General features: G+C 36.2%; 49 protein-coding genes, 1 pseudogene and 2 other annotated features. Of the genes and pseudogenes, 43 read left to right on the top strand and 7 right to left on the bottom strand.

All coding sequences use genetic code 11. The features are described from left to right. From HW423_RS06510 to HW423_RS06500, 3 genes are all read left to right on the top strand, one after another. On the top strand, positions 1 to 1,005 hold a 1,005-nt coding region (locus tag HW423_RS06510), incomplete at its 5' end, for an FMN-binding protein (RefSeq protein ID WP_218931128.1). 132 nt (positions 1,006 to 1,137) lie between these two features. Further along, positions 1,138 to 2,244 (top strand): FAD:protein FMN transferase, encoded by a 1,107-nt coding sequence (locus tag HW423_RS06505; RefSeq protein WP_218931127.1) that lies wholly within the window; start codon positions 1,138 to 1,140, stop codon positions 2,242 to 2,244. After that, a complete protein-coding gene (locus HW423_RS06500; RefSeq protein ID WP_235956355.1) occupies positions 2,237 to 3,181 on the top strand; it encodes a UbiA family prenyltransferase in 945 nt (314 codons plus the stop codon). Before HW423_RS06505 ends, HW423_RS06500 begins: the two co-directional genes overlap by 8 nt. A 38-nt stretch (positions 3,182 to 3,219) precedes the next feature. On the opposite strand, the gene HW423_RS06495 is transcribed toward HW423_RS06500, so the two are convergent. After that, positions 3,220 to 3,639: a DUF1801 domain-containing protein gene (locus HW423_RS06495; protein ID WP_218931126.1), complete on the bottom strand. Its 420-nt coding sequence runs from the start codon at positions 3,637 to 3,639 to the stop codon at positions 3,220 to 3,222. Positions 3,640 to 3,668: 29 nt separating this feature from the next. Further along, positions 3,669 to 4,067, bottom strand: a complete 399-nt coding sequence (locus tag HW423_RS06490) for a NusG domain II-containing protein (RefSeq protein ID WP_218931125.1) — start codon at positions 4,065 to 4,067, stop codon at positions 3,669 to 3,671. A gap of 160 nt (positions 4,068 to 4,227) precedes the next feature. On the opposite strand from HW423_RS06490, the gene HW423_RS06485 reads away from it, so the two are divergent. The 3 genes from HW423_RS06485 (at position 4,228) to serS (ending at position 7,097) form a co-directional block, all read left to right on the top strand. After that, complete coding sequence (locus HW423_RS06485; protein WP_218931124.1) at positions 4,228 to 4,851, top strand: 50S ribosomal protein L25; 624 nt, start codon at positions 4,228 to 4,230, stop codon at positions 4,849 to 4,851. Between the two features lie 91 nt (positions 4,852 to 4,942). Then, the gene (locus tag HW423_RS06480; protein ID WP_218931123.1) at positions 4,943 to 5,470 is read left to right on the top strand and encodes a tRNA (cytidine(34)-2'-O)-methyltransferase; all 528 of its coding nucleotides are present in this window, start codon (positions 4,943 to 4,945) and stop codon (positions 5,468 to 5,470) included. A gap of 34 nt (positions 5,471 to 5,504) precedes the next feature. Then, positions 5,505 to 5,730 (top strand) — a binding site (T-box leader). A gap of 77 nt (positions 5,731 to 5,807) precedes the next feature. Next, the gene (serS, locus tag HW423_RS06475) at positions 5,808 to 7,097 is read left to right on the top strand and encodes a serine--tRNA ligase (protein WP_218931122.1); all 1,290 of its coding nucleotides are present in this window, start codon (positions 5,808 to 5,810) and stop codon (positions 7,095 to 7,097) included. A gap of 357 nt (positions 7,098 to 7,454) precedes the next feature. On the opposite strand, the gene HW423_RS06470 is transcribed toward serS, so the two are convergent. Continuing rightward, positions 7,455 to 8,294, bottom strand: coding sequence for an undecaprenyl-diphosphate phosphatase (locus HW423_RS06470; RefSeq protein ID WP_218931121.1), 840 nt, complete (start codon positions 8,292 to 8,294; stop codon positions 7,455 to 7,457). Between the two features lie 165 nt (positions 8,295 to 8,459). Continuing rightward, positions 8,460 to 9,488: a lactonase family protein gene (locus HW423_RS06465; RefSeq protein ID WP_218931120.1), complete on the bottom strand. Its 1,029-nt coding sequence runs from the start codon at positions 9,486 to 9,488 to the stop codon at positions 8,460 to 8,462. Between the two features lie 133 nt (positions 9,489 to 9,621). Between HW423_RS06465 and HW423_RS06460 the strand changes: the two genes are divergently transcribed. From HW423_RS06460 to HW423_RS06445, 4 genes and pseudogenes are all read left to right on the top strand, one after another. Next, complete coding sequence (locus tag HW423_RS06460) at positions 9,622 to 10,830, top strand: AI-2E family transporter (RefSeq protein WP_218931119.1); 1,209 nt, start codon at positions 9,622 to 9,624, stop codon at positions 10,828 to 10,830. Positions 10,831 to 10,850: 20 nt separating this feature from the next. Next, positions 10,851 to 12,332, top strand: a complete 1,482-nt coding sequence (locus tag HW423_RS06455) for a DUF5068 domain-containing protein (RefSeq protein ID WP_218931118.1) — start codon at positions 10,851 to 10,853, stop codon at positions 12,330 to 12,332. Between the two features lie 18 nt (positions 12,333 to 12,350). Further along, positions 12,351 to 13,030, top strand: a pseudogene (locus HW423_RS11545) (DUF554 domain-containing protein). Positions 13,031 to 13,060: 30 nt separating this feature from the next. Continuing rightward, on the top strand, positions 13,061 to 14,812 hold the full coding sequence (locus tag HW423_RS06445) for a M3 family oligoendopeptidase (protein WP_218931117.1): 1,752 nt from the start codon (positions 13,061 to 13,063) through the stop codon (positions 14,810 to 14,812). A 57-nt stretch (positions 14,813 to 14,869) separates the two neighbouring features. Here the strand turns inward: HW423_RS06445 and HW423_RS06440 are convergent, their stop codons facing one another. Further along, on the bottom strand, positions 14,870 to 15,517 hold the full coding sequence (locus HW423_RS06440) for a type 1 glutamine amidotransferase (RefSeq protein ID WP_218931116.1): 648 nt from the start codon (positions 15,515 to 15,517) through the stop codon (positions 14,870 to 14,872). Between the two features lie 22 nt (positions 15,518 to 15,539). Next, positions 15,540 to 16,880 carry a Mur ligase family protein gene (locus HW423_RS06435; RefSeq protein WP_218931115.1) on the bottom strand — a complete coding sequence of 447 codons (1,341 nt, stop codon included), beginning with the start codon at positions 16,878 to 16,880 and terminating at the stop codon, positions 15,540 to 15,542. A gap of 287 nt (positions 16,881 to 17,167) precedes the next feature. Between HW423_RS06435 and HW423_RS06430 the strand changes: the two genes are divergently transcribed. The 33 genes from HW423_RS06430 (at position 17,168) to HW423_RS06270 (ending at position 52,836) form a co-directional block, all read left to right on the top strand. Continuing rightward, positions 17,168 to 17,749 carry a thymidine kinase gene (locus HW423_RS06430; RefSeq protein ID WP_218931114.1) on the top strand — a complete coding sequence of 194 codons (582 nt, stop codon included), beginning with the start codon at positions 17,168 to 17,170 and terminating at the stop codon, positions 17,747 to 17,749. Between the two features lie 16 nt (positions 17,750 to 17,765). Next, positions 17,766 to 18,845 carry a peptide chain release factor 1 gene (gene prfA / locus HW423_RS06425; RefSeq protein ID WP_218931113.1) on the top strand — a complete coding sequence of 360 codons (1,080 nt, stop codon included), beginning with the start codon at positions 17,766 to 17,768 and terminating at the stop codon, positions 18,843 to 18,845. Next, complete coding sequence (gene prmC, locus HW423_RS06420; RefSeq protein ID WP_218931112.1) at positions 18,829 to 19,680, top strand: peptide chain release factor N(5)-glutamine methyltransferase; 852 nt, start codon at positions 18,829 to 18,831, stop codon at positions 19,678 to 19,680. Before prfA ends, prmC begins: the two co-directional genes overlap by 17 nt. Before the next feature lie 14 nt (positions 19,681 to 19,694). Continuing rightward, positions 19,695 to 20,738 (top strand): L-threonylcarbamoyladenylate synthase, encoded by a 1,044-nt coding sequence (locus HW423_RS06415; protein WP_218931111.1) that lies wholly within the window; start codon positions 19,695 to 19,697, stop codon positions 20,736 to 20,738. 27 nt (positions 20,739 to 20,765) lie between these two features. Next, a complete protein-coding gene (locus tag HW423_RS06410; protein ID WP_218931110.1) occupies positions 20,766 to 21,989 on the top strand; it encodes a serine hydroxymethyltransferase in 1,224 nt (407 codons plus the stop codon). Positions 21,990 to 22,012: 23 nt separating this feature from the next. Further along, positions 22,013 to 22,651 carry a uracil phosphoribosyltransferase gene (upp, locus tag HW423_RS06405; RefSeq protein ID WP_218931109.1) on the top strand — a complete coding sequence of 213 codons (639 nt, stop codon included), beginning with the start codon at positions 22,013 to 22,015 and terminating at the stop codon, positions 22,649 to 22,651. A gap of 223 nt (positions 22,652 to 22,874) precedes the next feature. Next, complete coding sequence (locus HW423_RS06400; RefSeq protein ID WP_218931108.1) at positions 22,875 to 24,134, top strand: hydroxymethylglutaryl-CoA reductase, degradative; 1,260 nt, start codon at positions 22,875 to 22,877, stop codon at positions 24,132 to 24,134. Beyond that, positions 24,131 to 25,354: a hydroxymethylglutaryl-CoA synthase gene (locus tag HW423_RS06395; protein ID WP_328803135.1), complete on the top strand. Its 1,224-nt coding sequence runs from the start codon at positions 24,131 to 24,133 to the stop codon at positions 25,352 to 25,354. The genes HW423_RS06400 and HW423_RS06395 overlap by 4 nt, the downstream gene beginning before the upstream one ends. 355 nt (positions 25,355 to 25,709) lie before the next feature. Then, positions 25,710 to 25,940, top strand: a complete 231-nt coding sequence (locus HW423_RS06390; RefSeq protein WP_138403656.1) for a DUF1146 family protein — start codon at positions 25,710 to 25,712, stop codon at positions 25,938 to 25,940. A 62-nt stretch (positions 25,941 to 26,002) separates the two neighbouring features. Continuing rightward, positions 26,003 to 27,307 carry a UDP-N-acetylglucosamine 1-carboxyvinyltransferase gene (gene murA, locus HW423_RS06385; RefSeq protein WP_218931107.1) on the top strand — a complete coding sequence of 435 codons (1,305 nt, stop codon included), beginning with the start codon at positions 26,003 to 26,005 and terminating at the stop codon, positions 27,305 to 27,307. 28 nt (positions 27,308 to 27,335) lie between these two features. Then, a complete protein-coding gene (mreB, locus tag HW423_RS06380) occupies positions 27,336 to 28,403 on the top strand; it encodes a rod shape-determining protein (RefSeq protein ID WP_218931106.1) in 1,068 nt (355 codons plus the stop codon). Between the two features lie 22 nt (positions 28,404 to 28,425). Further along, on the top strand, positions 28,426 to 28,623 hold the full coding sequence (locus HW423_RS06375; protein WP_218931105.1) for a DNA-directed RNA polymerase subunit beta: 198 nt from the start codon (positions 28,426 to 28,428) through the stop codon (positions 28,621 to 28,623). Positions 28,624 to 28,846: 223 nt separating this feature from the next. After that, a complete protein-coding gene (locus tag HW423_RS06370) occupies positions 28,847 to 29,221 on the top strand; it encodes a hypothetical protein (RefSeq protein WP_218931104.1) in 375 nt (124 codons plus the stop codon). Positions 29,222 to 29,404: 183 nt separating this feature from the next. Next, positions 29,405 to 29,836 carry a division/cell wall cluster transcriptional repressor MraZ gene (gene mraZ / locus HW423_RS06365; RefSeq protein WP_218931103.1) on the top strand — a complete coding sequence of 144 codons (432 nt, stop codon included), beginning with the start codon at positions 29,405 to 29,407 and terminating at the stop codon, positions 29,834 to 29,836. 16 nt (positions 29,837 to 29,852) lie between these two features. Beyond that, positions 29,853 to 30,806, top strand: coding sequence for a 16S rRNA (cytosine(1402)-N(4))-methyltransferase RsmH (rsmH, locus tag HW423_RS06360; RefSeq protein WP_218931102.1), 954 nt, complete (start codon positions 29,853 to 29,855; stop codon positions 30,804 to 30,806). 25 nt (positions 30,807 to 30,831) lie between these two features. Next, a complete protein-coding gene (locus tag HW423_RS06355) occupies positions 30,832 to 31,269 on the top strand; it encodes a hypothetical protein (protein WP_218931101.1) in 438 nt (145 codons plus the stop codon). Then, positions 31,266 to 32,981, top strand: a complete 1,716-nt coding sequence (locus HW423_RS06350) for a peptidoglycan D,D-transpeptidase FtsI family protein (protein ID WP_218931100.1) — start codon at positions 31,266 to 31,268, stop codon at positions 32,979 to 32,981. Before HW423_RS06355 ends, HW423_RS06350 begins: the two co-directional genes overlap by 4 nt. Positions 32,982 to 32,995: 14 nt before the next feature. Further along, positions 32,996 to 34,501, top strand: coding sequence for a UDP-N-acetylmuramoyl-L-alanyl-D-glutamate--2,6-diaminopimelate ligase (locus HW423_RS06345; RefSeq protein ID WP_218931099.1), 1,506 nt, complete (start codon positions 32,996 to 32,998; stop codon positions 34,499 to 34,501). Between the two features lie 22 nt (positions 34,502 to 34,523). Next, the gene (gene mraY / locus HW423_RS06340; protein WP_408014886.1) at positions 34,524 to 35,474 is read left to right on the top strand and encodes a phospho-N-acetylmuramoyl-pentapeptide-transferase; all 951 of its coding nucleotides are present in this window, start codon (positions 34,524 to 34,526) and stop codon (positions 35,472 to 35,474) included. Positions 35,475 to 35,492: 18 nt separating this feature from the next. After that, positions 35,493 to 36,884 carry a UDP-N-acetylmuramoyl-L-alanine--D-glutamate ligase gene (gene murD / locus HW423_RS06335; RefSeq protein ID WP_218931098.1) on the top strand — a complete coding sequence of 464 codons (1,392 nt, stop codon included), beginning with the start codon at positions 35,493 to 35,495 and terminating at the stop codon, positions 36,882 to 36,884. 12 nt (positions 36,885 to 36,896) lie between these two features. Further along, a complete protein-coding gene (gene murG / locus HW423_RS06330) occupies positions 36,897 to 38,009 on the top strand; it encodes an undecaprenyldiphospho-muramoylpentapeptide beta-N-acetylglucosaminyltransferase (RefSeq protein ID WP_218931097.1) in 1,113 nt (370 codons plus the stop codon). Between the two features lie 40 nt (positions 38,010 to 38,049). Continuing rightward, the gene (locus tag HW423_RS06325) at positions 38,050 to 39,414 is read left to right on the top strand and encodes a cell division protein FtsQ/DivIB (protein WP_218931096.1); all 1,365 of its coding nucleotides are present in this window, start codon (positions 38,050 to 38,052) and stop codon (positions 39,412 to 39,414) included. Between the two features lie 142 nt (positions 39,415 to 39,556). Then, positions 39,557 to 41,110 carry a cell division protein FtsA gene (gene ftsA, locus HW423_RS06320; RefSeq protein ID WP_218931095.1) on the top strand — a complete coding sequence of 518 codons (1,554 nt, stop codon included), beginning with the start codon at positions 39,557 to 39,559 and terminating at the stop codon, positions 41,108 to 41,110. 31 nt (positions 41,111 to 41,141) lie between these two features. Continuing rightward, a complete protein-coding gene (gene ftsZ, locus HW423_RS06315; protein WP_218931094.1) occupies positions 41,142 to 42,443 on the top strand; it encodes a cell division protein FtsZ in 1,302 nt (433 codons plus the stop codon). Between the two features lie 125 nt (positions 42,444 to 42,568). Next, positions 42,569 to 42,832, top strand: coding sequence for a YggT family protein (locus HW423_RS06310; RefSeq protein WP_218931093.1), 264 nt, complete (start codon positions 42,569 to 42,571; stop codon positions 42,830 to 42,832). 16 nt (positions 42,833 to 42,848) lie between these two features. After that, complete coding sequence (locus HW423_RS06305; protein ID WP_218931092.1) at positions 42,849 to 43,631, top strand: YlmH family RNA-binding protein; 783 nt, start codon at positions 42,849 to 42,851, stop codon at positions 43,629 to 43,631. 40 nt (positions 43,632 to 43,671) lie between these two features. Continuing rightward, a complete protein-coding gene (locus HW423_RS06300; RefSeq protein ID WP_218931091.1) occupies positions 43,672 to 44,559 on the top strand; it encodes a DivIVA domain-containing protein in 888 nt (295 codons plus the stop codon). Continuing rightward, positions 44,547 to 44,768: a binding site (T-box leader), on the top strand. (Overlaps the previous gene by 13 nt.) A 49-nt stretch (positions 44,769 to 44,817) precedes the next feature. After that, positions 44,818 to 47,610 (top strand): isoleucine--tRNA ligase, encoded by a 2,793-nt coding sequence (gene ileS / locus HW423_RS06295; RefSeq protein ID WP_218931090.1) that lies wholly within the window; start codon positions 44,818 to 44,820, stop codon positions 47,608 to 47,610. A gap of 134 nt (positions 47,611 to 47,744) precedes the next feature. Further along, positions 47,745 to 48,881 (top strand): sensor histidine kinase, encoded by a 1,137-nt coding sequence (locus HW423_RS06290; protein WP_218931089.1) that lies wholly within the window; start codon positions 47,745 to 47,747, stop codon positions 48,879 to 48,881. Beyond that, positions 48,871 to 49,521, top strand: coding sequence for a response regulator transcription factor (locus HW423_RS06285; protein ID WP_218931088.1), 651 nt, complete (start codon positions 48,871 to 48,873; stop codon positions 49,519 to 49,521). The genes HW423_RS06290 and HW423_RS06285 overlap by 11 nt, the downstream gene beginning before the upstream one ends. Positions 49,522 to 49,671: 150 nt before the next feature. Then, positions 49,672 to 50,613: an ABC transporter ATP-binding protein gene (locus tag HW423_RS06280; RefSeq protein ID WP_218931087.1), complete on the top strand. Its 942-nt coding sequence runs from the start codon at positions 49,672 to 49,674 to the stop codon at positions 50,611 to 50,613. A gap of 13 nt (positions 50,614 to 50,626) precedes the next feature. Further along, complete coding sequence (locus HW423_RS06275; RefSeq protein ID WP_218931086.1) at positions 50,627 to 51,787, top strand: ABC transporter permease; 1,161 nt, start codon at positions 50,627 to 50,629, stop codon at positions 51,785 to 51,787. Continuing rightward, positions 51,784 to 52,836, top strand: a complete 1,053-nt coding sequence (locus HW423_RS06270) for an ABC transporter permease (RefSeq protein ID WP_218931085.1) — start codon at positions 51,784 to 51,786, stop codon at positions 52,834 to 52,836. The genes HW423_RS06275 and HW423_RS06270 overlap by 4 nt, the downstream gene beginning before the upstream one ends. A 234-nt stretch (positions 52,837 to 53,070) precedes the next feature. On the opposite strand, the gene HW423_RS06265 is transcribed toward HW423_RS06270, so the two are convergent. After that, the coding region (locus tag HW423_RS06265) for an Rgg family transcriptional regulator (protein ID WP_218931084.1) at positions 53,071 to 53,402 on the bottom strand (332 nt) is incomplete at its 5' end.

Raw genomic sequence — 53,402 nt, 5'->3', positions numbered from 1 at the left:
GAATCAGAAGAGTCAACTGAAGAAGAAACATCAGAAGAATCAGAAGAGTCAACTGACGAAGAAACATCAGAAGAATCGGAAGAGTCAACTGACGAAGAATCATCAGCAGATTCAGAAGAGTCAGCTGAAGAAGAAACATCAGAAGAATCGGAAGAGTCAACTGACGAAGAATCATCAGCAGATTCAGAAGAGTCAGCTGACGATGCTGCAGTAGTAGGAACTGACGAATCAGCAGAAGCTGGTGCATTAACAGACGGTGAATACTCAGTTGTAAGTAACCCAGACGAACGTGGTTGGGCTATAACTCATACAATCACAGTTACAGATGGAGAAATTACTGATTCAAACTTTGATTACGAAAACGAAGACGGCGACTTAAAATCAGAAGATGAAGAGTACAATACTCAAATGGAAGAAGTAACTGGCGTATCATCGGCAGATGCCACTCAAGAATTAAATGATGCATTAGTTGAATCACAATCAGCAGACGTAGATGCTGTTTCAGGTGCAACAACAACATCAGCTTCATTCCAATTCACTTCGCAAGTGTTATTAGAGTTAGCTGCACAAGGTAACACTGAAGAAGTTAATGTAGATGAATTAGAATTAGCAGACGGTGAATATACAGCTGAAAACTTAACAATTACAGTTGAGGGTGGCGAAATTACTGACGCAACATTTGAAGCTGAAGATCAAGACGTTGCTGATGAATTAGCAGCTGCTTTAGTAGAAGCTGGAAATGTTGAAGGTGTTGAGCCAGTAGAAGGACAAGAAGAACTTTCTACAACATTTATCGCTTTAGCAACTCAAGCTACAAATGATGCTAAGTTAGCAGGTTTAACAGCTGATGAAGCTGGTGCAGAAGAGTCTAGTGAAGAATCTGAAGAGTCATCTGAAGAATCAAGCGAAGAGTCAGCATCAGAAGAAACTTCAGAAGAATCATCTGAAGAAGAGTCAGAAGAATCGTCTGAAGAATCAACTGAAGAAGAATCATCAGAAGAATAAGCCAAAATAATTAAATAGAAAATATGTCAAAAGTGAGCTAATTTATACAATTAGCTCACTTTTTCACTTTTATAGAAGCTATAAGAATAGTATAATAAGTATTACGAATTAAAATAGCTAGGAGTATATTTAATGAAAAATGCAATGAAAAAAGTGGCCTTGTTTGCTTTAGCAATCATCTTATTTGGTTGTGCAAGTGATGATGAGCCAGAAGTGGTTATATCAGGAGCAAGTCCGACAACTACGACAGAAGTAAATGAAAATGGACTCCCGATTGTTAAAGAACCTACAAGCATAACTGAGACGATGTTACATACGGTTGTTCAAATGCAAGTCTATCATGAAGGCGTCGAAGATGTGATGCAAGAAGCGAATGATTATATGGCGGAGATGGAAACACTCCTTTCTACAAACGTTGAAGGATCTGACGTATATAAAATCAATAAGAATGCTGGGATTGAGCCGGTTGAAGTACAACCAGAAACAATGGAAATCATTAAACGCTCCATTCAAATTGCTGAAGAGAGTGATGGGCTCTTTGATATCTCAATTGGGGTTCTCACAGATTTATGGCAAATCGGAAGTGCTGATGCGCGTGTTCCAGAAGAATCTGAAATAATTGAAGCCGTTAATCTAATCGATTATGAAAAGATTAACATTGATGAAGAGAATATGACGGTCATGCTTGAAGAAGAAGGCATGTCACTGGAGTTAGGTGGTATTTCTAAAGGATATATTGGTAGTGGCATTGTTGAGATCTTTGAGGAAAACAATATTACAACAGCCATCATTAACCTTGGGGGAAATGTCGTTGTTATGGGGACATCACCATCCAATGAAGATGGGTGGAATGTTGGGGTTCAAGACCCTGATGAAGTACGTGGTGAAATTGTTGGGACTCAACGTGTCATAAATGCGGCCATTGTTACAAGTGGTATCTACGAAAGATATTTAGAAGTAGACGGAACAAAATACCATCACATTATGGATCCTAGAACTGGCTATCCTTTAGATAATGAGATTTCAGGTGTAACTGTCTTTGCACCAACATCTTTTGATGGTGACTCTTATTCGACAGCCTTATTCTTAATGGGGATTGAAGAAGGTATTGAGTTTATAAATTCAAAAGATGGTTTTGAAGTGGCTTATGTCGATAAGGATGGTGGCGTACATCTTTCTGCTGGTATTCAAGATAGTTTTAATTTAACGAATGAGGAGTATTACATCGCTGATGAATAAAATAAATTTAAAAATATTTTTAGAATTTGTCGAAATTCGAACAAAAATAGCTAGTTTTTTCCCAATGATGGTTGGTTTTTTATGGACAGGTTACTATTTCAAAGAATTTAATTGGTTGAATTCAATTATATTTTTCCTAGCTGCGACTTGTTTTGATATGACGGTAACAGCGATTAATAATACATTGGATTATCACAAAGCCTTGGATAATAACTATAAGGAAGAGCAGAATGTGATTGGTAAATACAAATTAAATTACCGGACAATGGTCATCATTGTATTTATCCTATTAGCTATTTCACTGATACTTAGTTTATATCTCGTTTGGTTAACAGATCCCATGCTCTTATTAATCGGAGCTTTGTTATATTTTATTGGAATAATCTACACATTTGGACCTTTACCAATTTCACGAACACCATACGGGGAGATTTTCTCAAGTTTAACGATGGGATTCGGTATCACTTTTCTGGCGGTATTCATGACCCGCTATAAAGTACTGCTTTCAAGTGAATGGACTTGGACGAATTTAGTATTGAATATCGGTTGGTTTGATATTCTTAAGATATTTTGGTTCAGCTTGCCACAAATATTTTTAACAGCAAATATTATGCTTGCCAATAACACCCGAGATTTGGACACAGATATTCAAAACGAACGACGGACATTAGTTTACTATATTGGTAGACCGAATTCGATTCGCTTGTATCAGTTGCTTAGCTTCTTACCATGGATTGTGTGGTTGACTTATATTATTACGGGTATATTCCCTTGGTGGACGATTGTTACTTTAGCCGTTGGCTATGTTCATTATCAAAGTGTGATGAGATATACGGAAAGAATTCCTCAGCCAATTGCCTTTAAAGAAGCTATTCAGAGTTTTATATTGTTTTTAAGTATGTATGTCATTGTTCTATTTGTTTTATTGTTGGTATAAAGACAGCCTCGATTTTATTGAAAATCGAGGCTGCCTTTTTATTTAAGATATTTACTTAAAGTGAGTTTCATTGAGTTTTCTAACATTGTTTTTAAGACATCTAAATCAATATCAGCTAATTTATTTACGTAAATACACATTTTACCAGTGGTGTGTTTTCCAAGTTGTGCTAATAATTTATCTTTGTCTTTAAATTCGGTAGCAAGGTACAAACTAAATTTGGCTTTTCTAGGGGAAAAGGCTAAATAAGATGTATCACCTTCTTGACCAGAATCGTAGACATAATGGTAAGTTCCAAAACCGATAATATTTGGATACCACATTTGAGGTTCAAAACCAGTCACTTCTTTAAATAAATCTAATAAAACAAATGAATCAATTTGTTTTTGTTTTGAATCAATCGACTCAATAAATTCGACGACATCTTCACCTGTGGGTTCAAATTTGGCTGCTGACATTTTAAAACCTCCATTTTATGATTAGTTAATTACAAGGGTAGTATCAATTCATCATTAGCCATTTGGCCGGTAATCTCTAACACGAGCCCGTGGGGGAGACAAATCGCAGTTTGCCCTGGTCTTTCAATCCAACCTGTTCTAACGCCAACTTGATCAGGACTATTATCTTCTTTAATACGAGCTTGGTTATTATTGATTTCGATAATATTGTACTGGTTATCGTTTGGATAATATGTCTTTTCGACTTCTAATCCTTCTGATAATGGGAACTCATCTACAACTTCACCGTGGATTTTCACTATCGCAAGGGCATCTCCTGAATCCTTGAGATGAGCATTCGTAATGACATTTGGAATAAAAGAAATGATAATTGATACGATAATAAATATATAATCAAAGGGTTTAAAGTAGCTTAATATTTTTCTCATGGGACCTACCTCTCTATTGCAAAGCAATGAATCTTTACTTATTGTATAAAAAAAACACGGTTTTATCTAGCTTTTTAGAGGAAAATTTGATACTATAACGTATGTGCGAAAATTACTATTTGAAATGCATTAAATTATTTATAGATAAGGAGATTTTATTATGAACTTAAAAGCAGAACTTAGAGAAACAACTGGCTCAAGTGCTTCACGCAAAGCTCGTACTGAAGGAAAAGTGCCTGTATCTTTATACGGTAAAACAGTAGAAGCAACTTCACTTTTAGTAGATCGTCGTGATTTCGAAGCTTTATTAAAAGAAGAAGGTACTAACGCGGTTTTCAATTTAGATTATAACGGCGGCACTCAAAAAGTATGGTTAAAAGACTATGAACGTGCAGCGTTAAAAGACGAAATGTACTCAATTGACTTAGAAGCTATCTCTGCTGACCAAACATTAACGGTAGAAATTCCATTATACGTTGTTAATGATGAAACAATTGAAGAAGGTATCGTTGAAATCGTTGAAAACGAAATCACTGTTGAAACTAAACCAGATACAATCCCTCAATACTTTGAAGTGGATGTTAAAGGCTTAGAAATCGGTGATACTTTAACTGTAGCGGATATCACTCTTCCAGAAGGTGTAGAAATTATGATGGAAAACGATGCAACAATTGTTTCAATCTCAATTCCTACTGAAGAAGCCGAAGACGTAGATCCAGATGCAGAAGCAGCTGAACCAGAAGTAATTGGTGCAACTGAAGAAGCAGCAGAAGAAGAAGAGTAATCTTCAAATAATTCTATTAAAAGACACGTTCAATACGTGTCTTTTTCTATCTAAACATTCAGCAAATTACGTGAAGAAAGGGAGGATTCCATTGAAAAATCATATTGCTTTATTTGAACCGTTGATGCCTGCAAATACAGGGAACATCTCTAGAACTTGCGCGGCAACTAATTCAACGCTCCATTTAATTCATCCTCTAGGATTTTCAACCGATGATAAAATGTTGAAACGTGCTGGCTTAGATTATTGGCATAATGTTGATATTGTCGAGCATGATAATTTAGAGGCATTTCTTTCATACGTTGGTGAACGTAAACTGTATTTAATTACTAAATTTGCACCTCAAATTTATTCTGAGGCAGACTTGGCTCAAAATGAAAGTAATGAGCAATTCTTCCTATTCGGAAAAGAAACAACGGGTCTTCCGATTGAATTGATGGAAGCGCATAAAAATGACAGTTTGCGAATCCCAATGAATGACGAACATGTACGGTCACTTAACTTGTCAAACACTGCTAATATCGTGATATTTGAAGCTTTACGCCAACAACAATGGCAAGGGCTAGAGACATTTCATCATTATGACGATACTGACAAAGCGAAAGACTTGAATTGGTAGGATTGCTTGACTTTATGGCGGGATAATTTATAATATGATTAAATGAGAAACGAATAGTATTTGAGATAACTGTTAAGAGAAGTGATGGTTGGTGAGAATCGCTCAGTTTAATCAAAGAATCCACGTTTTATTCAGCCTACGAAAGCGCGAATAAGTAGTGCCGGCCTCACCGTTATTGAATTTAAGAGCAAGTAAACTCACTATTATTGGGTTTATTTGAATTTGGGTGGCACCGCGAATGAGTACCTTTCGTCCCATGATTTATTCAGGGACGGAAGGTTCTTTTTTATGGCTATGTTTAATTTAATGAATATTTAAAATCACAGGAGGAAACAATATGTTAGATCGTAAACTGTTAAGAGATGACTTTGATTTTGTCGCAGAAAAACTTGCCACCCGAGGTGTGGAACGTGAGGTATTAGAAAATTACCGCGAATTAGACGCGCAAAGAAGAGAATTAATTGCTCATACTGAAGAAGCGAAGCAAACACGTAACGAAACAACTGAAAAAATTGCTCAACTAAAACGCAACAAAGAAAATGCGGATGAGCAAATCAAAGCAATGCAAGAAATCGGTAAAGAAATTAAAGCGATGGATGACAAGTTAGACGCGATTCAAACTGACTTAAATAATATTGAATTCACATTACCTAACATCCCACATGAAGATGTGCCAGTTGGTGAAGATGAAGACGATAATGTTGAAATCCGCCGTTGGGGAGAAATTTCAGAATTTGATTTTAAAGCATTAAATCACTGGGATATTGCTGAAAACTTAGGTATCTTAGATTTTGAACGTGGAGCAAAAGTTGCCGGTGCGCGTTTCGTATACTATGTAGGCTTAGGAGCTCGTTTAGAGCGTGCTGTTTATAACTTTATGTTAGATACTCACGGGAAAAATGGCTACCGCGAAATGATCACACCTTACATGGTAAATGAAAAAGCAATGTTCGGAACAGGGCAATTTCCTAAATTTAAAGAAGATGTATTTGAGTTAGAAGGGGACCGTAACTTAACTTTAATTCCAACGGCTGAAGTTCCATTAACGAACTACTATGCTGATGAAATTCTTGCATTAGATCAATTACCTGTACACTTTACAGCATTTTCACCATCATTTAGATCAGAAGCAGGAAGTGCTGGTCGTGATACGCGTGGATTAATCCGTATGCACCAATTCCACAAAGTTGAGTTAGTTAAACTTGCTCGTCCAGATGAATCTTATGCAGAATTAGAAAGTATGACTAAAGATGCTGAAGGTATCTTAGAAGCATTAAAAATTCCATACCGCACAATTATATTATCAACAGGTGATATGGGATTCTCTGCGGCTAAAACTTATGATATTGAAGCATGGATTCCAGCTCAAGAGACTTACCGCGAAATCAGTTCATGTTCAAACACAGAAGCTTTCCAAGCTCGCCGAGCAAAAATCCGCTACCGTAATGAATACGAAAAAGTAGAACATGTTCATACTTTAAACGGTTCAGGATTAGCTGTAGGACGTACAGTTGTAGCGATTCTAGAAAACTACCAACAAGCAGATGGATCTGTGAAGATTCCTGATGTACTTGTTCCATACATGGGTGGCATTACAGAAATCACTAAAGAAAATGCTATGGGATAATTAAATGAAGTTAAAAACCGAAAATCCTAACTAAGTCGTGTGCTTAGTTACGGTTTTCGGTTTTTTGATTTGGTTTTGAGTTGGAATGGGGCATCGTGAACATGCACGACGCCCCGCATTTTTATTTATGGTCCATCGTGTGCTGGCACGACGCTCCGGATTTTAGTTTGCGGTGCATCGAGATTCAGCACGACAGCCCGCATTCGCATTTGTGGTCCATCGAGATTCAGCACGACAGCCCGCATTCGCATTTCCGGACTATTGCGCCACCTCACGACGCCCCTTAAGGTCAAGTTTTACAAAAAAAGACCCAGCTAATTGCCATTAAGACAATCAACTGGGACTATAAATTAAATATTAAAACTGGAACAGTGAGTAAAGTATAACGATCGCACCTAAGACGATACGGTATTTACCAAAGCCAGTAAAGTCATTACGTTTCAAGTAGTTCAGTAAGAATTTAATTGCAAATACTGAAACAATAAACGCAATGAACATTCCGAATAATAAGTAAATCCATTCAACTGTCGTAAATGCGAAACCTAAGTCTAGTAGTTTAACTAAACTTGCACCGAACATCGCTGGAATACTTAAGAAGAATGAGAACTCTGTTGCAATGTAGCGAGATGTTCCAACTAATAACCCACCAATTATTGTAGAACCCGAGCGAGATGTTCCAGGGATGATAGACAAAGCTTGGAAGATTCCGATTTTAAAGGCTGTCGTAAAAGATAAAGAATTAAAATCAGTTACTGTAGCTGCATGTTTTGATTCGCCTGTGCGTTCGATCCAAATAAAGATAATCCCGTACACAATCAGTGCAATAGCAACAACAATAGGATTATAGAAGTATTCATCCATATAATCTTTTAAAGCAAAACCGAAGATTGCAACTGGTATACTTGCGAAAGCCACTTTAAACCAAAGAACCCAAGTATCCTTACGTTCCACTGAAGTTTTCTTTGGTGAAAAAGGGTTTAATTTATTAAAGTAAAGTAAAATTACTGCGAAAATTGAGCCTAATTGTACAAGTACTAAAAAGACCTCAACGAATTCTGAAGATAAATTTAACGGAATTAAATCTTCCAAGATAATCATATGTCCCGTACTACTTATCGGTAGCCACTCTGTAATCCCTTGTACCACACTTAGGACAAATATTTTTATAAGTTCAATAATATCAATCATTTGATCCATGTTCCCTATCCTCTCTAGAAATTTATTCAATCCATTATAACGTAAATTCACTAAAAAAGTATAGTATCCATGATAAAATCGAATTTAAACGTTTTCTTCAATGGAAAATAAGAACAAAAAAAGCCAAACTGAAATCGTTTGGCTTTGAATGCAATATATAGTTAATTAAGCTGAGGCGATGCACACGCACTCAGGTGCTTGTGTATCATTTTGGATAAATGTTAATTGACCTGTCTCAGCGTTACGGTCAAAGACAGAAATATGATCTGTATCTTGGTGAGCAACCAGAACGAATTTTTCTGTTTCATCAAGATTGAAATCACGAGGAATTTCACCATTCGTATCGATTTCTTGAATCTTCGTTAGAGCTCCACCATCTTCAGAAATTTCATAGACTGTTAATACATTATGGAAACGAGTTGAAACATATAGGAAGCGGCCGTCATTCGTAATACGGATTGCAGCGCCGGCTGATTTTTCAACGTGTTCTTCAGGAATATTCAATTGCGTTTCAACGGCAGCCATCTTACCTGTGGCGTCTAGTGACACAACCGTAGTTGTGTTTGCTAACTCACCAATAATATATGCGTAAGGTTCTGTTGGATGTAATACTAAATGACGTGGACCCGTTCCAGGAGTTAATTTAATCTCGCTGGAAGGAGATAAAGTACCATCATCTGCAATATCGTAAGTTGTAACTAAATCAGTACCTAAATCACAAACAAATAATAAGTTTTGTGAATCATTAAAACCAGCAAAGTGAACGTGAGAAGAATCTTGGTTTTCATGAACACTTGAACCAGAATGTTCAACGGTTTGAATCACATTTAGCTCTTCGCCGTCTAATTTGAAAACATCAATTACTCCAGCATGGTAGTTAGATACATAAATAGTTTGACTACTTTCGCGGTAACTTATGTGACAACCACTACCGTTATCACCAAAACCACTAGCTAATTTGTCCCAAATACCTTGTTCGTTCTTTTTGAAAGCTACGATTCCACCTTGGTCATATTCTTTATGAATGGCAAAAAGTAAATCCTTAGCTTTAGATAAAGCCACAAAAGTTGGGCCGTTTAATTCGCTAATTAAACTCGGTTCTGAAAAAGCGCCTTCATTAGCATCGAATTCAACTTGATGAATTCCTTTGTTGTCGCGTTTTGTATAGCCACCTAAAATAAATGTTTGAGTCATTTGATATCCTCCCAGTATATTAATACATAAAGTATAGCATAGATGAGCAAAATCATGAATGAATTAGATTCTTGGGTTTTTTTATTAGTAATGTGTTAAAATATCATTACCTTAGGTCATTGGAGTGAATTTTATGACAGATAATAACCGGAACGAAAAACGTAAAGAAAGTTGGTTTGTTAGTCAATTTCTGAACAACCAATTTGTAATATTCTTGTTCAATACACTGTTAATATTATTAATTATATTAATATTTACACGTGTCGCTTACTTATTTACCCCAATCGTCACATTTGTAAATTTAGTTACCTTTCCAATTGTAGCAGCGGGGATTTTATATTATGTATTTTCACCATTTGTTGCGAAATTAATTCAAAGAGGTGTATCAAGAAATTTTTCGATTTGGATTATTTTTATCATTATTATTGCTTTAATTAGTTGGGGTATTTCTACTTTAATACCATTGCTAAGAGAACAAGCGACGACATTTGTTGAAAATATACCCAATTATCAAGCATCATTAATGGAAACAATCGAGTCTTTACCCATCGATCTTGAAAGTGGTTTAATTGACCCGAACATTACTGAATATTTTGCCAATATTGATTGGAATAGCATCACAGATCAGTTGAATATGATTATTACATCTACCTTTGGGGGTCTAGGAAGTGTAATTGGAACGGTGGCACAAGTAGTAACAGGATTAATAACAATGCCGGTGTTACTATATTATTTACTGCTGGAAGGCTATAAAATTCCGCAATATATTTTATATCATGTGCCTGATAAATACCGACCAAAAGTAGGGCGGATTTTATTAAAATCGAATCACCAAATCTCCCAGTATATTCGAGGACAAATATTAGTGGCGATCGTAGTAGGAATAATGTTTGCGATTGGTTATTCATTCATCGGTTTAGATTATGCAATATCACTTTCTGTGATTGCGGGTATATTTAATATTATTCCATATTTGGGTTCTATTATGGCGGTTGTTCCGGCATTAATTATCGGACTATCAATCTCGCCGTACATGTTTATCAAAGTATTAATTGTGGTGGCCATCGAGCAATTGCTTGAAGGACGATTTGTATCACCACAAATATTAGGAAACAATTTAAAAATACATCCAGTAACAATCCTATTAGTATTACTCGGTGCCGGACGCTTATTCGGCTTATCAGGAGTTATCATAGGGGTTCCAGGCTACGCGGTCATTAAAGTAATTGTGACGGAGCTGTATAATACATTCCGAGAATCTTCAGGATTATTCGAAGAAGAATACAAAGTGGAAACATTAGCACCCGAAGTCATCGCAAGTCCTGTAGAGGAAAAAGAATAAAAAGTAAAAGGTTGAAGTATATGAACAAACACATTAACAAAATGAAATTTTATAAAAAAATAGGGCTCATATTTATTGCAGCTCTGTATCTTGTCGGTTGTGGCAAGATTGAAAAAAACATTGAAGAGGTTGTTTCTAGCCAAGAAGTGAGTCAAGTAGAATCAGATGGTACATCTTCAAGTGCGGATAATACTGAGAATGAAACAGCCGTTGATGCTCGCTTTGTACCAGAATTTAGTCAAGTGATTGCTGAATTTAGAAACAGTGATGTGGTAACACTAGCAGATGAATCTTACTTTAAAGTAAATGAAACTTTCTCTCAAACACAGAATAATTTTCAATTAAGTATCGAGAATATGGAAGTTTTCGAAGTCGAAAGTGCAGCTGAATTTGTAAGTAGCGAATTTAACTATGAAGACAATCCAGGTGCAGTCGTCTTAATGGAAGTAGCTATAACAAACTTAACGGATGAAACTATTTATTACCCGATTGAAGGATTACGAATGAGTTATCAATCAGCAGATATGCAAATGCACCCATCATCTGCTTTATATCCAGCTCAAAGTGGGGATTTAACGAAAATACTCGAACAAAATAACGGCGAAATAGGACCAAGCATGACCGTTAACGGTTATCTTATCTATAGCCTTGGTCAGGATGAGTGGGAAGAAGCATCAGATTTGGGAAATGTTTACCTAACTGTTGTACCACCTCAATCGGAACCAGATGCCATCTCAGGAGTGGGTGCAAGTTTACTAGGAGATGAACGCGTTCTTTACTTGCCTTTAGACGAGGAGACTCAAGAGCAATTATCTGAGAATAATCAAATGATTCCAGACCGTTTATCATCAGAATGGTGGGGTCAAAAGACGATCTTAGCACAAGATGAATTGAATGAAGCGACTGAAGATGATGATGTTTCAGTTGAGTTATTAAGAGCCGAAATCAGTGATTTTGAACCAAAAGATATTTATGAAGAAAATTTTCAAAACTTTAATTATGGTCAGATTATTGTGTCCATTGAATATGAAATTACTAATAATAGCGATCATGAACTCCTTCCAGTAGATGGGGTTGCCACTTTACAAATTGGTGAAGATAGCTTGAATAGTGATTACGTCTTAATTAATGATTACAACGGTACAGTCATCAAACCAGGAGATAGTTTTATAACAATTAAGACTTTTGCCTTAGATAAACTGAGATATCAAGAAGTTTGGCAAGGAGAGCCCTTCTATATCGCGATTAACACGCCAGTCAAAAGTGTAAATGAAGAAGAATTAGAAGAGGACACTGGTGAAGAAACAATTGAAGTTAGCGACGATTTAATTTATTACTTTGATTTCACTTGGACACCTAACTTGGTTAATAACATCAATGAAGACTTAGATGTTGTAAGTGAAAGTGAATATCAAACGGATAATGAGTCACTTGATGAGAGTGAGTCAGAAGAAGTTGAAGAAGACAGCTCAACTGATGAAGCGAGTGATGAATTAAATTAATCGAATAGGAGTTGGAATATGGGAGCAATTGTTAATGCAGTAGTCATCGTTGTGTGTTCCATGATTGGACTACAAATTCGCTCAGGTATCCCGGTGAGAGTGCAAAAAAGTTTAATGCAAGCTGCTGGCTTGTGTGTTCTATCTATCGGGATCGCCGGTGCAATCCAAGGGAACAATACCATTATTATGATTTTAAGTATTGTAATTGGAACACTGATTGGCGAGTGGGTTGATATCGACCGCCGCGTTCTATCTGGGATAATAAAGTTGAGAAGAAAGTGGGTAAAGGCAGCGCCAAATACGGTGATCTTTCTCATGGTATGGTTAGTGCCTCAATGATTTTCTGTATCGGATCAATGGCTATTGTTGGATCTTTAGAAAGCGGTCTTATTGGAGACAATACAACCCTTTATACGAAAAGTATCTTAGATGGTATTACATCGATTCTACTTGCATCATCCTTAGGGATTGGTGTTGCCTTAGCATCGATTCCTGTTCTATTGATTCAAGGAAGTATTATCATTTTTGCTGGTTTATTAGAACCTTGGTTACCGGCAGAAGTTATCACGGAGATTATATGTGTAGGATCTATATTATTAGTCGGCTTAGGCTTGAATATGATTGAAGTCACTCAATTCAAGATAATGAATTTTGTTCCAGCAATTATTTTACCAGTTATAATTATGTTATTTATTTAAATAAATGTAGTAAAGAAAGGGCGTTATAAAATGTACAAATGGCAACTCGATGATTTATATGTTGGTTATGAAAGTGAAGAATTTAAATCAGATTGGGCGAAATTAAAGCAATTCGAGAAAGATTTTAAGCAATTAACTTTAGAAGATAATTTAGAAGATATTAAAGCGGCGGTGAAATTTAAAGAAGAGTTATTAATTACAGCAAGACGTATTGGCTCATTCATAAGCCTTACGCTATCAACAAATACAACTGATGAAACGTCAACGAATTATCGTAGTCAGTTTTCAAAAGTAATGTCAGAACTGACTAAAAACCAAATTATCTTAGATCGTTTTTTAGGGAGTATTACTACCGATATTACTCAAGATAGTGAGTTATCGGATTATACATTTGCCTTTAATGAATTAAAAGAAGAAGCACAGCATTTATTAGATGAAGATACGGAAGCCGTGATTTCAAAACTAGACAACTCTGGTGCAAGTGCTTGGTCAAATTTACATACATATTTAACATCTACGGTAGAAACAGACGTAGATGGAAAAACCTATACGTTAAGTGAAATTCGTAACTTAGCTTATGATGCGGACCAAGATGTACGTAAAAAAGCCTATGAAGCCGAATTAGCTATGTATGACAAAATTAAAGATCCCGTTGCTTTCTCATTGAACAATATTAAACAACAAGTTCTAACAACGTCATCATTACGTGGCTATGAATCACCCTTAGATGAAACATTGCAACAATCACGCATGGACCGTAAAACATTAGATAGTTTAATGACAGCAATTCAAGAATACTTACCAGAATTCAGACGTTATTTAAAACAAAAAGCTACTTACTTAGGACATAAAAATGGCTTACCATTCTATGACTTATTTGCACCTATGGGGGAAGCAAATCAACAATTCTCAGTTGAAGAATCTGGAGAATACTTAGTCAATCACTTTAGACCCTTCTCAGATAAGTTAGCTGATTTAGTACAAGAATTTTACGATAAGAACTATGTGGATTTCATTCCAAGAAAAGGTAAACGAGGCGGGGCGTTCTGCTCTAACTTACCATTTATTGGTCAATCACGTATTATGACGAACTTTGATGGATCACTATCTAGTGTCATTACAATGGCGCATGAATTAGGGCATGCGTATCACGGATCAATTATCCAAGCACATAAACCATTGAATTGGTCTTATTCTATGCCAGTTGCTGAAACAGCATCAACATTTAATGAAACATTAATTATGAATGACTTGTTAAATAATACAGACGATGAAGTTGAACAACTTGCTTTAATCGAATCATTGTTACAAGATACGACTCAAATTATCGTTGATATTTATTCACGTTATTACTTTGAAACAAAATTATTTGAAGCAAAAGAAGATAAATTCTTATTCAGTCAACAGCTTGAGGATCTAATGAAAGAAGCTCAATTAGAAGCCTATGGAGACGGGTTAGACCCAGATTACTTACATCCATATATGTGGGTAAATAAAGGTCATTACTATTCAGCAGGTTTAAGTTTCTATAACTTCCCTTATGCATTTGGTGGTTTGTTTGCTAGGGGCTTATATACAATCTACGAAGAACAACCAGAAGGCTTTGTTGAACGCTATGATGAGTTATTAAAACTAACGACTGTATCATCTGTTGAAGAGACAGCAAAAGCGATGGACGTTGATGTCACTGATGTTGCATTTTGGCAAAAATCTTTAGACACTTTTGTTAACTATATTGACCAATTCGAAGAAATTACAAACAAATTAATGGCAACAAAATAATTAAACACAAAAAATTATCCCTGACTATTTCAATAAAGAATGAGTCAGGGATAATTTTTATTTGTTTTGAATCGCCAAATCAACAATATGTCTTGCGAGCCATTCATTTCGAACGAGTAGGGGACCGTGGAAGTAAGAGCCGAAGGTGTTTTTGTAATGAACTCCTTCAGTTTGGTCCACACCGTTATTCCCATTTCCTTTTATAACACGCCCCAGAGGTTTTAACTCAGATCCTAGATGAGTGACGCCGTTGTGGTTTTCAAAGCCATAATAAGTTTGATCATTTTCTTCATCATAGATTTCAATATCACCTATAAAACGAGAATCAATTTGTCTCTCAGTATAATGAGGTAAGATACTCATACCCTCTAAACGATTACCTGCGGCATTAATGTAGTATTGACCAAGTAATTGGAAGCCACCACAAATGGTTAACATAACACCGTCGTTCTCGATGAACAATGCAATTTCGTCGCGGATGCGAGGTAAATCTTGCGAGACAATCTTTTGTTCATAATCTTGCCCTCCACCGAAGAAAAGCAAATCATAATCTTCAGCTAGAAAGTCATCTCCTAGACTGACAATCTTTGTTTCAACCTGATAACCTGCTTCTTTAGCGTAATGCTGAAGCATTAGTAGGTTTCCATTATCGCCATATGTATTCATTAAGTTGCCATATAGATGACCAATTCGAATGTTTTTCATAAAGGGTACTCTTTTCTTTAAGTTATTTTGTTATATAGCCAGCTTGAATTAATTCTTTGCGTAAATCTAACATGGCCGTATAAGTTGCAAAGATATGGACACTGTCTGTCTTTGCTTCACGCATAGCTTGAACCACTTCTTCAACAGAATCAAGTTCTTGAATGTCACCATCGAATAACTCTGCTACATCTAAGCGTTTCGTCATATCTTCTTTACGCATTCCCGCTGTGTAGACTGATTGGATATTAAAATCTGACATCTTCTCGAAGTCCCCGTCCCAAATCCAGCTGACATCTGTTCCATCCGCGTATTGATTGTTTAAAATCGCAATAAAGGTCGACGGATTTTTATCAAGTCCAACTAAATCGATGACTTGGTTTAAGCCGACGGGGTTTTTTACTAAATTAATTAACACTTGCTTGCCTTCGATCTCTAATATTTCTTGACGACCAAAGACACGTTCTGCTTTCTCAAAGCCATCGTGAATTTGTTCAGGTGTTAATTCGAAGAAGCGACTCAAACTATAAGCAGCTAAAGCATTGTAGATATTATACATTCCAGCGACTGGAATTTGGAATTGAAAATCATTAATTGTAAAAGTTGAATCTGTAATGTTTAAATCATCTAAACTTGTCACTTTAAAGTCTAACTCAGGGCGTTTAAAGCCACAATTTTCACAATAGAATTTACCTTGATTTGCATAAGTTAAAGTGTGATATTTTAACACGTGGTCACACTTCGGACATAGGATACCGTCAGTGTTATGATGCGGAACGACATTGCCATCCATTTGATCTTCAAAACCGAAGTAAAGACGAGGGTTTGGCAAATCAATGGCATTCAAAATGGGTGAGTCTGCATTAGAAATCACTGTCGCTTCAGGGGCTTCTTTGGCTGCATCAGCCATTAATTTATAGATCGTATAAATTTCACCGTAACGGTCCATTTGGTCACGAAAGACGTTCGTATGAACAAATACTTTCGGCTTCACGTGTTTGACAACGTGCTTTAGGGAACCTTCATCGACTTCAAGCACAGCAATGCCTTTTTTGTTTTTCTCAAGGCGAGGGGCAACTAGAAAGGTACTGACAATCCCTTGATGCATATTTGAACCTGTCGGGTTAGTTAGGACGTGAGGGTAAGCTTCATTCAAAGCGTAGACACTTAACGCCGTTGTTAAGGTTTTACCATTCGTTCCAGTGATGATAGCAACATCATAGTTTTCACCTAATGTAGTTAGTATATCTGGGTCAATCGTTAAGGCAAGTTTACCGGGCAAACTACTTCCGCCACCAGTAAATTTTGTAAGAGCCCAACGAGATAGGCGGCCAACGTGTGTGGCAATATTACTTCTAAAGCTCATTCATAATTCTCCTTTGGTGAGTATGATTACTCTTTTAACATTAGTATTTTAGCAATCATCCGTCTTAAAATAAAGTATTATATTTTAAGCGATTCATTCCAAAATACACTTTTACCATAATTACAAACACAGTTGAATGAAGGTATGGTATTCTTAGTTAGGAATATATAGAGTATACCCTAAAACACTAAAGATAATTTTATGATAATATTTCATCCAAGTAATTGACTAAGATGCTTGAGTATTTTATTATTAATAGTTGAGAGTAGAAAAGAAGGAGTTAGATCATGGCGAAACTGTACTTCAAATTCGGTGCAATGAATAGTGGGAAATCAATTGAAATCGTAAAGGTTGCACATAACTATGAAGAGCAAAATAAACCAGTTAAAATTTTTACGAGTGCTGTCGATACACGTACAAAAGTAGGCTTAATTGCAAGTCGTACAGGATTAGAACGTGAAGCAACTCCGATTACGGATGACATGGATTTATTTGAAGAGATTGCTGCAATTGATACGGAGTTATATTGTATCTTAATCGATGAAGCGCAATTCTTGAAGAAACATCATATATTAGAACTTGCTCGTGTTGTAGATCAATTAAACATTCCAGTTATGGCATTCGGTTTAAAAAATGATTTCTCAAACGAGCTTTTTGAAGGTTCGAAATACCTTCTCATCTATGCTGACAAGATTGAAGAACTCAAGACAATTTGTTGGTATTGTCACCGTAAAGCGACAATGAACTTAAGAATTAATGACGGAGAACCGGTATATACAGGAGAACAAATCCAAATTGGTGGAAATGAATCCTATCTACCAGTCTGCCGAAGCTGCTACAACAATCCAGGCGGCCTAAACAAGTTATAAGAAATGGGGATAAATAATGTTTGAACAACTAGATTCGCTAATTTTTCGCTATGACGAAGTTAATGAATTACTAAGTGACCCAAGTGTGATTAGTGATACAAACCGTCTACGAGAACTAACGATTGAAGAAAGTGATTTAAGACCCAAAGTCGAAAAAATCAAACGCTATAAACAAATTAATGAAGAAATCGGTGAAACAGAAGAAATTCTATCTGAGAATACTGACGATGAAATGGCTGAGTTAGCGAAAGAAGAATTATCATCTTTAAAATCTGAGCGTGAAGAATTAGAAAGCCAAATTAAAATTATGATGATTCCTGAAGATCCAAATGATAAAAAGAATATCATTATGGAAATTCGTGGGGCAGCCGGTGGAGACGAAGCACAATTATTCGCTGGAGATTTACTAGATATGTATACGCATTACGCTACGAACCAAGGGTGGAAAGTAGAAGTCATTGATGCAAACATTACAGGTATCGGTGGTTATAAAGAAGTAACCTTAATGATTTCAGGTGACAAAGTGTATTCAAAACTTAAATATGAAAACGGCGCTCACCGTGTTCAACGTGTTCCAGAGACTGAATCTCAAGGACGTGTCCATACTTCAACGGCAACGGTTATCGTAATGCCTGAAGCTGAAGAAATCGATTTCGATATCGATGACAATGATATTCGTGTCGACATCTACCACGCGAGTGGAGCGGGTGGACAGCACGTTAACAAGACAGCTTCAGCGGTACGATTAACACATATTCCAACGAATACAGTGGTTGCGATGCAAGATGAGCGATCACAATTGAAAAACCGTGAAAAAGCAATGAAAATCTTACGTGCACGTGTATTTGATAAAGTGCAAGAAGAACAACAATCTGAGATTGATGCAGATCGTAAATTAAAAATCGGAACAGGGGATCGCTCTGAAAGAATCCGCACATATAACTTTCCACAAAGTCGAGTGACTGATCACCGAATTGGACTGACAATTCAACAGTTAGAATCAATCTTAAGTGGTAATTTAGATGACATAATTGATGCATTAATTGTCTACGACCAAACTCAACTATTGGAGGAGTTAAATGGTCCAAACAGTTAATTTAACATTAGGTGAAGCTTTGAATAAAGCTTCACTTTTTTTAAAAGCTTCGGGGTTTGATGAGCATTTAGCCAGAACTTATTGGATGATGACTTTTGAACAAACACTCACAGATGTTGTGTTAGGTTTGAATAAACCAGTCAAAGAAGAAATGTATAAACACTATATGCAGATTCTTGAACAAATTGTTGAAGGGAAACCCATTCAATATCTACTCGGCCATGCTTACTTTATGGAAGAGAAATTTAAAGTGACAGAACACACACTGATCCCAAGAGAGGATACGGCGGGTATTGTCGCTCTATCTAATAACTTTTTAGAAAACAAAGTGGATGCTAAAGTATTAGATATTGGAACGGGTACGGGAATTTTAGCTATAATGATTGCAAAGTTAAACACTAAGCAACACGTATTTGCCTCAGATATTTCACCTGAAGCACTCAAAGTCGCTAAAGAGAATGCATTAAATCACCAAGTTAATGTGGAGTTTATCGAAAGTAATTTATTTGAATACATTCCACAACAAAGCTTTGATTTAATCGTATCCAACCCACCTTATATTAGTGAAGATGAGTTGGATTTAATGGATGACAGCGTGAAGAAGTTTGAACCGTCATTAGCCTTATTTGCAGAAGATAATGGACTGGCGATATACAAACAACTCGCTAAACAAATACAATCATATGTAAAGGAAACGAGCATGATCATTTTGGAAATTGGTTTCCAACAAGGAGAAGCAGTTAAAACAATCTTCTCTGAGACCTTTCCAAATTCCACTATTGAAATTATCCTAGATTTAAATGGGAAAAATCGTTACGTACAAATTGAATTGTAAAGTAGGTATATAGAATGAATAATGAAAAACTAAACAAAACTAGAATATTTGGACGTGAGGAATTACGCGAAGCAGCGGATTCTTTAAAGCAAGGAGAATTAGTTGCTTTTCCAACTGAAACCGTCTTTGGTTTAGGTGCAATTGCCAACAACAACCAAGCTGTCAAACAAGTATTTAATACTAAAGGACGCCCTTCGGATAATCCGTTAATTGTGCATGTTCACAGTATCGATTCAGTTTATGATTATGTTAATGAAGTGAACGATGTGGCTCTGAAATTAATGGAAACTTTTTGGCCGGGACCTTTAACAATTATCTTTCCGGTGAAAAAAGGTATATTTGCTGAAAGTGTCACACCTAATCAAAAGACTGTGGGGATTCGCATGCCTAATCAATTGGAAGCTTTACTTTTAATTGAGATGGTTGGTTTTCCTTTAGTCGGCCCAAGTGCAAATTTATCTGGTAAACCGAGTCCAACGTCCATTGAGCATGTTATTCATGATTTTGATGGAAAGATTGCGGGCGTCGTGAATAATTATTCTGAGTTCACACAAGTTGGTGTTGAGTCAACGGTCGTTTGGCCAACAGCAGAACGCATTGAAATTTTAAGACCAGGGGCTATTACGCAATCCATGTTAGCCAATGCAACAGGCATTGAAGTGTTAGAAAAATCGAGCGAGGAACAAATGAAAGATACTACAATTGCCAGTCCAGGTGTGAAGTATACGCATTATAGTCCAAGTCAACCTGTTAAGATGATTGATCCTTCTCATTCGCTTGAAGATTGGAAAGACTTTATTAATGAAACAGATTTAAAGATTGGAATCTTGGCGCAGGAACATATTATTTCTGAATTACAGACAAATAGTATTGGCTTCAGTTACTATTCATTAGGGAGCGATGAAGAGCTTGAACAAGCAACTCAACGCCTATTTGCAGGCTTACGTTTCCTTGAAAGTAGTGACTGTGATGTGATTTTTGCGCAGGCATTTGAAGAGACTGATGAAACACATGCATATTTAAACCGTCTTTCTAAAGCATCGGCGAGTATGATATAATATAAAAAATAACCTGGAGGTGTCACTATGACATTTACTGATGATACATTTGTATTTGAACAGATTAAGAACGAGCAACTACGTCAACAAAATGGGATAGAATTAATTGCCTCTGAGAATTTCGTTTCACCAAGTGTTTTAAAGGCTCAAGGAAGTATTTTGACTAACAAATATGCTGAAGGGTATCCTGGTAAGCGATACTATGGCGGTTGCGAATTTGTTGATAAGATTGAACAAATTGCGATTGATCGAGCAAAAGAATTATTTAATGCTGAGTATGCAAACGTGCAACCACATTCCGGTTCTAGTGCAAACTTAGCTGTTTATCGTGCCTTTTTAGAACCAGGCGACAAAGTTTTAGGTATGGACTTATCTCAAGGTGGTCATCTAACTCATGGTTCACCAGTCAACTTTAGTGGACAGTCATATGAGATGTATAGTTATGGTGTTGATCCGACGACAGAATTCATTGATTACGATAAACTTGAAGAAATTGCTACAGAAGTCCAACCCAAAATGTTGATTGCTGGTGCAAGTGCTTATTCGCGTGAAATCGATTTTGAACGCATCGGTGACGTCGCTAAAAAAGTGGGTGCGATCTACTTTGTAGATATGGCTCACATTGCTGGTTTAGTAGCGGTTGGAGAGCATCCAAATCCTATTCCTTATGCGGATGTTGTAACGACAACAACACATAAGACACTTCGAGGACCTCGTGGTGGGATGATTCTTGCGAAAGAAGAGCATGCGAAGAAATTAAACAAAGCGATATTTCCAGGTATTCAAGGCGGGCCATTGGAGCATGTCATTGCTGCCAAAGCTGTTGCGCTTCATGAAGCATTGCAACCAGCCTTTAAAGATTATATTAAGCAAGTAAAACTCAATGCAAAAGCAATGTCACGAATATTTGATCTAAGTCCACTAAGAATTATTTCAGGGGGCACAGACAATCACTTATTCTTAATTGACGTGACTCCACTTGGTATCACAGGTAAATGGGCACAAGAGCGTTTAGATGCAGTAGGAATCACTGTAAATAAAAACTCAATTCCATTTGATAAAGAATCATTTGTTCAAACAAGTGGTATTCGAATTGGAACAGCTGCAATTACTACACGTGGTTTGAAAGAATCAGATGTAGAATTAGTAGCGGATTTCATCCTTGATGCTTTATCAGCAGAAGAGGACGAAATAGCAGAAATTAAAGACAAGGTCTATGAACTAATGAAAGACCGACCATTATTTAAATAATAAATTATCTTAGGAGGAATAAAATGGCAAAGTTTGAAGTAGTAAATCATCCATTAATTCAACATAAACTAACAATTATTAGAGATAAAGATTGTTCAACAAAAGTATTTCGTGAAGTAACAAATGAAATTGGTATGTTGATGGCTTATGAAATTACGAGAGATCTTCCTTTAGAAGATATTGAAATTGAAACACCGATTATGAAAACAACTCAAAAACAAATTGCTGGTAAAAAATTGGCAATTGTCCCAATCTTACGTGCAGGTTTAGGTATGGTAGATGGAATCATGGACATGATTCCAGCAGCTCGTGTTGGACATATCGGCATGTATCGTGATCCTGATACGTTAGAAGCCATTGAATATTTTGCTAAATTCCCACAAGATATCCACGAACGTCGTGTGTTCGTTGTTGACCCAATGCTTGCGACAGGAGTTTCTGCAATCACTGCACTCAACCAGTTAACAACAAAATATAATGTAAAAGAAGAAAACATTACATTTGTTTGTTTAGTAGCAGCACCAGAAGGAATAAAAGCTTTACAAGAAGCACATCCAAATGTAGATATCTACACTGCAGCTTTAGATGAGAAACTAAACGAACATGGTTATATCATCCCAGGTCTAGGAGATGCTGGAGATCGAATCTTTGGAACAAAATAATTAATTTACAACTCATTAAAAAAAGCGAATATGCTATTCATGATGACTGGACACAGACGAAGTTTAGAAATTTACTAGAATATATAATGTATTCATAGTATAATAAACGGCTGAAACGGTAAGTGTACTTTGTACCCCATCGTAATAGTTATATTCGTTTTTTAATGTCTACAAAGATGATTGACTAAATAAATCAAAAATATCAATTTGAAGGAGCAATAATATGGATCAAAGGCAATTTTTCTCAGGCTTTTACAAGCATTCGATATCCAAACGATTAGAATTAATGGAATCATGGCTGGGTTTATCTATTAATTCAGCGGGTACGATGTTGCCGGAAGCCTATGCGAATCAAATGATAGAAAATTATTTATTTAATTATCATTTACCTCTCGGTGTAGCAGTTAATCTTAAAGTGAATAATGCTGAGTATGTAGTTCCGATGGCAATAGAGGAGCCATCAGTGATTGCAGCGGCCAGTTTCGGATCTAAATTACTAGGAAATATTCAAGCAGAAACGAAAGAGCGACTGCTAATTGGACAAATTATTATGACAGTTCAACAACCTATGGCTGAAATTCAACAGATTATTAAAGAGAATAAGGCGAAACTTCTCGACATTGCTTCTCAAGCAAGTGCGTCCATGGTCAGACGTGGCGGCGGGCCAAGAGATATTTGGGTTGAAGAGAAAGAGCATCCAAATCACAATTACATCAGTATTTATTTATCACTTGATCCCTGTGACGCTATGGGTGCTAATGTGATTAATACTGTCTTAGAAGCACTTTCTCCAACGATGGAATCCATCATTGAAGGTGAAGTCTTAATGAGTATATTATCCAATTACCAGCCTCAGGCAGTAACTGTAGCTTCAGCCAAAGTACCATTTGTTCACTTAAGCAATGATAAAGACGAAGCGATTAGTTTAGCAGAGCGTCTTGAGTTGGCATCAGACTATGCTTGGTTAGATCCCTACCGTGCTACAACACATAATAAAGGAATCATGAATGGAATTGACGCCGTAGTTATTGCAACAGGAAATGATTGGAGAGCAATTGAAGCAGGTGCTCATGCCTATGCGGTCAAAGAAGGGCAATACCGCTCACTGACTAAGTGGCAAGTAAATTATGAAGATGAAATGTTAGAAGGTAGCATTGAGATACCATTACAAGTTGCTACTGTTGGGGGTACATTATCATCCCATCCAACCGCAAAACTTGCCTTACAAATGCTCAATATCACATCAGCCAAAGATTTATCGAATGTCATCGCGTCTGTTGGCCTCGTACAAAACTTTGCTGCTATGCGAGCTTTAGTTAGTGAAGGCATCCAAAAGGGACATATGCGCATGCAAGCACGTGCTTTAGCCATGCAAGTAGGCGCAACAATAAAAGAAATACCGGCTGTTGTGACTCAGTTAAATGAAGCAAGGCAAATGAATCGGGATACAGCAAGAAAGATTTTAGACGAAATACGGAAATAGAGATAGAAAAGGAGTGGATTCAAATCGTAAAGGTAGGAATCGATAAAATTACATTTCACGTACCACATCACTACGTTGATATGGTTGAATTAGCAAAAGCTAGAGATATTGATCCAAATAAATTCTTAATTGGTATTGGGCAAGAGAAAATGGCTGTACCAACCATTGAAGAAGATATCGTTGCTATGGCAGCAAATGCAGCCAACAGAATTGTAACTGAAGAAGATAAAGAATTAATTGATCAAGTTATCTTCGCTACAGAATCAGGTTTTGATTTCTCAAAATCAGCTGGGACTTACATTCACCAAATGCTAGGTATTCAACCTTTTGCTAAAGCCTACGAAGTGAAACATGCTTGTTACGGAGGAACAGCAGGACTTATATCTGCATTTAATTACGTAAAGCTAAATCCAGAACGAAAAGTTTTAGTAATAATGTCAGATATCTCACGCTATGGACTCAACTCGGGTGGGGAAGCGACTCAAGGTGCAGGCGCAATTGCCATGTTAGTAACTGCAAACCCTCGTATCTTATCATTAGATAGCGAAACACTAAGTCTGACAGAAAATCAGTTCGACTTCTGGCGTCCATCATACGCCGAAGTACCATATGTACAAGGTAAATACTCGACAGAACTATACATTGAAATGTTCAATACAATTATAGAAGAGTATGCAAAACGTTACCCTGAACGCCTAAGTGATTTACAAGCTATCTCATTCCACTTACCATTTACAAAGATGGGACGTAAATGTCTGCAATCTTTAGAGAATAAAGAAGAAACGAATATTAACCCAGAGTTAGTTGAAAGATGGTTTAGTCATTATCAAGACTCAACTTTTATTGGCCGCCAAGTTGGGAATGTTTATACAGGCTCATTATACTTAAGCTTAATGTCTTTACTGAACTTCGATGACAATCTCGAAGAAGGACAAAGAATCGGGATGTTTAGTTATGGATCTGGTGCGGTTGCAGAATTATTCACAGGTATCTTACAACCAGGCTTCAAAGAAAATGTTTCTAAAGAAGGTACATTATTACACTTGAATCGACGAGTAAAATTAGATATCAAAGCTTATGAAGAGAATTTCGAAAAAACACTTTCTAATGAAGATGGTGTCATCGAAGTTGTCAAAGATAAAGAAACACTTCATCCAGGGTTCTACTTAGATCGCATTGATGATCACCGTAGATACTATAATGAAATAACAACAAAATAATTTAAGATTAAACTAGAACAATCCATCATTTGTTCTAGTTTTTTGTATAAAATAATATGATTTACTAGACAAGAATATGATAGCGTATTCAGATTCAATTTAAGAATATTAAAATGTGTTTATTAATAAATTTTAAGTCAAAGAAAGTTAAGATTTACTTAAATTTGATTAAATGGCGAAATTATAATATTTGTAAAAGGGGTAGTTGTAAACTTATAAGAGCAATGTTTGAATTGTTAAACTTGTCTTTATTAAAATTTAATTATGACAAGTCAGGAATTTGGATAAAATAAATCTGTTTAATTAAATTTGATTTTATGCTATGATAATTCCGAACTAGAAAGGTGGGCGTAGTATGGCGATTTTTAATGGTATGGCAGTACTTGTTGTCCGTTTTACGTTTATCCTATTGAGTTATATGGTCTTTAAAGATATTAATTGGCGTCAGTTTTTTACTGAGCGCAAATATTACATGGCACAGTACGCGTGTATATTAGTTAGTATCGCAGTTGGACATGTAGCAGGTTCGTTCGTACTGACGATCATTGAGGTACTTCAAAATATATTTTTGAGTAGCTTTCTATAAATATTATATTTTTTTGTCGTAAGCTCCAATGCGACAAAATATTTAAAGGGGATTATTTTAAAATGCAAGAAATTATTGTTCAAGGTGGAAATCGCCTAGAAGGTACGGTAAAGGTTGAGGGAGCAAAAAATGCCGTTTTACCTATTTTAGCAGCATCAATTTTGGCAGAAACTGGTGTGACTGAACTAACGAATGTACCTATTTTATCTGATGTTTTTACAATTAATGAATTATTAACGAATATTCAAGTAGAAAATTCATTTAATGAAGAAGCGAACGAAATGAAAATTGACGCGACTGGTGAAGTTAAAACAATCGCTGACTATGATTTCGTAAGTAAAATGAGAGCATCCATCGTAGTCATGGGTCCATTATTAGCTCGTTTTGGTCATGCAAAAGTAGCTATGCCTGGTGGATGTGCGATTGGAACTAGACCGATTGACTTACACTTAAAAGGCTTTGAAGCACTTGGTGCTGAGATTAACAGCCAAGCAGGTTACGTAGAAGCAACAGCGTCTAAATTAAAAGGAGCAAGAATCTATCTAGATTTCCCAAGTGTGGGTGCGACTGAGAATATTATGATGGCTGCAGTCTTAGCAGAAGGTGAAACAATCATCGAAAACGTAGCTCGTGAACCAGAAATCGTTGATTTAGCTAACTTCCTTAACAAAATGGGTGCTAAAATTGTCGGCGCAGGAACAGAAATGATTAAAATTAAAGGTGTTGAATCACTTCACGGTGTGAAACATTCTGTTATTCCTGACCGTATTGAAGCAGGGACATTCATTGTTGCAGCCGCTGTAACACAAGGGGATGTTTTTGTTGAAGGTGCCATTCGCGATCACAACAAACCATTAATCAGTAAACTAACTGAAATGGGTGTTGAGTTTGAAGAATATACAAATGGAATTCGTGTTAAAGGCCCAAAAACATTAAAAGCAACAGATGTTAAGACACTTCCTTATCCTGGTTTCCCAACAGATATGCAAGCACAAATGTCAATTGCACAATTATTGGCTGGTGGAAGCAGTGCTCTAACAGAAACAGTCTTCGAGAATCGCTTTATGCATTTTGAAGAATTACGTCGTATGAGTGCTAAATTTACAATTGAGCGTCAGACTGCTGTTATGTATGGACCAACTGAATTCAGTGGTGCAAGCGTAAAAGCAACTGACTTAAGAGCTGCAGCCGCATTAATTATTGCTGGTTTAGTAGCGAAGGGATTAACTCGCGTTTCAGAATTAAAAAACTTAGACCGTGGATATTATAAATTCCATGAGAAATTAGCTAACTTAGGTGCTAATATTGAGCGTGTAGAAATTCAACCAATTGTTTCTGAATCTAATAAAACTAAAGTACTCGCTTAAAGTACAGAAAATAGATGGGTGAAAATACATGAGCAGAGATATCGGAATCGACTTAGGTACTGCGAATGTTTTGATTCATCTTAAAGGTCGAGGGGTCATATTAAATGAACCTTCAGTCGTTGCTTTAGATAAGCAGACTCAAGAAGTCATCGCTATTGGAAATGAAGCGTATGAAATGATTGGTAGAACAGCAGATTCGATTGAAATCATAAAGCCATTAAAAGGTGGCGTGATTGCAGATTATGATATTGCAGAAGCACTTCTTGTACTTTTCTTTCAAAAAATTCACTCACAGAGATGGTTTACAAAGCCAAATGTACTTATTTGTCGACCATCAAATATAAGTGAGATTGAACAAACAGCACTTGTTGAAGCGATTGAAAAAGCAGGTGGCGGCAAGATTTTTATGGAAGAAGAGCCCAAAGTGGCGGGAGTTGGCGCTGGAATTGATTTACTAGATCCCTCTGGGAATATGGTTATTGATATCGGCGGTGGGACTTCTGATATTGCAATAATTTCAGGTGGCGACATTATTCAAAGTACATCATTAAAGATTGCTGGGGATGATTTTGACGCTAGTATTATTCAATACTTCAAAGATAAATACAAACTGCTCATTGGTGAACGGTCTGCGGAGCAAATTAAAATTGATTTAGCTTCAGCAGTGTTCTTTGAGAATCAAGCTCAATTAGAGACTAAGACATTAAAAGGTCGAGATTTAGTTTCCGGACTACCAAAATCAATTAATGTCACATCGAACCAAATATATGAAGCAATTCATGAACAATTAGCTATGATAGCTAGAGCAGCTAAAGAACTGCTTGAAGACACGCAACCTGAAATTGCGTCTGATATTATGGAAAAAGGGATACTACTTACAGGCGGGGGAGCATTAATCGGTTCTATAGACGTTTTTCTATCCGAGTATTTAAATGTCTCTGCCATTCGGGCCAATCAACCTATGAGCTGTGTAGCGATAGGGACGGGTATTATGCTAGATTTAATTCAATCTGGTAAATTACAACGGACAAATCTATCATGGCGACAAAAAGTCGCACGCTATTTCTCAAGATTGAAACGCCGTATCATTGGATAAACTAACGATAGGGGATCGAAATATGTCAGATAAATATATTGAAGACAATGTTTTATTAACCGTCTTAAAAACACTTGGTAAAGTAATATTATTTTTATTATTTATCGTTTTGTTTTTCGTTATTGGTTTATTTATTGGTTATTCCATTATAGGTGACGGAAATTACTGGGAAGTGTTAAATCAAGATACATGGCAACATATTCTTGACTTTATAAGATGACAGAATATTACAAATAAACAAATGAATTGATCGAATGATAAATCAAAGGTTTTTTACACACTAGGACTAATCAGTGTAAAAGTTATCTCATGATTTTCATTCGATTTTTTTATTTAAAAGATTCGGTTTATCCTTTTAGAAATGATTTAAGTTACTTGTCAAATTGTGTATAATTAAGGAACTGAGAAATAAAGCAAATGAAGCTGAAAGTGGAGGTGTTTTAATGACAAATGAGTTCGTATTATCGGAATTACTTTTATATATTGTTCCAGTAATCATTATTTTTGTTGTTCAAAAGTATTTGAAATCATATTTGAAGTTTTTTGATAAGTATCCGTTGAATTTAGCTATTTTACTATTGCCACTTTGGTTGACATTAATTCATCTTTTTTCAAAATTAATCTTTGGCTTTAGTCTGATCCCATTCATTCTTTTTATTACGGCATTTGCCTTAGGTTTGCAGTTGTATGACTATATCAGACGTATTGATATGTTTACTTTTCAAGAATACTATATGCCTGCTAGTCAATTAATATCCAAAATGTTTTCAGCTTTCTTAGTTGGTTTAGTCCTTTTAAGAATTTATACATACTTTTAGTGGGAAAAACCCCCACTAATCTTCCACTCGCCCCCACTTTTAATAAAGATTGATAATAAGCTGTTTAGAGCCATAACTCGAAAGGGTTTCGGCTCTTTTTTTGTTTAAATTTGATAAATGGTGGTACGAAGTGGAGGGATGTGGTAGAATGAAATTAACTAAAATGGAGGAGGTGTAATCGTCGTGCTGATTGGTGAATATCAACATAATATTGATGCAAAAGGTCGACTGATTATGCCATCGAAATTCCGTCCAGATTTAGGTCATAACTTTATTATTACTCGTGGGTTAGATGGATGTTTATTCGGCTATCCACTCGAAAATTGGGAAACTATTGAAGAAAAATTACAACAATTACCTTTAGCAAAAAAAGATGCACGTAAATTTACTCGTTTCTTTTACTCAGCTGCCACTGAAGTAGAAGTAGATAAGCAAGGGCGAATAAATTTACCTAAAACACTTATAGACTTCGCTAAAATCGATAAGAGCTGTCGTGTGATCGGCGTATCAGATCGTATCGAGATTTGGAGTAGCGAACGTTGGGAAGAATTTGCAGATAGTATCGAAGAAGATTTTGAAGATATCGTAGAAGACATGATTGATTTTGGATTTTAGAAACGGGGGATTATGAATGTCATTTGAACATGAGACAGTTCTATTGCATGAAACAATTGATATGTTAGAGATTAATCCTAATGGAACTTATGTAGATTGCACCTTGGGGGGAGCAGGTCACGCTAAGTATTTATTATCTCAATTATCAGAACGCGGACATTTATATGCCTTTGACCAGGATATGACAGCCATTGACAATGCAAAAATTGTATTAGCAGAAGAGATAGAAGCAGGTAAAGTAACTTTTATTCATCGTAATTTTAGAGAAATCGAACAAGGTTTAGCAGAACATAATGTTAAATATGTTGACGGTATTTATTATGACTTAGGGGTTTCATCTCCACAATTAGATATTGCTGAACGTGGTTTTAGTTACCATCAAGAAGCACGTTTAGATATGAGAATGGATCAAACTCAAGAACTTAGTGCATACGAAGTTGTGAATGAATGGGATTTCAATGATTTAATAAGAATTATTAGTCGTTATGGGGAAGAGAAGTTTGCGAAGAGAATTACTCGAGCCATTGAATCAGAAAGAGAAAAAGCACCGATTGAAACGACAACACAATTAAGTGAAATTGTGAAGTTAGCTATACCGGCTGCAACTAGAAGAACAGGTGGACATCCTGCTAAACGAACTTTCCAGGCAATTCGTATCGCTGTGAATGATGAATTAGGCGCACTGGAGGAATCACTGGAAGCAGGGCTGAAATTATTAAAAGTTGGTGGACGTATGAGTGTTATCTCATTCCACTCTTTAGAAGACCGTTTAGTCAAACAGTTATATAGAGAGAAGTCAACGCCACCAGAAACACCACCTAATTTACCAGTACTGCCAGCAGAGCAACAACCGGAATATAAGTTTATTAACCGAAAACCAGTTACTGCTGACTCTGAAGAATTAGAGCATAATAATCGAGCTCGAAGTGCAAAACTTAGAGTCATCGAACGTACGACAATTAAAGAATAGATTTAAAGGATTTAGGAGGCATCGGATGTCAGAACTATTAGAAAAGAAAAATTATAATGAAGAGCAATATTTTGAACGGAAATTAGGGAATCATTATGATAATTCTCAATCTGTTGCCTCGCCAAACTATAGTGTACCAGCAAGTGATCAACCATTTGAAGAACAAGAAAGTAATGTTTCCAAAAAGAAAAGAAAACTATCTAAATTTGAAACAATCTGGTTATCTCTATGTAGTATAATAGCCGTTGGAGCGATCATGACTAGTTTCTTTATTAGAGTGGATATTATTGAGCAACAACGTTCAATCAATAATTTAGAAGATTCTATTACAGAATACCGTTCTAATACTGATATTTTAAATAGTCAAATTACTGACCAATTCAATTATCAACAAATTAAAGAAGCAGCGGATAGCAACAATATGACTATTGAGAAAGACAGAGTAAGGAATGTTGAGAGATGAGCGAAAAACAAAGCAATCATTCTAATTTAAATATATTATTATTAATAGGCGTCGCAGCTATAACATTTATTTTGTTAGGTGCACGCTTCTTTCAATTAAACGTAACTCAGTCTTCGCATGGTGAGGATTTAGTAGAATATATCGAAGATTCACAAGACCCAAGAAGTAGTATCATCGAAGCAAAACGTGGTACGATTTATGATATTCAAGGTCAGCCGATTGCGATTGATACTACTTCTTATTCCATGTATGCAGTATTGCAAGGGGGCAATGGCTACGACGCAGTTGAAGACAGAGATCACACTGCTAAAGTATTAAGTAATTATATTGATATGACCCGTGATGAGGTCTTGGATATACTATTAAACTATGAGGCGATTCAAGTTGAATTTGGTACAGCGGGTAGTAATATGAGTCAAGAAACTCGCGATGCCATTGAAGAAGAGAATTTACCAGGCGTTTATTTTGTCAGTCAAAGTTCCAGACAATACGTGAACGATTACTTCAGTTCACATCTGATAGGCTATGCGTCGAAGCAAGAACAGAATAATTCTTGGATGCCGACAGCGGATATCTTAACTGGGCAAATCGGAATTGAATCAGCTTATGATGCTGAATTAAGTGGGCAAAACACCATTGAAAATAATCCTGACCTGGTTGAAAGAACGCGAACATTATTGGGAGAAGATATTTATCTAACTTTAGATAGCCGACTCCAACATTATATGGAAGAGTTACTTGATTATTCATATAATAAGTATCAACCTGAAGAGATGAGTGCTTATTTGGTCGAAGTTGAGACTGGTAAGTTATTAACAGCTGCTCAAAGACCGACATTTAATCTGAATACTCGTGAAGGAATTCAAACGCAATGGACCAACCAATTGGTTGAAGAAGTTTATGAGCCAGGTTCAACCATGAAGATATTAACACAAGGAACAGCTTATGATATGGGCGTTTATAAACCCGATGAATTAGTTGAGACCGGTTCAACAGAAATTGAAGATGTAACGGTTCGAGACTATAACTTGTACGGTTGGGGGCCGATTACTTTTGATGAAGGATTATCTAGATCAAGTAATGTGACAATTGTCGAATTAATTCGCCGTATCGGCATAGATAAATGGACGAATCAATTATCTGAATTTGGTTTCGGTCAAACAACGGGATCAGGATTGGCAAATGAAGCAACAGGAACAGTAGAGTTTGATAATCCGGTTTCTGCAACAATGTCTGGTTTCGGACAAGGATTTGCGACAACACCCATTCAGTTATTGCAAGCATTCACTTCGATTGCTAACGATGGGAAAATGATGAAAATTCAATACCTTAACGGCATTGGAGAGAATGATGAATTTCAACCAATTGAGATTAATCGACCAATCTCAGAAGAAGCAGCTGACCATATCGTTGATTTAATGGTTAATACTGTGAATGAAGAGTATGGTACAGCTCAAGAATATAGTGTGCCGGGCGTTCAGATAGCAGCAAAAACAGGTACGGCACAAATTGCCAATCCAGATGGCTTAGGTTATTTAGAAGGTGCCAATGATTATTATTTCTCAGTTGTTTCATTTTTCCCAGCAGAGGATCCGAAATATATGTTGTATTTCTCAATGAAACGACCAACCAATGATCATAATATAATGGGATCGCAAATATTAGCTGAGATATTTAGACCTTTTGTGGAATATGTATCAGTTTATGAATAGAAAGTAGGACTACGATGGAACAAAAAGAATTAATAAACGTATTATATGATGCTCATGTAATTAATACGCAGTATTTAGAAACTGAAGTGTCTAGTTTAGTAAATGATACGCGTAAAGTAAAAAAAAATTCATGCTTTATTGCTATAAAAGGCGAGAACTTTGATGGGCATCAAGCGATTGAAGACGTAATTAACAAGGGAGCAAAATTAATCATTGTTGAAGATTTGCCCCAAGAGCCAGAGCAACTTGATGCTACCATCGTGCAAGTAACATCAACTTTCCGTACTCAAGCGATACTTGCAAACCAATATTATAATGAACCGTCAACAAAGCTAAATGTTGTTGCGGTAACTGGGACTAATGGGAAGACAACAACGAGTAATATGATTAGTCAATTACTCGAAAGTCTCAATCGTAAGACAGGTGTGATTGGAACCTTGCATTATAAAGTAGGGGACAAATATTATCCTGCAGTAAATACAACTCCGAATGCTTTAGAGATGCAGAGATTATTCAATGCTATGGTTGAAACAGACTGTGAAGATGCCATCATTGAGGCGTCTTCACACGCATTAGCTTTAGGACGCTTATCGTTTACTGATATTGATTGTGCCATCTTTACGAATTTAACACGAGAACATTTGGACTTCCATTCAACTATGGAAGGTTATGCAAATGCGAAAAGTCTTTTGTTTAGTCATTTAGGACAAAGTTTCCATAATGACCGACCAAGACTTGCAATATTAAATATGGATGATCCATACCACACGATGATGGCAGAAGTAACTAGTGCCGATATTGTGACATATAGTTTAGAGCATCCTCAAGCTACAGCTTATGCACATTCAATTACTGAGAAAAATGGTAAGACTGAATTTATTATTGATTATAAAAAAGAGACATTTAAAGTAGAAATACCAATGCGTGGATCTTACAACGTTTCGAATTATTTGGCAGCATTTTTAACATTGAGTAAATATTACCAATATACAATAGATGATATTCTGAAAGCCACTAAAGATTTTACTGGTGTCACTGGACGTATGCAAGTTGTTGATGAAGGACAAGATTTCGAAGTGATTGTTGACTTTGCACATTCACCCGATGCACTTGAACGAGTAATGCAAGAACTCATTGAACACAAATCAGATGATCAAAAACTCATTGCCTTGATGGGACATAGTGGCGGAAACCGCGATAGTGGGATGCGCGAACCATTAGGAGATATTTTATTTAAGTATGCGGATGAAATTGTATTCACTGCTGACAATCCAAGGTTTGAACCAGTAGAAAAAATTGTCAATGAAATGATTGGTTTACATCATAATGATAATAAACCTTATTCAATTATAAAAGATAGAGCAGTAGCAGTACAACAAGCCATTGACATTGCTCAAAAAAATGATATTGTCTTATTCGCGGGTAAAGGTGGAGAACCTTACCAAGTCATTGGAAATGACAATATACCTTACGATGAAGTGCAAACAGTTATTGATGCTATCCATCGTAAACAGTTATAAAAACTAAGGAGTGAACGAAAAATTGAATATTATCTTACCAATCGTGACTAGTTTTTTATTAACAGTCATTGCGATGCCTTTTTTCATCCAATACTTTAATAAAAAGAAACTAGGTCAAACAACACGGGAAGATGGCCCATTATGGCATGAAGTAAAAACTGGGACACCAACTATGGGAGGAACAGTATTTATCCTAGCTATTTTATTAGCGATGTTAATCTTTGGCTTTATCCAAACGTCTTACTCAGGTGAGTTCTGGATGATTTGGCTAGCGTTCTTATTATTTGGAGCTATTGGTTTTATTGATGATTTTATAAGTATTTTCAAAAAAAGAAATGAAGGGTTAACTGCTAAACAGAAGTTTTTAACACAATTATTATTTGCTTTTGTTATTGCATTAATTGCCATGGTAACAAATCAACACATTTTCATACCATTTTTTGGTTTTGAAATCTCTAACATTCTGTTAGTAGGATTATTCATGTTTATCTGGATTACTGGCTTTTCAAATGCAGTGAATTTAACGGACGGTTTAGATGGTTTAGCGACCGGCTTAAATATTATTTCGTATGGCGCGTATTACTTTATCGCCGCAGCTGAAGGGAACTCAAATGTAGCAACAGCTTCATTGATTGTAGTTGGATCGTTAATTGGATTTTTAATCTTTAATCGTAAACCAGCGAAGATTTTTATGGGGGACGTTGGTTCACTTGCCTTAGGAGCTGGACTAGCAGTGATGTCATCCGTACTTAATAATCCATGGAGTTTATTAGTTATTGGTTTTGTCTTTGTAGTTGAAACAGTAAGTGTTATGCTTCAAGTATTATCCTTCAAGACTCGAGGAAAAAGAATATTTAAGATGGCACCAATTCACCACCATTTCGAAATGCTTGGTTGGAGTGAATCAAAAGTGGTAAATGTATTTTGGGCTGTCGGATTAATTAGTGCATTGATTGCATTATTTATCTTTTAATAGGGAGTGATTTTTAGAATGGGAACGAACGAGAATTTATCAGACAAAGAAATACTAGTGTTAGGCTACGCAAAAACAGGGAAAAGTGTAGCTGAGTTCCTAGTTAAACAACAAGCAAATGTAACGATTAATGACCGAGGGGATCTATCACAAGACCCGTCGGTTACTTTGCTTTTAGAAGATGGCGTCCAAATCGTCGATGGTGGGCATCCTTTAGAACTCTTGGATAAACATTTTGATATGATTATCAAAAACCCCGGGATCCCTTATTCAATTCCTTTTTTACAAAAAGCGATTGAAAAAAACATCCCAATTTATACAGATGTTGAGCTTGCTTCAAGATTTAGTAAGGCATCGATCATTGGTATTACAGGTAGTAATGGTAAAACAACGACAACAAGTTTACTGAGAGAATTATTAACTGAAAGAGAAAAAGGGAATGCTTACCTTGCTGGAAATATTGGTATCCCAACTTTAGATGTTATTAATCAAGCGACAGAAGATGATGACATCGTCATGGAATTATCTAGTTTCCAATTAGCTGGAACAGAACAATTTCACGCTGAAATTGCGGTCATTACCAATATTTATGAAGCTCATTTGGATTATCATCATACACGTGAAGAATATGCCAAAGCCAAATTAAAGATTTTAGCCAATCAAACACAGGATGACCAAATCGTTTATCGTTATGATAATGCTGAATTACATCATTGGGTTAAAGAATTTAAAGGGCAACTTATTCCTTTCTCAATTGAAATAATCGATGAGTTTGTCCGATCGCATGGTGCTTATGTAGAAGGTGAATGGATATACTTTAAAGAAGAGCAAATTATACCATTATCAGATATTCAAATTCCTGGTAGTCATAATGTCGAGAATGTCCTAGCGGCTGTGGCAGTAGCAAAAATAAAAGGAGTTTCGAACCAAGAAATTTCTAATACAGTCAGAGAGTACAAAGGGATGCGTCATAGAATTCAGCCGGTAGCGAATGTTAGTGGACGAAGTTTCTACAATGATTCAAAAGCTACGAATATTACCGCTACGATTACTGCTTTAAATAGTTTCAAGCAACCCATTCGTTTTATTGGTGGTGGCTTAGATCGCGGGAATGAATTTGATGAGTTAATACCATATCTCAAGAACGTATCAGGAGCTTATCTTTACGGTGAAACCAAAGAAAAGATGGCAAAAGCCTTTAAAACGGCGGGTGTAAACACGATTGAACTCTTTGATGATCTAATTGAAGCCACTTCAAAAGCATACCGAGAAGCAAGACAAGGTGAAGTTGTTCTATTATCACCAAGTTGTGCGAGCTGGGATCAATATCAAAACTTTGAAATTCGTGGAGACGTTTATATCGATACCATTGAAAAATTATTACTAGAAGAACCATATATGGATGAATAGGAGTATCTTATTATGAAAATCAATCGCATCATCTTATCTGGTGGAGGAACTGGGGGGCATATTTATCCAGCTCTTGCAATCTATAATCGAATGAAAGAACTCAATCCGGATTTAGAGTGTTTATACATTGGTACAGACAAAGGCTTAGAAGCAAGTATTGTTCCAAAGGCGAATATAGACTTTAAATCCATTGAAATATCAGGTTTAAAACGCAGTTTATCACTGGATAATATTAAAGTCGCTTGGGAAATGTTAACAAGCACACAAAAAGCAAAGAAAATGATTAAAGACTTTCAACCCGAATTAGTCATTGGAACTGGTGGCTTCGTTTGTGCACCTGTACTTTATGCTGCAGCTCAACTAGGTATCCCAACGCTGATTCATGAACAAAATAGCGTCGCAGGGGTAACTAATAAATTCTTAAGTCGCTTTGTTGATAAAGTTGCGACGTCTTTTCATGAAGTTGAGAATGACTTTACAAAAGTCAGTCACAAAGTGGCATTTACTGGAAACCCAAGAGGGCAAGAAGTAACCAACTATGCTAAAGATGAGCATATTCTATCAAAAAATTATGGCTTTAATGATCAATTACCAACGGTACTAATATTTGGAGGCAGTCGTGGTGCGCCAGCTATTAATAAAGCAGCTGTAGAATCCATCGAAGACTTTGCTAAGAAAGAGTACCAGGTAATTATTGGGACAGGTTCAGTTCATCATTCAGAATGGATGAATTATATAGAAGAAAACCAGATTAAAATACCTAATAATGTTAAAATAGTTCCATACATTGATAACATGCCAGCACTATTTCAAAGAATTGATCTAGTCGTTTGCCGAAGTGGTGCAACGACATTAGCAGAATTGACAACACTTGGACTTCCTAGTATTTTAATTCCTAGTCCATATGTTACGAATAATCATCAAGAGATGAATGCCATAGCATTAGTGAATAATCAGGCTGCTGAAATGATAAAAGAAAGTCAACTTGACTCAAGTCAATTAGTTCATACGATTGACCGAATGATACTAGATCAAACAGCATTAAATAAAATGGCAGAAAATGCTAAAAAATTAGGTACGCCACATGCAATAGATGATATTATTAAATTAGTTGAATCTATTTAATAAATAATTAAGACTAAATATTTTCGAGGAGGTGAAAGCTATGAGTAATAATGAGCGGCGAGGAAATTATCGAACAGGGCCTCAAACTACGCCAAATAATCGGGAATCAAACAGTCCTGAAACATGGCAATCTAGACCGGTAAACGAACCGTCTCAACCGATTCGTGGAAACTATCGCATCGATAGTAATGGAAATCCGATTATACCAAAGCAAAGCGGCATAACAAATCGCGATGAACTTGAGCAAGATTATTTCAGTCGGACTCAACATACTCAAACTGAAGGGAATCGGAACCGAGAAGAACAGTATCAACCGACTCAAGTTATTCATCCGATACCACCTCAGTCAGGTCCTGTTCAACAGCGACGAGTATATCATATGGATGAGTACAGACGCGATCAGAATGAATCTAATAGTCGTGCGAATCAACCAAATAGGCGAAACTTTGACGAACCCCAATCAAATACTCGTGAGAGAGCAACTAGACAGCAAAATCAGAATTTGAATCAAAGGCGAAATCAAAATCTGAACAGAAATCAGAACTTTAACCGAAATTACTCTGGCAATCAACCTTCTGGAAGAAACCAACCTCAAGGTAGTCGAACTAATTGGTATTATAACTTGCACCAAAAGGTCAATAGACAGATGAATAAGAGTTCTAATGCGGCCCTGCCAAAGGGTAAGACTGTACTATTTGCAGTTTTTGCATTAATATACCTAACAATGCTAGTGACGGGTTGGCAATTAATGCCGTTTAATAAAGTGAATAATATAGTCGTCACGGGAACCGAGCTTGTTCCGAAAACGTTTGTAAAAGGATCGTCTCGAATATATAAATTCGATGAAGTAGATGAAGTAATGAGCCAAAGACAAGAGATTGAAGCGACAATTAAAGAAGAAAATCCTTTAATTGAAAGTGTCGTATTTAATCGACCTGATTGGAAACAATTAGAAATTAATGTCGTCGAACATGACCTTGTGGGGTTAATTAACCAAGATGGTTATCAACCAGTCTTGAATAACGGTGAGATACTGAATGTATCCGAAAACCAAGAATTAGCCAATATAGCCAATGAAGCATTACCAGAATTAATCGGCTTCGATACTAGTGGTAAACTGACGGAAGTTGCACAAGGTTTACGTCAAATTGATCCAGAGATATTAGCTATGATGGAGACCGTTACTTCCGCTGATGACGAAAATAAACCGAACGCCATAGTTGTTGAAATGGAAGATGGAAATACCATAAATGCCATAATTTCGACTTTTGCTCAAAAAGTACAATATTATCCGGATATTTTAACACAATTAGACGGGCAAACCGGAGTGATTAATTTTGAAGTCGGTGCATACTTCACACCAGCAGAAGATTCTACTAATAGTGTCAAACTTGACAATAATTAAGATAAGTTATATGTAATTATACTTACATTTATCTTTTTTTCTTCTATTAAAATGAAGTTTGTGCTAATATAGGTAATGTGAAATTGAAGAAAATTAAACAAAATATAGAAAAATAATTAGCCAGAAGGGGGTTAATGCCTAAATGAGAAATCAAGAAATTTTTGTTAGTTTAGATATTGGTACGACCTCAATTAAAGTCGTTGTCGCTGAGTATATTAATGGAAATATTAATATCATCGGTGTGGGAAATGAGAAATCACGTGGTTTGAGTCGCGGTGTTATTGTCGATATTGATGATACTGTGAAATCAATTCAAAGAGCCATTTCTCAAGCAGAACGCAAAGCAAATGTAAAAATTAACGAAGTCATTGTTGGTGTTCCAAGTAATCAAATTATGGTAGAAGATTGCCACGGTATGATTGCTGTTGCCAGCGATAATAGAGAAATAACAGCCCTAGACGTTGAGAATGTAATCAAAGCAGCTAAAGTTCGTTCAGTACCTCCTGAAAGAGAGATTATCTCAATTATTCCTGAAGAATTTATCGTCGATGGATTCAATGGAATTAAAGATCCAAGAGGAATGATCGGGGTTCGTCTAGAACTTTATGCGCGTTTAATTACTGGACCTAGAACAATCATCCATAATATTCGACGCTGTGTTCAAAAAGCAGGTTTATCAATCAGTGAACTAGTTGTTCAACCAGAAGCAATTGCATCCGTAGCCTTATCAGCAGATGAGCGAGAGTTTGGAACAGTGGTTGTAGATATGGGTGGTGGACAATCAAGTGCATCAATTATGTATGACGGCCAAATGAAATATTCATTTGTGGATCAAGAGGGTGGAGATTTCGTTACAAAAGATATCTCAGTTATTCTAAACACATCACTTGATTCTGCTGAACGTATCAAACGTGAATTCGGCTTTGCTATCGCAAGTCAAACAACAGATGATGAGTACTTCCCAGTTGAAACCGTCGGAAAGAAAGAACCTGTACGTGTAGATGAACACTACCTTGCTGAAATCATCGAAGCGCGTCTAGTACAAATATTTGAAACATTATATGAAGAATTAAATCGTGTAGATGGACTTGATTTACCTGGTGGATATGTTCTGACAGGTGGAGCTGTGTCATTACCAGGAGTTCTAGACTTAGCTAAACGATACTTCGGAAGTAAAGTTCGCTTATTTATCCCTGAAGAAATGGGAATGCGTAATCCAATCTATACGACAAGCCTTGGAATGATCGAATATGTTGCAAATCTTGATGATGTGCACCGAATTGCCCAAGGAACTTTTGCGGTTCCGGCACAAGCTGCACCAAGACAATCTATGTCACCACTAGGTGGGCAAAGACGACCGGTACCTTCAAGTGGCCGTAACCAAGGGCAAGTGGCAAGAGGTCAACAATCAGGTGACTTGTTCGGTGGTCAACGTCGTCAACCAGCTAATGAGATAAACCAAATGGCAAATGACCAACGTACGATGCCAGATAATATGCCTAGTTCGAATCAACAAGATGATTATCAACAATATAATTCATTTGATGACGACTATCGTTATGAAGATGCGGCATACTATGATGATTATTCGCAAGATGAAGAAGCGAATAACTATTCAGAGCCTGTTACTGATCAAAGTAATGGGAATGGCATAACGGCAAAAGTCCGTGACTTTTTCCAAACATTTTTTGATTAAGACTTGATAGATAAACAGGAGGAATTTTTAAATGGAATTATCATTCGATTCAACAATGGGATATGATGGCGCAGTAATTAAAGTAATTGGTGTAGGTGGAGCAGGTGGAAATGCCGTCAATCGTATGATTAAAGACGAAGTTCAAGGTGTTGAATTCATCGTTGCAAATACGGATACTCAAGCATTACAAGGTTCAGATGCAGAAATCAAAATCCAATTAGGCCCAAAAGTAACTAAAGGCTTAGGTGCAGGTTCACTACCAGAAATTGGATTAAAGGCGGCTGAAGAAAGTGAAGAACAAATTCGCGAAGTACTAGAAGGGGCAGACTTAGTGTTTGTTACTGCTGGTATGGGTGGAGGTACTGGTACAGGTGCTGCACCAGTTGTGGCTAAGATTGCTAAAGACTTAGGCGCTTTAACAGTAGGTGTTGTAACACGTCCATTTACTTTTGAAGGACCAAAACGCGGACGCTTTGCGGCTGAAGGTTTGAAAAACTTAAAAGAGGCGGTTGATACTTTAGTAATTATCTCAAACAACCGTTTATTAGAAATTGTAGACCGTAAAACTCCAATGTTAGAAGCATTCAGTGAAGCAGATAATGTTTTACGTCAAGGTGTACAAGGTATCTCTGATTTAATTACCGCACCAGGTTACGTAAACTTAGACTTTGCTGACGTGAAAACTGTAATGAAGGATCAAGGAACTGCATTAATGGGTGTAGGTCAATCTTCAGGTGAAAACCGTACGGCTGAAGCAACTAAGAAAGCTATCTCTTCACCATTATTAGAAGTATCTATTGATGGAGCAGAACAAATTTTATTAAACATAACAGGAGGAGAAGACTTAAGCTTGTTCGAAGCACAAGATGCAAGTGATATTGTTGCAAATGCATCAAGTGGCGATGTAAACATTATCTTCGGTACGTCAATCAATAATGATTTAGGTGACGAAGTTATTGTTACAGTAATCGCAACTGGTATTGAGAATGAGAAGACTGATCGTAATAAAATGAGTACACCACCAAGACGCTCATTCAATACATCATCATCTTCAGCAGAACAAACTCAACCAGCTCAAAGTCAACAACAACCAGATTCACCAAGCCAATCAACCGAACCAACACCACGTCGTCAACAAAAACGTGATTTATTCAATGATTGGGACATTAATAGAGAAACAAACACACGCGACGTTGATACAACTGAAGCAGACTCTAAACCAAAACGTCAATTTGAACGTCCAAATACGGATGGATCAGGAAGTCGTCAAAGTGAAGTAAATGATTCAGATGAATTAGATACACCACCATTTTTCCGTAAACGTCATCGTTAATAAAGAGTTACGATGCTAAGGCATCATAATAATAGAGGAATCAGTATTGGTTCCTTTTTTTATTTATCAATAAGTAAAAATTTATGATATAATTCTTAAGATAAGAATTTAAGGGAGTGTTATAGTTGGGCCTTTTGAGCTTAGTTTCTAATTTATTTCAGGCATATACACTGGTTTTAGTCGTATACGCACTATTATCATGGCTACCAGGTGCCCGTGAAAGTGCTTTAGGACAATTTGTTGTTAAATTAGCACGACCATATTTGGATATATTTGATCGCTTTATCCCGCCATTAGGGGGCATTAGTTTCAATGTTATTATTGCAATTTTTGTTTTACGATTTATCCGAGATGGTTTAATCTGGATATTGGCAGCAATATTATTTTAAAAATGTGGTGAATTAAATGTCAGATGATATATATCAACATTATCGACCCGAAGAACAACCGTTTATAGATAAAGTTTTCGGTTGGATAGATCAGGTAGATTTAACTTTCGCACCTTATACAACTGTATTTTTAACACCTCGAGAGAAAATGATTGTTGAACAACTTGTCGCAAGTCGAGATGAGATTTCAGTTATTTTCAGAGGTGGTTATGAAGGTGCAGAACGTAAACAAGCCTGTATTTATCCCCAGTATTATGAACCGAATGATGAAGATTTTACGATCGTTCTATTCAACATTAAATACCCAGAAAAATTTGGTCATTTAACACATGGTAGAATTTTAGGAACGTTTATTTCAACTGGAATTGAAAGAGAGCGCATCGGGGATATTATTACAGATGGAACGAATTGGCATGCAATTGTTGATGCATCAATCAGTGATTATTTGAAAACTCAAGTAACTAAAATTGCGAATGTCGGAGTACAATTGGAAGAGTTATCATTTGAAGATATATTAATCTCAGAAGAACAATGGGAAGTAAAGCATGTTATTTCTAGCTCTTTACGGCTTGACACTTTATTAAGCAAAGTCTATAATTTTTCTAGACAGCGTGCGAAAAATTCAGTCTCACAAGGTGATGTGAAAGTGAATTTTGTTCCTATGGAGAGACCTGACGTTGAGATTGGTATCAATGATATTATTTCATTACGTAAGTTTGGACGCTTCTGGATTAATGATATCGAGGGTATGACTAAGAAAGATAATTATCGATTAAACGTCAATGTGCTTTTAAAGTAAATTATATAACTTGAATATATTTGAAAGGATTTGTAAATTCATGGTATTAACACCTAACGAAATATTAAATAAAGAATTTAATTCGAAGTTTCGCGGATATGACTCAGACCAGGTTAATGATTATTTAGATATAATTGTTGCGGACTTTGAAAAGATGATTGCGGAGAATAATGAACTTAAGAAAGAATTAGCAGCATCAAAAGAAAAAAATGAGTATTTTGCACAATTACAAGACTCATTAAACAGTTCAATTGTAGTCGCTCAAGAAGCAGCAGATCGCTTGAAACAAAACGCACGTAAAGAAGCAGAACTTATCTTATTCGAAGCTGAAAGAGAAGCAGATCGAATGATTAATAGTGCTTCAGATACAGCTAAAAATATTGTCACTGAATCTGATGCATTACGCCGTTCAAGCAAATCTTACCGTACTAAACTAGAGCAAATGATTCGCCAACAACTTGAAGTTGTAACGAGTGAAGAGTATCATAGATTATTTGATGAAGAGATTGAATCACAATTTAATCCTGATCACTTCCATGAAGCAACAAATCAACGAGTGAACCAACGCGTAGATCGACTTGAAGAAGAGAACAGTGCTGATTTTAATGCAGCGCATGAAATTACAAATGATCGCTTTGTTGAAGAAGAAATCAGAAACGCGCCAGAACCTACTCCAGAAGTAGATTATCCGGCAACTTTTGGTGTAGCTGATCATGAAGATACTGAAGCGACACGAGTTGATTTAAATCGTGATGAGTTATTAAATAATGTTGAGCCAGAAGAGCAAGAAGTTGATTCTAGACACGCAGAATTAGAAGCGATGATTGATGAAGAAGCACAAGCTGAAGCTGAACGCGAAAAACGTGCAGCTCAACGTCGTGAAAGTGTATTAGGACAAACAATTAGAATTGAATTACCAAAAGATTAATAAGAACAAGTTAATCTTAGGATACTTTTAGCGAGTCAAGAGTGGTGAAAGCTTGGCAGTCCCTCCTTTGATTAATATCATCTTTGTGTTTGTTATGGTGAAAGTAAGTAATCATAACCGCTTAAATAGCGTTAACATGTAGAGTGAATAAGTCATCTTTAGGGATAACTTATTAATTTGGGTGGTACCGCGTTTATAACGTCCCTTTTTTAGGGGCGTTTTTTATGTTTAAATAAATCAATCAGATTGGAGATAATAATGAAACTAAAAGATACATTAAATTTAGGTAAAACAGATTTCGCCATGCGCGCAAATTTACCTACTAAAGAAGTAGAATTACAAAAAGAATGGTCAGACGCTGACATGTACGAGAAAATTCAAGAGAAAAATGAAGGACGTCCTTCATGGATATTACATGATGGACCTCCGTATGCGAATGGTAAATTACATATGGGGCATGCATTAAATAAAGTAACTAAAGACTTTATTGTACGTTACCATTCTATGGCTGGATACAGCTCACCTTATGTTCCTGGTTGGGATACACATGGTTTACCAATTGAACAAGCCTTAGTTAATGCTGATGGCGTAGACCGTAAGAGTATGTCTGTCGCTGAATTCCGTAAATTATGTGAGGAGTATGCATTAAAACAAGTTGAAAATCAAAAAGAAGACTTTATGCGTTTAGGTGTGACTGGTGAATGGGATAATCCGTATTTAACTTTAAAACCCGAATATGAAGCTCAACAAATCCGTATCTTTGGTCAAATGGCTGAACGCGGATATATCTATAAAGGACTAAAACCAATTTACTGGTCACCTTCAAGTGAATCAACATTAGCTGAGGCAGAAGTTGAATATAAAGACGTTACGTCACCTTCTATTTTCGTTGCCTTCAAAGTAAAAGATGGCAAAGATGTTGTACCAGCAGATGCTGAGTTCGTAATCTGGACAACGACACCTTGGACATTACCTTCAAACTTAGGTTTATCTGTAAAGGCAGATGCTAAATATGTTTTAGTCAATGTTGATGGACGTAAATTTATTGTTGCGGAAGCTTTACTAGAAGCAGTTGCTAAGAAAATTGGCTGGGAAGATTACTCAATCGAAGCAGAATATAAAGGGGAGCAATTTGACCGTTTAACTGCACAACATCCGTTATATGATCGTGAATCATTATTAATGTTAGGTGACCACGTTGAATTAGATGCCGGTACTGGTGTCGTTCATACAGCACCTGGACACGGGGAAGATGACTACATTGTTGGGCAAAAATATGGCTTAGATGTTCTTTCTCCTATTGATGACCGCGGGCACTTTACAGATGGAGCACCCGGATATGAAGGAATGTTCTACCTTAAAGGGAATAAAGTCATCGTAGAAGAGATGCGTGAAACTGGAGCTTTATTATTTGACGAGAAATTCAAACATAGCTACCCACATGACTGGCGTACTAAGAAACCTGTTATTTACCGTGCGACACCACAATGGTTTGCTTCGATTAACAAATTCCGCGATGAGTTATTAAACTCAGTTGAAAATGATGTGAAGTGGTATCACCCATCGGGCGAACGTCGTATGTATAATATGATCCGTGATCGTGGTGACTGGGTAATTTCTCGCCAACGTGTATGGGGAGTGCCATTACCAATCTTCTATGCAGAAAATGGAGAACCTATCTTAACAACTGAAACAGTTGAACATGTAGCTCAATTAGTTGAAGAGTTTGGATCAAACGTTTGGTTTGAAAGAGAACCTAAAGATTTATTACCTGAAGGATTCACTCATCCTGATAGTCCAAATGGTAAATTTACTAAAGAAAATGACATTATGGACGTGTGGTTTGACTCAGGTACATCATATGCTGGGGTATTACAAGTCCGTGAAGACCAAAAATTCCCTGCTGATATGTACTTAGAAGGATCTGACCAATACCGAGGATGGTTCAACTCAAGTTTTACAACTTCAGTGGCTGTTAATGGTTTCCCACCATACAAATCAGTTCTTTCTCAAGGATTTGTAATGGATGGTAAAGGTCAAAAAATGAGTAAATCAATTGGTAACGTTATTACACCGGAAGAGATTACTGAAGAATTAGGTGCAGATATTATCCGTCTGTGGGTTTCAAGTGTGGATTATGAGAATGACGTACGTATCTCTAAAGACATCTTAAAACAAGTATCAGAATCATACCGTAAGATTCGTAACACGGTCCGCTTTATGTTATCAAACTTATTTGATTTCAATCCTGAAACAGATAAGATTGCTGAAAGTGACTTAGCTAAAGTTGATCAATATATTCTTGCTAAATATCGTATTTTAGTTAATGAAGTAACACAAGCTTATGAAAATTATGAATTCTCAACGATCTTTAAGAGAGTAATTAACTTCATTACTGTTGATTTATCAGCGTTCTACTTAGACTTTGCAAAAGATGTCGTTTATATTGAAGCGGCAGAATCTAAAGCGCGTCGTGCAATGCAAACTGTTATTTATACAGTTCTTGAAGGTTTCATTCCATTATTATCACCAATCTTACTTCATACTATGGAAGAAGCTTGGAAAGAATTACCAGGAGCAGAAGGTTTTGTTCAATTACAAGACTTACCTAAATTCGAAGACGTTTCTCAAGACAAAGAAACTGTTAAAGAATGGGATGTCTTCTTCAAAGTGGAGTCAGCTGTTGCTAAAGGTTTAGAAAATGCAAAAAATGATGAAGAACACCCAATCAAGAAATCATTTGAAGCAAAAGCAACTGTCTATACAGATCAAGAGACAATTGATCAATTGAATGCTCTAAGTGATCATTTAGATCAATTATTAATCGTATCTGCCTTAGACTTACACTTAGCTGATGAAGCTGATGGTTCAGTCGTTGATTATGACGGCTTTGGTGTTAAAGTTCAGCCGGCAGAAGGTCATACTTGTGACCGTTGTCGTGCGGTAAGACCAGAAGTTGGAACAATTGAGGCGGCACCAGAATTATGTCACCGTTGTTTCTCAATCGTAGAATCACACTTCCCAGAGTATTTCGAGGAAGCAGCTGAATAATTAGAGTAGTTAAATTGCCCCACTAGACAGATTTTGTCTGGTGGGGTATTTCTATTTACCTAGAAATTATGTAAAATCTACCATTCATACTTGGCGTCTGTTATATTTAAATATGTAAAAGATGAGGTGAATATATGAAAGTGATTAAATATATATTATTAATCTTAAGTATGGGGCAATTTTTCCCTTTAGAAAGTTTTTGGCAAAGTAATTTCTTTTGGTTTTTTATTTGGATTATTTGCTTTCATTTAGGTTGGTTTTATATGGAATGTTTGCAATATAAACAGATAAATAGTGTTGTATTGTGTCTTTTAGCCTTAATCAATATATGGCTACTGCCATCCTTTCCATATTTGATGCTAGGACTTTTAACCATTGAATTAAGAGAGTTATTTTCACGGAAAAAGACTGTACTTATATTATCTTTAATGGCGATTGTTTCGGGGTTTATATGGTCAACGCTCACGATTTGGCCGCAGGTGGATTATTTAATGTTCACAGTGAGTATCGTTATCATATGTGGTTATTTAGCCGAACAAGCAACCCGTTTAGAAGTACAAGAAACTAGTCTTTATGAGTTTCGCACTCAAGCAGATGAGCAAGAAGAGCGGTTGATAGAGCAAAAGGCACAAATGATTGCGATGGAGGAAATTCATACCCTTAATGAGAGGAACCGAATTTCTAGGGATTTACATGATACGGTAGGGCATACTTTATCGACCATCGTCATCCAATTGGCAGCCATTGAGAAATTGACAGAGGAAAAGATGCCACAAGCATCAGCTATGTTAAAGCAATTACATCACTTTACTAAAGAAGGCTTATCAGATGTTCGCCAAGTGATTCACCAATTAAAGCCTAAACATTATCAAAAGTTTGCTTTTATTGAGCAGGTGCACCACATCATTTCAGATTTTGAGCATAATAGTCCGATTAAAGTTTATTTTAATAATAATCAATTACTTTGGAGCTTATCGCCTGAACAAGAGTTATTATTTATGAGAGCGATTCAAGAATTTTTAAGTAACAGTAGTAAACATAGTCAAGCAGATGAAGTTCGAATTCAATGTCACTTTACGGATTCCACGGTTATCTTAACGATGATGGATAATGGAAAAGGAACGGATACGATTAAACCGCAAATGGGCATTACGGGTATGAAAGAACGGACGAAGTTATTAGGTGGAAAAGTTCAGATTCATTCCGCTCTAAATAAAGGCTTTAAAGTAAGAATCGTATTACCAAAGGGGGGCAGCAGTTATGACGGATAGAATCAAAGTATTACTCGTTGATGATGAACAACTCATCAGAGGTGGTTTAGCTATATTACTAGGTTCTTTTGAAGATATTGAGATTGTTGGAGAGGCGACTAGTGGTAAAGAAGCGGCGATATTTTGCCAACATAATCCGGTCGACGTTGTGCTCATGGATATTCGCATGCCAGATTCAAATGGGATCGAAGGGACCGAGTTAATTAAAGCAGCTCATCCTCAAATTAAAGTATTAATTCTAACAACTTTCCAAGATGTGGAGTACATCGCTCAATCGATGCAATTAGGAGCATCGGGTTACTTACTCAAAGATAGTAGCCATGAAGAGATTCATGAAGGCATCCGTATTGTTTTTAATGATAATGTCGTTTTGGACGGAAAGATTAGCCAAGCCATGTTATCTAATCACTCCAACTTCCAAAGTAAAAGTTTTAATGGAAAGGACTTTAATTTATCAGAGAAAGAAATTAAGCTGATCTTGCTTATAGCCAGCGGCTTAAATAATCAAGAAATTTCTGACACTTTATATCTCTCTATTGGAACGGTTAAGAATAATATTAGTACGATTTTAAATAAACTCGATTTAAGAGACAGAACTCAACTAGCTATTTTTGCTTATGAGAATGGCTTGATGAATTAAGATAACACCCTTTATAAATGCAAATTCCTGCGTTTATTGAGGGTGTTTTTTAAAATAGTGACTAAAGTCACTCGAATCAGTGACCTCAGTGAATAGTTGACACAGCAATGTTTAGTTATACTTAAGTTGGAAATAAAGAGGAGGGTAATTATGAGCTATGTAGAGATTAACAATATATATAAGAGTTACGGTAAAGATCAAGTATTAGATAATGTTTCCTTTGAGATTGAAAGTGGGGAATGCTTTGGCCTAATTGGACCCAATGGAGCTGGGAAATCAACATTGATTGATATTATTACCGGTCTGACACAATATAATTCAGGGGATATTTCAGTCGATGGGCACGTGGTTCCTCAAGATGTTGTAAAAGTACGTGAACAAATCGGCTTAGTACCTCAAGAAATTGCTCTGATGCAAGAGTTAAATGCGACTTCGAATTTGGAATATTTTGGTGGACTTTATGGTTTATCGGGTCGCATGTTGAAAGAACGTATCAATGAAGGCCTTGAGGTGGTTGGGTTAACGGAACATACGAAAAAAGCAGTTAAAACGTTCTCTGGTGGGATGCAAAGACGGTTAAATATCGCAGCCGCAATTCTTCACAGACCCAAATTTCTCATCCTGGATGAGCCGACTGTTGGGGTGGATCCTCAGTCAAGAAATAAGATTTTCGAATTTATTCAATATATGAATCAGGAGTACGGTACAACCGTTCTATATACTTCACACTACATGGAAGAAGTAGAAGCCTTGTGTGAGCGTTTATTCATATTAGATAATGGTCAACAAATTGGTTATGGAACTCAAGCTAAGATTAAGCAATTAGTTCAAGATACAGTGAAATGGTTTATCGAAGTGGAGCAAGCGCCACTTGATTTTGAAGAGAAATTATCGACGAGATTGCCAGGAGTTCAACAAGTTGTGAGTGAAAATAATTCATTCCACTTAATTGTCGATCCCGTTGAGTTTAATACAAAGGAATTGATGACTTTAATTAATGAAGAAAATATTGAACTAACGACATTAAATAAAGAAGCTTTAAGTCTAGAGGAATCTTTCTTACAACTCACCGGAAAAACATTAAGAGACTAAGGAGGTTTTATTAATGAGCCAATTATGGACTTACGTTAAGACAAACATGCGAGCCAATGCTAAGCAATGGATGACGATTCTGGCATTATATGTTGCCATGCCAATCTTTTTCTCACTCTTAATGGGCTTCTCCTTTAGTTCAGCCTTTGTTCCTGAACAAACAAGTAATCCGGTGGAAATCAGTATTAATAATGAAGATCAAGGGGAGGTGGGGCAAGTCTTCATTGATGCTTTCAGTAATGAGACCATGCAATCATATGTGGACATCGTAGAAAGTCATGATGATTCAAAGTTTGTTATTCATCTTCAACCAGAATATAGTCAACGCTTAGAAGATACTTTAGTGAGTATTGAATCTAAAGAAAATGCTTCAGCATCTGAAGAAGCAATACTTACTCAATTAATTACAAGTTTTCAAAGTAGTTTAGTCAATCAACAACAATTAGGCGAAGAATTGGGAGCAATGTCAGATCAAGCTACAGTCGATGAACTCATACATTCACTTGAACTCGCGTCTCAATTGAGAAGTGAACAAGTATTTGTAAAGGAACAATATGAATCTCAATCAGCTTTAACGAGTAATCAATATATTTCTGTTTCTGGCCTCGTTTATATCTTTATCTTGTCCTTAGCTGGAAGTATAGGTCTGAAGACAAACGAAGATATGAAGGGTTTAAGAAAAAGAATTGGCGTACTCCCTCTGACACCCGCTCAAGACGTTATTTACGGTATCATCTCAGACACACTAACGTATACATTTTTAGCTAGTTTGTATATGGTCATATGGCGATTCATTGATAGTACGACATTTGTTGGGAATCCCTTGTTTTATTTTGGTTGGATAGTTATATATGCTCTTTTATTCCAAGTATTGAATAGTATTTTATATTATTTTATACCAGATAAATACGTGAATTTAGTTTACCTCATCCTAACATCTTTATATATGATTTTAGGTTTTCTACCCATTGACCGTCTTATAGGTGGGGAATTTGGAAAGATAATTAATCAAAACTACTATCGAGAAATATTCTCTCAACCGATGTTTGACTATCTTCTCAATAATGATTGGACGGCGAATATCGGCCTAGCTGTTGGAATCGTATTAGTTAGTGTCATACTAGTATTCTTCGTTATTCAACTGAGAAACAGAAGGGAGTTGAAACCATTATGAAATTCATGCAATTAGTTTGGTTTCACTTTAAACGAATTTGCCAAAATATTGGTCTCATCTCAATGTCTTTCATTATGCCGTTATTTATGGTCGGCGGTTTAATGTTTATCACCACCTCTGATACTAATGCGAACTTAAGTGAAGAGTTTGTTATCTTAAATCATTCGGAGTTTGTTGAGGAGAATGTGTACCCAAGACTGAGTGAGAATTTACAAGCTAACTTTGCGTCAGATTCTAAAGAGGCCTTTGATCAATTGGAACAAAGTGAGTTAGCGATGATTTATGAAATTCCCGCTAACTTTCCAGAGGAAGGTTCCAGAATTAAATCGCATAGTATCAATGGAGAAAATAATGATATATTCTTTGAATCCGAATTTACCTCTGTATTGAGTGAAGTAATGACAGAGAATGCTTTAAGTGAAGCAGGAGTAGACTTTGAAGAAATTCAAGTTGCTGAACCAAGTATCAATCAAAGTTATACTCCCATTGATGGAAATTTAGTCATCGTAGTTTTTATGACTATATTTTTCATGAGTTACGCAAGTAGCTTAGTGAGTGCTGATTTGAATAAATTAAGAAGTGACGGTGTGTTAACCCGAAGTATTGTAACAAATGCCCGCAGTTGGCAAATATTAGGTAGTGTTTTAGCAGCCTTCTCGCTCTATAATTTTATCTCAGCGATGTTAGTGATCTTGCTTATTTGTTTAATATTCGGTATTACAATCACGCAACTCCCAGTGATAATTGCTGCAATTCTTGCTTTTTGTATCTTTAACGCTGGCTTTACGATGGTCCTATTCAGACTATTTAAAAATGATCAAGTCATCCTAATGGTAGGTATTGTCTTATCAATTGTCTTTGTGTTCTTAGGCATAGGTATTATAGATATACCAAGTTTCTCATTCATCCAATATATCTCACCATTTTATTGGCTGTTTGAATCTCTAGACACGGGAGCAATCTTACCAAATATTCCAGTCATTGCGTTATATGGCCTGGTTCTATTCACCGCAGGAAGCTTTAAAGTTGAAAGGTTAGTGAGAAGCTAGATAAATAAAGTGTGACTTGTGTAAATAAAAACAAGTCACACTTTTTTGTAGTTGAATGTATTAGGAATTTTCCTTTAGTTCAAGTTCAACAGAAATTATGAGTTCATTAATTGTTTTTTCATAAGCTCGACCTAATGTGTCGTTATTAAAACGATAGAGACACAATTTTTACACTCTGACTAATAAACAATTGATCTAACAGTTAAAAAGTAAGTATAAAAATATAACTTTACTTTAACTCTCAAGAGAATCTATAAAATCTTTTAATGCTTTTTTATGAGCCTGTGCAATGGAAAAAGCCTCTAAATTATACATGATATCTATGGATTTTTGAGCGATTTTAAGTCCATCTTCTATATTACCTTGCGCTATTGTTAACTTGCCTTTTAAATAGTTAAGTTTAGTTATTTCATAAAAATACTTGGTATTAATCAAATCTTTCATTATATTATCAATTAAGTCATTAGCGAATAATAACTCATTTTCTCGTATTAAATGATTTATAAAATTTATATATATTAAAACTACTGAATGTTTATAATTTTCTTTTCCAACATATTGGCTAG

Origin of the sequence: Ruoffia halotolerans, from assembly GCF_014049385.1 — a bacterium.
Taxonomy (GTDB): Bacteria; Bacillota; Bacilli; order Lactobacillales; family Aerococcaceae; genus Ruoffia; species Ruoffia halotolerans.
This window is presented reverse-complemented; position numbering and strand designations above follow the sequence as displayed.

Bases quoted from the DNA above. Each gene is read 5' to 3' on its own strand.
- HW423_RS06300 (WP_218931091.1), top strand. From the start codon at position 43,672: ATGGTATTAACACCTAACGAAATATTAAATAAAGAATTTAATTCGAAG.
- ftsA (WP_218931095.1), top strand. From the start codon at position 39,557: ATGAGAAATCAAGAAATTTTTGTTAGTTTAGATATTGGTACGACCTCA.
- serS (WP_218931122.1), top strand. From the start codon at position 5,808: ATGTTAGATCGTAAACTGTTAAGAGATGACTTTGATTTTGTCGCAGAA.
- HW423_RS06410 (WP_218931110.1), top strand. From the start codon at position 20,766: ATGACATTTACTGATGATACATTTGTATTTGAACAGATTAAGAACGAG.
- HW423_RS06505 (WP_218931127.1), top strand. From the start codon at position 1,138: ATGAAAAATGCAATGAAAAAAGTGGCCTTGTTTGCTTTAGCAATCATC.
- HW423_RS06390 (WP_138403656.1), top strand. From the start codon at position 25,710: ATGGCGATTTTTAATGGTATGGCAGTACTTGTTGTCCGTTTTACGTTT.
- prfA (WP_218931113.1), top strand. From the start codon at position 17,766: ATGTTTGAACAACTAGATTCGCTAATTTTTCGCTATGACGAAGTTAAT.
- HW423_RS06270 (WP_218931085.1), top strand. From the start codon at position 51,784: ATGAAATTCATGCAATTAGTTTGGTTTCACTTTAAACGAATTTGCCAA.
- HW423_RS06435 (WP_218931115.1), bottom strand. From the start codon at position 16,880: ATGAGCTTTAGAAGTAATATTGCCACACACGTTGGCCGCCTATCTCGT.
- HW423_RS06495 (WP_218931126.1), bottom strand. From the start codon at position 3,639: ATGTCAGCAGCCAAATTTGAACCCACAGGTGAAGATGTCGTCGAATTT.
- mreB (WP_218931106.1), top strand. From the start codon at position 27,336: ATGAGCAGAGATATCGGAATCGACTTAGGTACTGCGAATGTTTTGATT.
- prmC (WP_218931112.1), top strand. From the start codon at position 18,829: ATGGTCCAAACAGTTAATTTAACATTAGGTGAAGCTTTGAATAAAGCT.
- ileS (WP_218931090.1), top strand. From the start codon at position 44,818: ATGAAACTAAAAGATACATTAAATTTAGGTAAAACAGATTTCGCCATG.
- HW423_RS06370 (WP_218931104.1), top strand. From the start codon at position 28,847: ATGACAAATGAGTTCGTATTATCGGAATTACTTTTATATATTGTTCCA.
- HW423_RS06285 (WP_218931088.1), top strand. From the start codon at position 48,871: ATGACGGATAGAATCAAAGTATTACTCGTTGATGATGAACAACTCATC.
- murA (WP_218931107.1), top strand. From the start codon at position 26,003: ATGCAAGAAATTATTGTTCAAGGTGGAAATCGCCTAGAAGGTACGGTA.
- murG (WP_218931097.1), top strand. From the start codon at position 36,897: ATGAAAATCAATCGCATCATCTTATCTGGTGGAGGAACTGGGGGGCAT.
- HW423_RS06490 (WP_218931125.1), bottom strand. From the start codon at position 4,067: ATGAGAAAAATATTAAGCTACTTTAAACCCTTTGATTATATATTTATT.
- HW423_RS06290 (WP_218931089.1), top strand. From the start codon at position 47,745: ATGAAAGTGATTAAATATATATTATTAATCTTAAGTATGGGGCAATTT.
- HW423_RS06440 (WP_218931116.1), bottom strand. From the start codon at position 15,517: ATGAAAAACATTCGAATTGGTCATCTATATGGCAACTTAATGAATACA.
- rsmH (WP_218931102.1), top strand. From the start codon at position 29,853: ATGTCATTTGAACATGAGACAGTTCTATTGCATGAAACAATTGATATG.
- HW423_RS06470 (WP_218931121.1), bottom strand. From the start codon at position 8,294: ATGGATCAAATGATTGATATTATTGAACTTATAAAAATATTTGTCCTA.
- HW423_RS06325 (WP_218931096.1), top strand. From the start codon at position 38,050: ATGAGTAATAATGAGCGGCGAGGAAATTATCGAACAGGGCCTCAAACT.
- HW423_RS06355 (WP_218931101.1), top strand. From the start codon at position 30,832: ATGTCAGAACTATTAGAAAAGAAAAATTATAATGAAGAGCAATATTTT.
- HW423_RS06415 (WP_218931111.1), top strand. From the start codon at position 19,695: ATGAATAATGAAAAACTAAACAAAACTAGAATATTTGGACGTGAGGAA.
- murD (WP_218931098.1), top strand. From the start codon at position 35,493: ATGGGAACGAACGAGAATTTATCAGACAAAGAAATACTAGTGTTAGGC.
- HW423_RS06455 (WP_218931118.1), top strand. From the start codon at position 10,851: ATGAACAAACACATTAACAAAATGAAATTTTATAAAAAAATAGGGCTC.
- HW423_RS06375 (WP_218931105.1), top strand. From the start codon at position 28,426: ATGTCAGATAAATATATTGAAGACAATGTTTTATTAACCGTCTTAAAA.
- HW423_RS06430 (WP_218931114.1), top strand. From the start codon at position 17,168: ATGGCGAAACTGTACTTCAAATTCGGTGCAATGAATAGTGGGAAATCA.
- upp (WP_218931109.1), top strand. From the start codon at position 22,013: ATGGCAAAGTTTGAAGTAGTAAATCATCCATTAATTCAACATAAACTA.
- HW423_RS06485 (WP_218931124.1), top strand. From the start codon at position 4,228: ATGAACTTAAAAGCAGAACTTAGAGAAACAACTGGCTCAAGTGCTTCA.
- HW423_RS06465 (WP_218931120.1), bottom strand. From the start codon at position 9,488: ATGACTCAAACATTTATTTTAGGTGGCTATACAAAACGCGACAACAAA.
- HW423_RS06400 (WP_218931108.1), top strand. From the start codon at position 22,875: ATGGATCAAAGGCAATTTTTCTCAGGCTTTTACAAGCATTCGATATCC.
- HW423_RS06460 (WP_218931119.1), top strand. From the start codon at position 9,622: ATGACAGATAATAACCGGAACGAAAAACGTAAAGAAAGTTGGTTTGTT.
- ftsZ (WP_218931094.1), top strand. From the start codon at position 41,142: ATGGAATTATCATTCGATTCAACAATGGGATATGATGGCGCAGTAATT.
- HW423_RS06500 (WP_235956355.1), top strand. From the start codon at position 2,237: ATGAATAAAATAAATTTAAAAATATTTTTAGAATTTGTCGAAATTCGA.
- HW423_RS06305 (WP_218931092.1), top strand. From the start codon at position 42,849: ATGTCAGATGATATATATCAACATTATCGACCCGAAGAACAACCGTTT.
- HW423_RS06275 (WP_218931086.1), top strand. From the start codon at position 50,627: ATGAGCCAATTATGGACTTACGTTAAGACAAACATGCGAGCCAATGCT.
- HW423_RS06280 (WP_218931087.1), top strand. From the start codon at position 49,672: ATGAGCTATGTAGAGATTAACAATATATATAAGAGTTACGGTAAAGAT.
- HW423_RS06445 (WP_218931117.1), top strand. From the start codon at position 13,061: ATGTACAAATGGCAACTCGATGATTTATATGTTGGTTATGAAAGTGAA.
- HW423_RS06350 (WP_218931100.1), top strand. From the start codon at position 31,266: ATGAGCGAAAAACAAAGCAATCATTCTAATTTAAATATATTATTATTA.
- HW423_RS06345 (WP_218931099.1), top strand. From the start codon at position 32,996: ATGGAACAAAAAGAATTAATAAACGTATTATATGATGCTCATGTAATT.